General features: G+C 62.0%; 53 protein-coding genes and 1 riboswitch (1 of these 54 running past the window's edge). Of the genes, 39 read left to right on the top strand and 14 right to left on the bottom strand.

Translation table 11 applies throughout. The features are described 5' to 3' along the window. Nucleotides 1–914, top strand: the 3' portion of a protein-coding gene (locus tag CHB88_RS21090) for an aminopeptidase (protein WP_245845127.1). It extends 175 nt beyond the left edge of the window; the window shows 914 of its 1,089 coding nt (coding positions 176–1,089); the start codon falls outside the window, past its left edge; it ends in the stop codon at nt 912–914. 223 nt (nt 915–1,137) lie between these two features. Then, nucleotides 1,138–2,817, top strand: a complete 1,680-nt coding sequence (locus CHB88_RS21085; protein WP_089401325.1) for a long-chain-fatty-acid--CoA ligase — start codon at nt 1,138–1,140, stop codon at nt 2,815–2,817. A 70-nt stretch (nt 2,818–2,887) separates the two neighbouring features. On the opposite strand, the gene CHB88_RS21080 is transcribed toward CHB88_RS21085, so the two are convergent. Together CHB88_RS21080 and CHB88_RS21075 are read right to left on the bottom strand one after the other, a co-directional pair. After that, complete coding sequence (locus CHB88_RS21080) at nt 2,888–4,474, bottom strand: alkaline phosphatase D family protein (RefSeq protein WP_089401324.1); 1,587 nt, start codon at nt 4,472–4,474, stop codon at nt 2,888–2,890. A gap of 54 nt (nt 4,475–4,528) precedes the next feature. Beyond that, complete coding sequence (locus tag CHB88_RS21075) at nt 4,529–4,963, bottom strand: acyl-CoA thioesterase (protein WP_089401323.1); 435 nt, start codon at nt 4,961–4,963, stop codon at nt 4,529–4,531. Between the two features lie 78 nt (nt 4,964–5,041). On the opposite strand from CHB88_RS21075, the gene CHB88_RS21070 reads away from it, so the two are divergent. The 9 genes from CHB88_RS21070 to CHB88_RS21030 all read left to right on the top strand — a co-directional run bounded on the left by CHB88_RS21070 (nt 5,042) and on the right by CHB88_RS21030 (nt 15,403). Continuing rightward, complete coding sequence (locus tag CHB88_RS21070; protein ID WP_089401322.1) at nt 5,042–6,898, top strand: ABCB family ABC transporter ATP-binding protein/permease; 1,857 nt, start codon at nt 5,042–5,044, stop codon at nt 6,896–6,898. 61 nt (nt 6,899–6,959) lie between these two features. Continuing rightward, complete coding sequence (locus tag CHB88_RS21065; protein ID WP_089401321.1) at nt 6,960–7,916, top strand: LysR family transcriptional regulator; 957 nt, start codon at nt 6,960–6,962, stop codon at nt 7,914–7,916. Between the two features lie 240 nt (nt 7,917–8,156). Next, nucleotides 8,157–9,443, top strand: a complete 1,287-nt coding sequence (locus CHB88_RS21060; RefSeq protein ID WP_089401320.1) for a Glu/Leu/Phe/Val family dehydrogenase — start codon at nt 8,157–8,159, stop codon at nt 9,441–9,443. 568 nt (nt 9,444–10,011) lie between these two features. After that, nucleotides 10,012–10,923: an amino acid ABC transporter substrate-binding protein gene (locus CHB88_RS21055; protein ID WP_089401319.1), complete on the top strand. Its 912-nt coding sequence runs from the start codon at nt 10,012–10,014 to the stop codon at nt 10,921–10,923. 181 nt (nt 10,924–11,104) lie between these two features. After that, nucleotides 11,105–11,854 carry an amino acid ABC transporter permease gene (locus tag CHB88_RS21050; RefSeq protein ID WP_089401318.1) on the top strand — a complete coding sequence of 250 codons (750 nt, stop codon included), beginning with the start codon at nt 11,105–11,107 and terminating at the stop codon, nt 11,852–11,854. A gap of 1 nt (nt 11,855) precedes the next feature. After that, nucleotides 11,856–12,548: an amino acid ABC transporter permease gene (locus tag CHB88_RS21045; protein WP_089401317.1), complete on the top strand. Its 693-nt coding sequence runs from the start codon at nt 11,856–11,858 to the stop codon at nt 12,546–12,548. Between the two features lie 62 nt (nt 12,549–12,610). Then, nucleotides 12,611–13,336 carry an amino acid ABC transporter ATP-binding protein gene (locus CHB88_RS21040; RefSeq protein WP_089401316.1) on the top strand — a complete coding sequence of 242 codons (726 nt, stop codon included), beginning with the start codon at nt 12,611–12,613 and terminating at the stop codon, nt 13,334–13,336. Nucleotides 13,337–13,473: 137 nt separating this feature from the next. After that, on the top strand, nt 13,474–14,535 hold the full coding sequence (gene pyrC, locus CHB88_RS21035; protein ID WP_089401315.1) for a dihydroorotase: 1,062 nt from the start codon (nt 13,474–13,476) through the stop codon (nt 14,533–14,535). Nucleotides 14,536–14,584: 49 nt separating this feature from the next. Beyond that, nucleotides 14,585–15,403 carry a DUF3025 domain-containing protein gene (locus tag CHB88_RS21030; RefSeq protein ID WP_245845126.1) on the top strand — a complete coding sequence of 273 codons (819 nt, stop codon included), beginning with the start codon at nt 14,585–14,587 and terminating at the stop codon, nt 15,401–15,403. 184 nt (nt 15,404–15,587) lie between these two features. On the opposite strand, the gene CHB88_RS21025 is transcribed toward CHB88_RS21030, so the two are convergent. Further along, a complete protein-coding gene (locus CHB88_RS21025) occupies nt 15,588–16,670 on the bottom strand; it encodes a porin (RefSeq protein ID WP_089401314.1) in 1,083 nt (360 codons plus the stop codon). 360 nt (nt 16,671–17,030) lie between these two features. Continuing rightward, on the bottom strand, nt 17,031–18,146 hold the full coding sequence (locus CHB88_RS21020) for a porin (protein ID WP_176442586.1): 1,116 nt from the start codon (nt 18,144–18,146) through the stop codon (nt 17,031–17,033). A gap of 299 nt (nt 18,147–18,445) precedes the next feature. Here CHB88_RS21020 and coq7 point away from each other — a divergent pair, with 299 nt between their 5' ends. After that, complete coding sequence (gene coq7, locus CHB88_RS21015; RefSeq protein ID WP_089401312.1) at nt 18,446–19,081, top strand: 2-polyprenyl-3-methyl-6-methoxy-1,4-benzoquinone monooxygenase; 636 nt, start codon at nt 18,446–18,448, stop codon at nt 19,079–19,081. Between the two features lie 65 nt (nt 19,082–19,146). Here coq7 and CHB88_RS21010 read toward each other — a convergent pair whose 3' ends face one another. Next, entirely contained in the window at nt 19,147–19,569 is a 423-nt protein-coding gene (locus tag CHB88_RS21010) for an OsmC family protein (protein WP_089401311.1), read from the bottom strand. Nucleotides 19,570–20,045: 476 nt separating this feature from the next. Between CHB88_RS21010 and rplM the strand changes: the two genes are divergently transcribed. The 5 genes from rplM to erpA all read left to right on the top strand — a co-directional run bounded on the left by rplM (nt 20,046) and on the right by erpA (nt 23,079). Then, complete coding sequence (rplM, locus tag CHB88_RS21005) at nt 20,046–20,474, top strand: 50S ribosomal protein L13 (protein ID WP_089401336.1); 429 nt, start codon at nt 20,046–20,048, stop codon at nt 20,472–20,474. A 9-nt stretch (nt 20,475–20,483) separates the two neighbouring features. Continuing rightward, on the top strand, nt 20,484–20,876 hold the full coding sequence (rpsI, locus tag CHB88_RS21000; RefSeq protein WP_089401310.1) for a 30S ribosomal protein S9: 393 nt from the start codon (nt 20,484–20,486) through the stop codon (nt 20,874–20,876). Nucleotides 20,877–21,014: 138 nt separating this feature from the next. Then, nucleotides 21,015–22,058, top strand: a complete 1,044-nt coding sequence (argC, locus tag CHB88_RS20995; RefSeq protein WP_089401309.1) for an N-acetyl-gamma-glutamyl-phosphate reductase — start codon at nt 21,015–21,017, stop codon at nt 22,056–22,058. 226 nt (nt 22,059–22,284) lie between these two features. Beyond that, nucleotides 22,285–22,674 (top strand): bactofilin family protein, encoded by a 390-nt coding sequence (locus CHB88_RS20990; RefSeq protein ID WP_089401308.1) that lies wholly within the window; start codon nt 22,285–22,287, stop codon nt 22,672–22,674. A gap of 54 nt (nt 22,675–22,728) precedes the next feature. Further along, complete coding sequence (gene erpA / locus CHB88_RS20985; protein ID WP_089401307.1) at nt 22,729–23,079, top strand: iron-sulfur cluster insertion protein ErpA; 351 nt, start codon at nt 22,729–22,731, stop codon at nt 23,077–23,079. Nucleotides 23,080–23,139: 60 nt separating this feature from the next. Here the strand turns inward: erpA and CHB88_RS20980 are convergent, their stop codons facing one another. Together CHB88_RS20980 and CHB88_RS20975 are read right to left on the bottom strand one after the other, a co-directional pair. Next, a complete protein-coding gene (locus CHB88_RS20980) occupies nt 23,140–24,291 on the bottom strand; it encodes an anhydro-N-acetylmuramic acid kinase (RefSeq protein WP_089401306.1) in 1,152 nt (383 codons plus the stop codon). Between the two features lie 95 nt (nt 24,292–24,386). Continuing rightward, nucleotides 24,387–25,754, bottom strand: coding sequence for a M23 family metallopeptidase (locus tag CHB88_RS20975; protein ID WP_089401305.1), 1,368 nt, complete (start codon nt 25,752–25,754; stop codon nt 24,387–24,389). A gap of 321 nt (nt 25,755–26,075) precedes the next feature. On the opposite strand from CHB88_RS20975, the gene tyrS reads away from it, so the two are divergent. From tyrS to ruvC, 8 genes are all read left to right on the top strand, one after another. After that, nucleotides 26,076–27,338 (top strand): tyrosine--tRNA ligase, encoded by a 1,263-nt coding sequence (gene tyrS / locus CHB88_RS20970; protein WP_089401304.1) that lies wholly within the window; start codon nt 26,076–26,078, stop codon nt 27,336–27,338. A 4-nt stretch (nt 27,339–27,342) separates the two neighbouring features. Continuing rightward, a complete protein-coding gene (gene dtd / locus CHB88_RS20965; protein ID WP_089401303.1) occupies nt 27,343–27,816 on the top strand; it encodes a D-aminoacyl-tRNA deacylase in 474 nt (157 codons plus the stop codon). 8 nt (nt 27,817–27,824) lie between these two features. Next, on the top strand, nt 27,825–28,478 hold the full coding sequence (locus tag CHB88_RS20960) for a YbhB/YbcL family Raf kinase inhibitor-like protein (RefSeq protein ID WP_089401302.1): 654 nt from the start codon (nt 27,825–27,827) through the stop codon (nt 28,476–28,478). Next, on the top strand, nt 28,475–29,137 hold the full coding sequence (locus tag CHB88_RS20955; protein WP_089401301.1) for a histidine phosphatase family protein: 663 nt from the start codon (nt 28,475–28,477) through the stop codon (nt 29,135–29,137). Before CHB88_RS20960 ends, CHB88_RS20955 begins: the two co-directional genes overlap by 4 nt. Before the next feature lie 170 nt (nt 29,138–29,307). Beyond that, the gene (gene dusB / locus CHB88_RS20950; RefSeq protein WP_089401300.1) at nt 29,308–30,330 is read left to right on the top strand and encodes a tRNA dihydrouridine synthase DusB; all 1,023 of its coding nucleotides are present in this window, start codon (nt 29,308–29,310) and stop codon (nt 30,328–30,330) included. Between the two features lie 34 nt (nt 30,331–30,364). Further along, nucleotides 30,365–30,598 (top strand): Fis family transcriptional regulator, encoded by a 234-nt coding sequence (locus CHB88_RS20945; protein ID WP_089401299.1) that lies wholly within the window; start codon nt 30,365–30,367, stop codon nt 30,596–30,598. A gap of 122 nt (nt 30,599–30,720) precedes the next feature. After that, entirely contained in the window at nt 30,721–32,286 is a 1,566-nt protein-coding gene (purH, locus tag CHB88_RS20940) for a bifunctional phosphoribosylaminoimidazolecarboxamide formyltransferase/IMP cyclohydrolase (protein ID WP_089401335.1), read from the top strand. 52 nt (nt 32,287–32,338) lie between these two features. After that, nucleotides 32,339–32,881 (top strand): crossover junction endodeoxyribonuclease RuvC, encoded by a 543-nt coding sequence (gene ruvC, locus CHB88_RS20935; protein ID WP_089401298.1) that lies wholly within the window; start codon nt 32,339–32,341, stop codon nt 32,879–32,881. A gap of 18 nt (nt 32,882–32,899) precedes the next feature. On the opposite strand, the gene CHB88_RS20930 is transcribed toward ruvC, so the two are convergent. After that, complete coding sequence (locus tag CHB88_RS20930) at nt 32,900–33,400, bottom strand: hypothetical protein (RefSeq protein ID WP_089401297.1); 501 nt, start codon at nt 33,398–33,400, stop codon at nt 32,900–32,902. Between the two features lie 192 nt (nt 33,401–33,592). Between CHB88_RS20930 and ruvA the strand changes: the two genes are divergently transcribed. The 4 genes from ruvA (at nt 33,593) to CHB88_RS20910 (ending at nt 36,797) form a co-directional block, all read left to right on the top strand. Next, nucleotides 33,593–34,168, top strand: a complete 576-nt coding sequence (gene ruvA / locus CHB88_RS20925) for a Holliday junction branch migration protein RuvA (RefSeq protein ID WP_089401296.1) — start codon at nt 33,593–33,595, stop codon at nt 34,166–34,168. 40 nt (nt 34,169–34,208) lie between these two features. After that, the gene (ruvB, locus tag CHB88_RS20920; RefSeq protein ID WP_089401295.1) at nt 34,209–35,273 is read left to right on the top strand and encodes a Holliday junction branch migration DNA helicase RuvB; all 1,065 of its coding nucleotides are present in this window, start codon (nt 34,209–34,211) and stop codon (nt 35,271–35,273) included. A 294-nt stretch (nt 35,274–35,567) separates the two neighbouring features. Next, complete coding sequence (locus tag CHB88_RS20915; protein WP_089401294.1) at nt 35,568–36,398, top strand: 2-keto-4-pentenoate hydratase; 831 nt, start codon at nt 35,568–35,570, stop codon at nt 36,396–36,398. An 84-nt stretch (nt 36,399–36,482) separates the two neighbouring features. Further along, entirely contained in the window at nt 36,483–36,797 is a 315-nt protein-coding gene (locus tag CHB88_RS20910) for a DMT family transporter (protein WP_089401334.1), read from the top strand. Between the two features lie 27 nt (nt 36,798–36,824). Here the strand turns inward: CHB88_RS20910 and CHB88_RS20905 are convergent, their stop codons facing one another. Together CHB88_RS20905 and CHB88_RS20900 are read right to left on the bottom strand one after the other, a co-directional pair. Beyond that, complete coding sequence (locus tag CHB88_RS20905) at nt 36,825–37,268, bottom strand: DUF2147 domain-containing protein (protein WP_245845125.1); 444 nt, start codon at nt 37,266–37,268, stop codon at nt 36,825–36,827. 69 nt (nt 37,269–37,337) lie between these two features. Next, nucleotides 37,338–40,163: a valine--tRNA ligase gene (locus tag CHB88_RS20900; RefSeq protein WP_089401292.1), complete on the bottom strand. Its 2,826-nt coding sequence runs from the start codon at nt 40,161–40,163 to the stop codon at nt 37,338–37,340. Between the two features lie 141 nt (nt 40,164–40,304). Then, nucleotides 40,305–40,403: riboswitch (TPP riboswitch) on the top strand. Nucleotides 40,404–40,450: 47 nt separating this feature from the next. Here CHB88_RS20900 and thiC point away from each other — a divergent pair. The 6 genes from thiC (at nt 40,451) to CHB88_RS20870 (ending at nt 47,783) form a co-directional block, all read left to right on the top strand. Next, on the top strand, nt 40,451–42,364 hold the full coding sequence (thiC, locus tag CHB88_RS20895) for a phosphomethylpyrimidine synthase ThiC (protein WP_089401291.1): 1,914 nt from the start codon (nt 40,451–40,453) through the stop codon (nt 42,362–42,364). Between the two features lie 21 nt (nt 42,365–42,385). Then, nucleotides 42,386–42,586, top strand: coding sequence for a sulfur carrier protein ThiS (gene thiS / locus CHB88_RS20890; RefSeq protein ID WP_089401290.1), 201 nt, complete (start codon nt 42,386–42,388; stop codon nt 42,584–42,586). Nucleotides 42,587–43,083: 497 nt separating this feature from the next. Further along, nucleotides 43,084–43,878 (top strand): thiazole synthase, encoded by a 795-nt coding sequence (locus CHB88_RS20885; protein WP_089401289.1) that lies wholly within the window; start codon nt 43,084–43,086, stop codon nt 43,876–43,878. Next, the gene (gene thiD, locus CHB88_RS20880) at nt 43,875–44,666 is read left to right on the top strand and encodes a bifunctional hydroxymethylpyrimidine kinase/phosphomethylpyrimidine kinase (protein WP_089401288.1); all 792 of its coding nucleotides are present in this window, start codon (nt 43,875–43,877) and stop codon (nt 44,664–44,666) included. Before CHB88_RS20885 ends, thiD begins: the two co-directional genes overlap by 4 nt. Further along, on the top strand, nt 44,663–45,274 hold the full coding sequence (gene thiE / locus CHB88_RS20875; protein WP_089401287.1) for a thiamine phosphate synthase: 612 nt from the start codon (nt 44,663–44,665) through the stop codon (nt 45,272–45,274). The genes thiD and thiE overlap by 4 nt, the downstream gene beginning before the upstream one ends. Before the next feature lie 211 nt (nt 45,275–45,485). Then, nucleotides 45,486–47,783 carry a UvrD-helicase domain-containing protein gene (locus CHB88_RS20870; protein ID WP_089401286.1) on the top strand — a complete coding sequence of 766 codons (2,298 nt, stop codon included), beginning with the start codon at nt 45,486–45,488 and terminating at the stop codon, nt 47,781–47,783. Between the two features lie 78 nt (nt 47,784–47,861). Here CHB88_RS20870 and CHB88_RS20865 read toward each other — a convergent pair whose 3' ends face one another. The 4 genes from CHB88_RS20865 to CHB88_RS20850 form a co-directional block, all read right to left on the bottom strand. Beyond that, nucleotides 47,862–49,079 carry an HD-GYP domain-containing protein gene (locus tag CHB88_RS20865; protein WP_089401285.1) on the bottom strand — a complete coding sequence of 406 codons (1,218 nt, stop codon included), beginning with the start codon at nt 49,077–49,079 and terminating at the stop codon, nt 47,862–47,864. Nucleotides 49,080–49,212: 133 nt separating this feature from the next. Continuing rightward, on the bottom strand, nt 49,213–49,977 hold the full coding sequence (locus tag CHB88_RS20860; protein WP_089401284.1) for a BPSS1780 family membrane protein: 765 nt from the start codon (nt 49,975–49,977) through the stop codon (nt 49,213–49,215). A 15-nt stretch (nt 49,978–49,992) separates the two neighbouring features. Beyond that, a complete protein-coding gene (locus CHB88_RS20855; RefSeq protein WP_089401283.1) occupies nt 49,993–50,949 on the bottom strand; it encodes a homoserine kinase in 957 nt (318 codons plus the stop codon). 54 nt (nt 50,950–51,003) lie between these two features. Continuing rightward, entirely contained in the window at nt 51,004–51,489 is a 486-nt protein-coding gene (locus tag CHB88_RS20850) for a hypothetical protein (RefSeq protein ID WP_176442585.1), read from the bottom strand. Between the two features lie 212 nt (nt 51,490–51,701). Between CHB88_RS20850 and polA the strand changes: the two genes are divergently transcribed. The 4 genes from polA to CHB88_RS20830 all read left to right on the top strand — a co-directional run. Beyond that, on the top strand, nt 51,702–54,449 hold the full coding sequence (gene polA, locus CHB88_RS20845; protein WP_089401282.1) for a DNA polymerase I: 2,748 nt from the start codon (nt 51,702–51,704) through the stop codon (nt 54,447–54,449). A gap of 62 nt (nt 54,450–54,511) precedes the next feature. After that, entirely contained in the window at nt 54,512–55,417 is a 906-nt protein-coding gene (locus tag CHB88_RS20840) for a dienelactone hydrolase family protein (RefSeq protein ID WP_089401281.1), read from the top strand. Nucleotides 55,418–55,596: 179 nt separating this feature from the next. Beyond that, nucleotides 55,597–56,331, top strand: a complete 735-nt coding sequence (locus CHB88_RS20835) for a ZIP family metal transporter (protein WP_245845124.1) — start codon at nt 55,597–55,599, stop codon at nt 56,329–56,331. Between the two features lie 146 nt (nt 56,332–56,477). Then, on the top strand, nt 56,478–56,813 hold a 336-nt coding region (locus tag CHB88_RS20830; RefSeq protein ID WP_281255036.1), incomplete at its 3' end, for a contractile injection system protein, VgrG/Pvc8 family.

The following is a 56,813-nucleotide window of genomic DNA, read 5'->3' as shown; positions in this document are numbered from 1 at the left end:
TGTCGAAGGTGAAGGAAATCCGCGAGTTCGCGGCCAAGGAACTGGGCTTGCCGGACAACGACAGCTACAAGAATTACGCCGATCTCAAGCGGCCCTATGTGCTGTGGAACGTGGTGGCGACGGAAGAACTGTCGCTCGATCCGGTGCAGTGGTGCTTCCCGGTTGCCGGCTGCGTGAATTACCGTGGCTATTACAGCAAGGACGAGGCGCAGAACTACGCTGCCGAATTGCGTCGCCAGCGCTACGACGTCCAGGTCGGCGGGGTGCCGGCATATTCCACCCTGGGTTTCTTCAAGGACCCCGTGCTGTCCACCTTCATCAAGTATCCAGAAGGCGAGCTGGCGCGGTTGGTGTTCCATGAACTGGCGCACCAGGTGGTTTATGTACCCGGCGACTCCCGGTTCAATGAATCCTTCGCCGTTGCCGTCGAGGAAGCTGGCGTGGAGCGGTGGATGGCGAAATTCGGCAATGAGGAAATGCGCAAGGCTTATGCCGAGTGGGAAGGGCGCAAGACGGATTTTCTGGCACTGCTGATGAAGACCCGCAAGGCGCTGGAGGCGAATTACGAACGCAAGGTGAGCGACAAGGAAAAGCGCGAGCGCAAGAAGGAAATCTTTGCCCAGCTGCAGGATGAGTACAAACTGCTCAAGGCCTCCTGGGGCGGTTATAGCGGCTATGACCGCTGGTTCGCCGAGCCGTTGTCGAATGCGCATCTGGCGGCAATCGCGACTTATCAAGACTATGTGCCGGGCTTCCGCGCTATGCTGCAGAAGGAAAAATCCTTCGGCAAGTTCTACGCCGCAGTGAAGCGGCTATCCGAACTCGACAAGGATAGCCGCACCGAACAGCTTGCTCGCTTCGCCCAGCCGACGCCGATGGCATCCGGTGATGCGCTAACAACCGTGCTGCGCTAGCCGGCCATATTCGGCGTATTGAAAACAGGCCTGCGGGCCTGTTTTTTATTTCCAGCCTGCTCGGCGTGACAGGCAAGCGGCAAAAACCGAGAAACCATTCAGAAACTTCGAAAAGGCTTGCGCGCCGGCTTGGCGACCGATAGCATCTAGGCCAGAAAAAAGAATAACCGTTCGTTTTCGGACAGCCATCCAGAACCGTACAACGTCAAAGCAGGAGACCATGATGGAAAAAATCTGGCTGAATTCCTATCCGCCCGGCGTGCCGGCGACGATCGACTACACCCGCTACCGTTCGCTGGTGCATCTGCTCGAAGAATCCTTTCAGCAGTACGCCAGCCGCAATGCCTATGTCTGCATGGACAAGTTCATGACCTACCGTGAGCTTGACCAGCTTTCCTGCAAGCTGGGCGCCTGGCTGCAGGCACAGGGCTTGGCCAAAGGCGCCCGCGTCGCGGTGATGATGCCCAACATCCTCCAGTACCCAGTGGCCATGGCCGCCATCCTGCGCGCCGGTTACACGGTCGTCAACGTCAACCCGCTTTACACCGCGCGCGAACTGGAGCATCAGCTCAACGATTCCGGCGCCGAAATCATCATCATTCTTGAAAACTTTGCCACCACGCTGGAGCAGGTGATCGGACGCACTCGCATCAAGAACGTGGTGGTGGCCAGCATGGGCGACCTGCTCGGCGGCCTGAAGGGCATGATCGTCAACTTCGTGGTGCGCAATGTGAAGAAGATGGTGCCGGCCTTTTCGCTGCCGAACGCCATCCGTTTTCCGAAGGCATTGTCCGAGGGTGCCGGCATGACGCTCAAGCCGGTGGAACTGACGCACGACGACATCGCCTTCCTGCAGTACACCGGCGGCACCACCGGCGTCTCCAAGGGCGCGATGCTGACTCACCGCAATGTCATCGCCAACGTGCTGCAGACCGAAACCTGGGCCAAGCCGCTGACCGAAGCCGAACCGCGGGTGGAGTCGCTCAACATCGTTTGCGCATTGCCGCTGTATCACATCTTCGCGCTCACCGCCTGCTGCCTGTTCGGCTTGCGCACCGGCGCGATGAACATCCTGATCCCGAATCCGCGCGACATCGACGGCTTCATCAAGGAACTGTCGAAGTACAAGTTCCATATGCTGCCGGCCGTCAATACGCTGTACAACGGCCTGGTCAACCATCCGGATTTCGCCAAGCTCGACTTTTCCCAGCTGAAGGTATGCAACGGCGGCGGCATGGCGGTGCAGAAGGCGGTGAACGACAAGTGGAAGAAGGTGACCGGCCAGGTCATCCTGGAAGGCTATGGCTTGTCCGAAACCTCGCCGGTGGCAACCAGCAACCCTCCGGTGGAAGAGTTCACCGGCACCATCGGCCTGCCTGTTCCGTCGACCGAGGTCGCCATTCTCGACGATGGCGGCAACCCGCTTCCGCTCGGCCAGGCGGGCGAAATCGGCATTCGCGGCCCGCAGGTAATGGCCGGCTACTGGAACCGGCCCGATGAAACCGCCAAGGTCATGACGCCGGACGGCTTCTTCAAGACGGGCGATATCGGCGTCATGGATGAGCGCGGCTTCGTGCGCATCGTCGACCGCAAGAAGGACATGATCCTGGTCTCGGGCTTCAATGTTTATCCGAACGAGATCGAGGCGGTGGTCGCAGCGCATCCCGGCGTGCTCGAATGCGCGTGCGTCGGTGTGCCGGATGAAAACTCGGGCGAGGCGGTGAAGCTGTTCGTGGTGCGCAAGGATCCGGCGCTCACCGTGGACGTGCTGATGAACTTCTGCAAGGAGCAGTTCACCGCTTACAAGAAGCCGAAGTACATCGAGTTCCGCGATCAGCTGCCGAAGACCAATGTCGGCAAGATCCTGCGCCGTGAACTGCGAGATGAAAAGAAGGCGGCGTAAGCCGCAGCTCGGCAAGCAGGTGATCGGATTGTAAAAGCCGCCCGCATGCCGGGCGGCTTTGCTTTCTGCGTCAGTCCATGCGCTGCAAGACCGGGCGCCCGTCTTCCACCACGAAGCTGGCGATGGTCTTCTGCGAAGAGTCGGCACGGCGTACGTTGTCCAGCGCCTGGAAGCGGACTTCGATACGTGCCGGCGAGACATCCATTAACATGTAACCGCGCTTGTCGCTGCGACCGTAGCGGATATGCGGATTGTCCACCAGGTGCCGCTCGGTGCGCGCCTGCGGCCGGGAACTGGACGTAACGGATGTGCCGCAGAATTCGGTGGCAATGACCGGGTTGCCGTCGCCGGATGGCCGGTTGAAGTCGGGACGCAGCTCGGCTGCATAGAAGGTATGCACGTCGCCGGACAACATCACCGGATTGGACGGCTGGTGACGGCGCATGCTTTCGAAGAGACGCTGACGCGCAGCGGGATAGCCATCCCATCCATCGTTCCATAAGCGCTCCTCGTCATCCTTGTCCGGCGCGGTGTGGGTGCATTGCGCCATCAGCGTCTGCTGGGCAACGAAATTCCATTGCGCCTGAGAGGATGCCAGGCTATCGGCGAGCCAGCGCTCCTGCTGCGGGCCGAGCAGGGTGCGGGCCGCATCCGCCAGCTCGCCGCAGCTCCGCGTCACGATATTCGAACCGCCGGCGTTGGGCCGCTGGCAAGCTTGGTAGGAACGGTATTGACGGTCATCGAGCACGTGGAAGCGTGCCAGCCGACCCCAGTCGTAGCGGTCGTAGATCTGCAAGTGGGCGAAGCGCAGCGGACCTTCGCCCATCCTCGGCAGCCGTATCGGCATGTGCTCGTAGAACGCCTGATAGGCGGCGGCGCGGCGCGCGAGAAAATCGGCGCTGCGCATTTCGTCGCGGTCATTGGCGTAGTCGTTGGCGACTTCGTGATCATCCCAGGTAATGATCCAGGGCGCGGCCAGATGCGCCGCCTGCAGATTCGGATCAGACTTGTACTGTGCATAACGGGCACGGTAGTCATCGAGCGTCAGGGTTTCATGGCTGCGCCGGCGCGGCGCCGCCGGATGCGCCAGTTCATACGCGCCCCATTCATAGATGTAGTCCCCGAGGAACAGCACCACGTCGGGCGACGCCGCCGCGATATGCCGATGCGCGGCGTAGTGCCCGAATTCCCAATGCTGGCACGAGGCGATGGCCAGCCGGAGCTTGTCATGGGCGGTCTGCGGGGCGGGCGCGGTGCGGGTGCGCCCGGTGGGACTGACCGCATCGCCCAGCATGAAGCGGTACCAGTACCAGCGGTCCGGCTGCAGACCCGCCACGTCGACATGCACGCTGTGCGCCAGCTCCGGCAGTGCCGTCGTGCTGCCGGCGGCCACGATGTGCCGGAAGGCCTCATCCCCGGCCAGCTCCCATCGCACCGGCACGGGCAAGGGATCGAGTGGGTGCGCGTTCAACGGATCCGGCAGGATGCGGGTCCAGAGCACGATGCTGTCGGCACGCGGCGAGCCGGAAGCCACGCCAAGGCTGAACGGATAGTCGAGCGTCCGCGCCAGGATGAGTCCAGGGACCGAGACGGAAGCGGCCGTCAGTGATGCGAGGCGCGTGGCGTGGCGCAGGAAGCAGCGGCGGTCTATTGGCATGCGGAAGGAAACCGGCTAGTTCGTATTTTTAAACGCAGAAATTCCTGCGCCTGCCTATGCCTTCATGACGGCTTCATTTACTGTGGCAGGCAGGGGCGGGATGGGGCGCGGCTTGCGGTTCTCATCGGTGGCGACATAGGTCAGCGTCGCCTCGGTCACTTTCACCGTTTCCGACTGCAGGCGATTGCGCTCGGCATAGACCTCGACATTCACCGTGATCGAGGTATTGCCCACTTTGACCACTTCGGCATAAAAGGAAAGCAGGTCGCCGACGAATACCGGCTGCTTGAACAGGAAGGAGTTGACGGCAATCGTCGCCACCCGGCCATTGGCGCGCCGAACCGCGGGCAGGGAGCCGGCGATGTCGACCTGGGCCATGATCCAGCCGCCGAAGACATCGCCATGGACGTTGGCATCGGCCGGCATGGGCATCACCCGCAGTTCCGGCATTTTTCCGTGGGGCAGCTTGGTCTGGTGGTGGGCGCTCATTTTTCCCTTTCGGCTGGTTTGCGGACGCTGGGCTACAATCGAGAAGCCTCAGCATAAACCATCCTGCCACTGCCCTCTATGCGACGTTACTCAGTTTCATCCCCGGAGCCTGCCGCCAATCAAGGCACGCGCAATGATTGGGCCACGTTGAAGACCCTGTTTCCGTATCTGTGGGCTTACAAGTGGCGCATGCTGCTGGCCCTGATGTTCCTGATCGGCGCCAAGCTGGCCAATGTCGGCGTGCCGCTGCTGCTGAAGGAACTGGTGGACCGCATGACCATCACGCCGGACCATCCGCGGGCGCTGCTGGTGCTGCCGCTCGGCATCCTGATTGCCTACGGCCTGCTGCGCCTGAGCACCACCATGTTTACCGAGCTGCGCGAATTCGTATTCGCCAAGGTGACGCAGCGGGCAGTGCGTACCATCGCGCTGAAGGTGTTCCGGCATCTGCATGCGCTGTCGCTGCGCTTCCACCTCAACCGCCAGACCGGCGGCATGACGCGCGACATGGAGCGGGGTACGCGCGGCATTTCCTCGCTGGTGTCCTACACCCTATACAGCATCCTGCCGACGCTGGTGGAGATCAGCCTGGTGATCGGCTACCTCTTCCTGCACTACGACAAGTGGTTCGCCCTGATTGCCGTCGTGGCGCTGCTGCTCTACATCGGCTTCACCGTGGCGGTGACCGAATGGCGTACCCATTTCCGCCGCACCATGAACGACCTCGATTCCCGCGCCAATACCCGGGCAGTCGATTCGCTGATCAACTACGAGACGGTGAAGTATTTCGGCAACGAGGACTTCGAAGCCCAGCGCTATGATCAAAGCCTGAAGACCTGGGAGACCGCTGCGGTCAAATCGCAGACCTCGCTGTCGCTGCTCAATACCGGGCAGTCGGCGATCATTGCCATCGCCGTCACCCTGATCCTGTGGCGCGCTACCCAGGGCGTCATCGACGGCACCATGTCGCTCGGCGATCTGGTGCTGGTCAACGCCTTCATGATCCAGCTCTACATTCCGCTCAACTTCCTCGGGGTGATCTACCGCGAGATCAAGCAAAGCCTGGCCGACATGGAGCGCCTGTTCGGCCTGCTCGATCAGCATCGGGAAGTGGCCGATGCGCCGACTGCCCAGCCGCTGCAGGTGCATGGCGCGGAGGTCCGGTTCAGCAAGGTCAACTTCAGCTATGAGGCCAAGCGCCAGATTCTGTTCGACGTCGACTTCGCCATTCCCGCCGGCACGACGACGGCAGTGGTGGGGCACAGCGGTTCGGGCAAGTCGACCCTGTCGCGCCTGCTGTTCCGCTTTTACGACGTCAACGACGGCGGCATCAGCATCGATGGCCAGGACCTGCGCAGCGTCACCCAGGCTTCGCTGCGCAAGGCGATCGGCATCGTGCCGCAGGACACGGTGCTGTTCAACGACACCATCGAGTACAACATCGCCTACGGCAGGCCGGGCGCGACCCGCGAGCAGATCGTCGCCGTGGCGAAGGCGGCCTATATCCATGACTTCATCGAGAGCCTGCCGGATGGCTACGCGACCATGGTCGGCGAACGCGGCCTGAAGCTGTCGGGCGGGGAAAAGCAGCGCGTCGCCATTGCCCGGACGCTGCTGAAGGATCCCGCCATCCTCATCTTCGATGAAGCCACCTCGGCGCTGGATTCCCGTTCCGAGCAGGCAATCCAAGCCCAGCTCAAGGAAATCGCCAGGAATCGGACGACCCTGGTCATTGCGCATCGACTGTCCACGATTGCCGACGCAGCGCAAATCCTGGTGCTGGACCATGGCCGCATCATCGAGCGCGGCACCCATGCCGAGCTGCTGGGACGAGATGGCGCTTATGCGCAGATGTGGGCACGGCAGCAGGCGCGCCGCGACGAAGGATCGGGGTCGCCCGGGTCGGCTGACGCGGCGCGTCCGGCGGCGGCCTGAGCCGGCCCATCCTTGCGCTTTCCGCTTTGCCTGCAGCAGCCAATCTCACTATGATGTCGAGATGGAAAGCAAATGGTTGGAAGACTTCATCTCGCTCGCTGAAACCCGCAGTTTCAGCCGCTCCGCAGAACTGCGCCATGTGACGCAGCCGGCGTTCTCGCGCCGCATCCAGTCGCTGGAAGCGTGGCTCGGCGCCGACCTGATCGACCGCACCTCGTATCCGACCCGCCTGACGCCGGCCGGCGAAGTGTTCTACGAGCAGGCGCTGGAAATGCTGGGACAGATCAGCAACGCCAGGGCACTCCTGCGCGGCAAGCGGCCGACGGCGCAAAGCACGATCGATTTCGCCGTGCCGCATACGCTGTCCCTGACCTATATGCCGAAATGGGTCACTGAACTGGAGCAGCGCTTCGGCGCTTTCAACAGCCGTCTGATGGCGCTCAACGTGCATGATGCGGTGATGACGATGGTGGAGGGCGGCTGCGACCTGCTGCTGTGCTATCACCATCCGCGTCAGCCGGTACAGCTCGATGCCAGCCGCTACGACATGATCCTGCTCGGCAGCGAGACGCTGCGCGCCTACTCCCGTTGCGACAAGACCGGAGAACCGGATTTTCTGTTGCCAGGCACCCCGGATCATCCCCTGCCATTCCTGTCCTACACCAGCAACGCCTATCTCGGTCGGATGGTGGAACTCATCCTGGCCGACACCGACAAGCCGCTGTATCTCGACAAACGGTACGAAACCGACATGGCGGAAGGCTTGAAGATGATGGCGCTGGAAGGCCATGGCGTGGCTTTCCTGCCGCAGTCGGCGGTGGTGCGGGAAGTGCGCGCCAAGCATCTGTCGCGCGCCGATGCCGGCCAGACGGATTGGGAGGTCAACATGGAAATCCGGCTTTACCGTGAACGGCCTACCGCCCAGCGACCGGGCAAGCCCATCGTTTCCCGCCTTTGGGACTATCTGCGACAGGAAATCGAGGATGCTCGTGTCCCGGTTCGCCGCAGAGGCGGATAGAACCTTGGCTTTACTGTCAAATTTGATGTCTTGAGCGATCCGCTTTCATTATGAAAGAACGCAGTACACGGAATGAATTCGGTTGGCTCGGTCAGCCCTTTGTCCTAATGCAAATAAGTCATACATTTTTTGCATAGTTGCATGCTTACAAAGCATTGGATTGGACTTGTCAGGTTGTCCTAGCATCCGAAGTATCGACGAGTCCAGTGTATGGCTCGTCTCCAACGAGGAGCAATTCGCATGAGCAGCCAGCATCAGATTCCGTCTTATCTCGTCCCCCACGACATTGGTCCCTGGGGAGTCTATCTCGAGCAGATCGACCGCGTGACGCCGTATCTCGGCGGCTTGGCCCGCTGGGTCGAAACCCTGAAGCGTCCCAAGCGCATTCTGATCGTCGACGTGCCGATCGAGCGCGATGACGGCACCATTGCCCACTTCGAGGGTTACCGGGTCCAGCACAACACGTCGCGCGGCCCCGGCAAGGGCGGGGTGCGCTTCCATCAAGACGTGACCCTGTCGGAAGTCATGGCGCTCTCTGCCTGGATGACGGTCAAAAATGCTGCGGTCAATGTTCCCTACGGCGGCGCCAAGGGCGGCATCCGGGTGGATCCCAAGCTGCTATCGCAAGGCGAGCTGCAGCGGATCACGCGCCGCTATACGAGCGAGATCAATATCATCATCGGTCCGAACAAGGACATTCCGGCACCGGACGTCAACACCAACGAGAAAGTGATGGCGTGGATGATGGATACCTATTCCATGAACCAGGGCAGCACCGCCACCGGCGTCGTCACCGGCAAGCCGATTTCGCTCGGCGGCAGCCTCGGGCGGCAGGAGGCCACCGGACGCGGCGTATTTGTGGTCGGCTGCGAGGCGGCTGCCAAGCGTGGGCTCGACATCGCCGGCGCCAAGGTGGCAGTACAAGGTTTCGGCAATGTAGGCGGCGTGGCGGCGCGCCTTTTCACCGAAGCCGGCGCCAAGGTGGTAGCCGTGCAGGACCATGCGGCCACAGTAATACATGAAGGCGGACTAGACATCACTGCTCTGCAAGAGCATGTGGCCCGCCATGGCAGCGTAGCCGGTTTCCCGGGCGGAGAATTTCTGAAGGAAAGAGACGATTTTTGGGGCATCGACTGCGACATCCTGGTGCCTGCTGCACTGGAACAGCAGATCACAACGGAAAATGCGAGTCGGATTCGGGCCAGCATCATTCTCGAAGGCGCCAATGGCCCCACCACCCCGGCGGCGGATGACATCCTCAAGGAGAAGAACGTTCTGGTGGTGCCGGACGTGATCGCCAATGCCGGCGGCGTCACGGTCAGCTACTTCGAATGGGTGCAGGACTTTTCAAGCTTCTTCTGGACCGAGGATGAAATCAATCTGCGTCTGACGCGCATCATGCGCGAAGCGTTTGCCGCGGTCTGGCAAATTGCGTCGGACAAGAGGGTGTCCCTGCGCACAGCCGCCTTTATTGTGGGATGTACCAGAGTGCTCCAGGCGCGGGAGATGCGTGGGCTTTATCCATGAATCTTTTCATTTCATGGCTTCCGGCGAGAGGTCTGCCTTTGGCACGGATGTTGCTTTTCGGAAAACATTGGGTCAATTCGAAAGCTTTCATGCAGCCAAAATCTGGAAAGAACCTCGGTGGCACTTTTGTCCCTTACCGCATTTTCATGCTTTTGCTTAACCCATCACTGGAGCGTTTCCGGGATTTAGACGCTTAGACCAATCACATACCCGAAGGCCCTATTGGTTATTGAAGGGTATGTGCTGGGCTCGATCGGCCTGTCCCGGGTTACTGCCCCTATCCCGCATTAGAGGATTTCTTCGGTTTCAATCCCCGGTTCAACACCTTGCGGATGTAGTGCCGAATTTCAACCTCCCCTGAGAACGAATTCTTAAGTCAATGCATAGTGCCTTGCTAAATTGCGCGTTGCGTCTTGCGTTTTGACAGGCATAATCAAAAATACACGTTGGAATTGAAACGGGCGGTAAATCATATGATCCAAAGATTCAAGATTTTGATTGCGCTATAACATTATTATTCTGCAACATGGATTTGGTACACTAACCCAGCTTTTCTTACGGAGATAATATGAAACTTGCTAAATTGTTTGTGGCGTTTGTAGGTGCTGGGTTGCTTAGTGGCGCAGCGATGGCTCAAGAGTCCGGCACGCTAAAGAAAATCAAAGATTCGGGCACCATCACCCTCGGAGTCCGCGATTCCTCGATCCCGTTCTCCTACCTGGATGACAAGCAGTCGTACCAAGGCTATTCGATCGACCTGTGCATGAAGATCGTTTCGGCAGTTCAAAAGCAACTCGGCCTGACCGCCCTGAATGTGAAGATGAACCCGGTCACCTCCGCCACACGTATTCCGCTGATGGCCAATGGCACCATTGATCTCGAGTGCGGCTCCACCACCAACAATCTTGAGCGCCAGAAGCAAGTCGCTTTCGCGCCGACCACCTTCGTTACTGCGAACCGTTTGCTGGCTAAGAAGAGCGCAAGCATCAAGTCGCTCAACGACATGAAGGGCAAGACCCTGGTGTCCACCGCTGGTACCTCCAACCTGAAGCAGGTCACCACCCTGAATGGCGAGCGCAACTTGGGCATGAACATCATGGCGGCCAAGGACCATGCCGAAGCCTTCCTGATGGTGGAAACCGGCCGCGCCGTTGCCTTTGCCATGGATGACATCCTGCTCGCGTCGCTGGCGGCGAGTTCCAAGAATCCGACGGATTACTCGATCACCGAGGAAGCTTTGTCGGTGGAGCCGTATGGCATCATGCTGCGCCGCGAAGATCCGGAGTTCAAGAAAGCGGTGGACACCGCGATCGCCAATGTCTTCAAATCAGGCGAGATCAACCGTATTTATAACAAGTGGTTCCTGTCGCCGATTCCGCCGAAAAACGTCAACCTGAACGTGCCGATGAGCGCCCAATTGAAAGCGGCCATCGCCAAGCCGACCGATTCAGGAGATCCGGTAGCCTACACGACCAAATAAGGTCTTCCCGGCTGCAAAGGAAAACGGGGGGCTTTGCCTCCCGTTTTCCTTATGTGGACGGATAGTATTCTCATCCGCAAGAAGACATCGGAATCATTTCAGCCGAAGTATTAGCTTTCTTAATATACTCGGAGCATCGCAGCAGCGTTCGCAAGCCCAGATTCAATAAAAGGTCGAGAAAATGAATTACAACTGGAACTGGCGTATTTTCTGGGAGCCATCCCCCGATGGTGCCGGCACTTACATGGACACACTATGGTCAGGCCTTATCTGGACTCTGGCCACGGCGATGAGCGCCTGGATCATGGCGCTCATCCTTGGTGCGCTGATCGGCACCCTGCGCACCCTCCCCAACAAGGGATTGGCACGGTTGGGCAATGCCTATGTCGAACTGTTCCGCAACATACCGCTGCTGGTGCAGATGTTTCTCTGGTATTTCGTCATGCCGGAACTACTGCCTGCTTCCATCGGCGATTGGCTAAAGTCGCTGCCGAACGCGCCCTTCGTCACTGCCGTCATCTGCCTTGGCTTCTTTACCTCCTCCCGAGTCGCGGTGCAGGTCTCGGCAGGCATTCTTTCGTTACCGCGCGGCCAGCGCATGGCCGGCACGGCCCTCGGCTTGACCCTAGGCCAGACTTACCGCTATGTACTGCTGCCGATGGCGTTCCGAATCGTCATCCCGCCCCTGACGAGCGAATTTCTCAATATCATCAAAAACAGTGCTGTTGCTTTGACCATTGGATTGATGGAACTGACCGCGCGTGCGCGATCGATGCAGGAGTTTTCCTTCCAGGTCTTTGAAGCCTTTACGGCGGCAACCATCATTTACATCGTGGTCAACATCCTCGTCGTGAACTTGATGCGCGTCCTCGAAAAGAGAGTGGCCGTACCGGGCTTCATTACCACTGGCACTGGAACGGGAGGCCACTGACATGTTCAGCAATTTCGATTTCGACGTCATTCAACGGTCCTGGGTCTACCTGTTTCAAACGGGGATGGTATTTACGCTGCAGCTAACCGCCATGGCCATGGTTGGTGGCATTATCCTGGGGACGATGCTCGCAATGATGCGATTGTCGAGCAACCGGCTTGTCTCCGGCATTGCTACCTCCTATGTCAATCTGATCCGCTCGATTCCGCTGGTGCTCGTCATCTTTTGGTTCTATTTCCTCGTGCCGTATATCGGAGCCTGGATCATCGGCGCAAACGAACCTATCAAGGTGGGGGCCTTCACCTCCTCGCTCATTACCTTCATCCTGTTCGAGGCGGCCTACTATTGCGAGATCATGCGCGCCGGCATCCAGTCGATTCCGAGAGGGCAGGTGTGGGCCGGCTATGCACTGGGCATGAACTACTGGCAGACCATGGGCAATATCGTGCTGCCGCAGGCTTTCCGGAACATGATTCCGGTGTTGCTGACCCAGACCATTGTGTTGTTTCAGGACGTGTCGCTCGTGTATGTGCTCTCCATCACCGACTTTGTCGGCGCTGCCTCGAAGGTGGCCCAGCGCGACGGTCGTCTGGTGGAAATGTACCTTTTCGTAGCGCTCGTCTACTTCATCCTTTGCTTCGGCCTGTCGCTTCTGGTGAAACGGCTGCAGCAGCGGGTTGCGATCATCCGCTAAGCGGGCAATCCGCAGTCCTAGATAGAGAGATAACCTAAATAGCAAGGCCGCTGGGAGAAAACATGATTGATATCAAGAACGTAAGCAAATGGTACGGCAACTTCCAAGTGTTGACCGACTGCTCGACGAGCGTCAAAAAGGGGGATGTCGTCGTAGTCTGCGGTCCTTCCGGATCGGGGAAATCGACGCTGATCAAAACGGTGAACGGACTCGAACCCTTCCAGAAGGGGGAAATTACAGTTGACGGTATTTCGGTTGGCGATCCCAAGACCAATCTATCCAAGCTTCGGGCCCGCATCGGCATGGTGTTTCAGAACTTCGAGCTCTTCCCTCACCTGACCATCCGTCAGAATCTCACGCTCGGTCAGATCAAGGTGCTGGGCCGCAGCGAGGAGGAAGCCACTGCCAAGGGGTTGAAGTACCTGGAACGGGTCGGACTGCTATCCCAGCAGGACAAGTTCCCCGGGCAGCTGTCTGGCGGGCAGCAGCAACGTGTCGCAATTGCCAGGGCGCTCTCCATGGATCCGATCGCCATGCTGTTCGATGAGCCGACTTCGGCGCTGGACCCGGAAATGATCAATGAGGTGCTTGATGTCATGGTCGGCTTGGCGCAGGAAGGAATGACCATGATGGTCGTGACGCACGAAATGGGGTTTGCCCGGCGCGTGGCAAACCACATCATCTTCATGGATAAGGGAATAATCGTGGAAAATTGCACCAAGGATGAGTTCTTTGGTACGACCCGGTCCGACCGTGCACGCGATTTCCTGGCGAAGATCATCCACTGACCTTCGCTATTCTTTGAGTTCAGGGAAACTGCCCGTTCAGCAACGGGCAGTTTTTTGTCGCCTTTTTCTTGCGTAAGCCGCTAGGTCCAATGAGCAGACGTTACAATGTCGGCCGTTTTCACCCAAGCGAGCCCGCCATGTCTGCCAATTTGTCAAACAGCAAGTCAAACAGCATTACCCTAATCCGTCCCGACGACTGGCATCTTCATGTGCGCGACGGCGCCGTCATGGCAAGCGTTCTGCCGCATACCGCCGCTCAGTTCGGGCGCGCGATCATCATGCCCAATCTCAAGCCCCCAGTCACCACGACCACCATGGCTGCGGCGTACCGTGGCCGCATTTTGGCCGCCCTGCCGGCCGGGAGCGATTTTGAGCCGTTGATGACCCTCTATCTGACGGACAACACGCGGGCCGATGAAATTCGCCGTGCCAAAGACAGCGGCTTCATTCATGGTATCAAGTTGTATCCGGCGGGTGCAACCACCAATTCCGATGCCGGCGTCACCTCGTTATCCAAGTGCATGCGGACACTGGAAACCATGCAGGAAGTCGGCATGCCGCTGCTGGTGCATGGCGAAGTCACTGATGGCGATATCGACATTTTCGACCGGGAAGCGGTTTTCATCGACAAAGTGCTGGAGCCGCTGCGTCGCGATTTGCCCGGTCTTAAAGTCGTGTTCGAGCACATCACCACAAAGAACGCGGTTGACTATGTTTTCGGCGCGTCCGGTCCGCTCGGCGCCACTATTACTGCCCATCACCTGCTTTACAACCGCAACCAGATCTTCAAGGGCGGCATACGGCCGCATTACTATTGCCTTCCCGTTCTGAAGCGGGAAATCCACCGCCAAGCCTTGGTTCAGGCTGCCACTTCCGGCGATCCCAAATTTTTCCTTGGTACCGACTCGGCACCTCATCCCAAAGGCTTGAAGGAGCACGCCTGCGGATGCGCCGGCTGCTATACGGCACTGCACGCGATGGAACTATATGTCCAAGCCTTCGACGCTGCCGGTGCGCTCGACAAGCTGGAAGGCTTCGCTAGCCAGTTTGGTCCGGCTTTCTATGGCCTGCCCATCAACTCCGGCACCATCACGCTGAAGCGGGAAAGCTGGACTTTGCCGGAAGAACTGCCGATGGGCGAGTCCACGGTCGTGCCACTTGACGGTGGTGGCACACTGGCTTGGAAAATGATCGCGTAAACTTAACCAGCCCACCGAAGCTCATTACAGAAACCACTGCTTGAAAAGCATGGCAAATGCTGACTTGTTGACGCCGATCGATTGGCATCATCCTGGACTGTTGCCACTTGCCGAGCCAGGAATGAGGTTGTCGCAAACGGCGGACTGGATAAGTGCGATCAATGAACTTGCTGCGACCCGGAAATTGCGGAACCATCGAGGTCTGCCGGTCCGCTTTGTTCCGCAATCTTACTTGCCGGAGGGTGCTGCCTATGAAAGCCACATCAGTGCCACCGGCAATGTGCCGACGCGGGAAAATCTTCATGACTTCTTCAATGCGCTGATTTGGCTTCGTTATCCACGCATTAAAGTCCGTCTAAACGAATTGCAAGCTGCCCAAATCACAACGCCACCACAGGCGGGTGATCCGACGATGAAGCCGGTTCGCGGCAAGCTTAGGGACGCGGCGACAATCTTCGACGAAAACGCTGCAATCTTCGTCGCGACGTCACCCGAGAGCCTTGAGGCTTTACGCCTTCACCGATGGGAGGAATTGTTCTGTCGATGCCGAGAAAAATTTTGGGAAAAATGCCATGTGAGCCTATTCGGACATGCCCTCTTGGAGAAGTTGGTCTCTCCCTACAAAAGCATGACGGCGCATGCTTGGCTTTTGCTGGCGGACTCTCAGTTCAATACATGGACCGCTGCCGAGAAGGATGCGTGGATTGACCAGACTATGGTCAGTCAGTTGAACGAAACGCTGACCACTCGGTTGTTCACGCCACTTCCAATCATGGGGTTGCCGGGATGGTGGCACCCACAAGACATTGCATTCTACGAAGACAAAGCTGTCTTTCGCCCCAAACGCGTTTTGTCCACAGCAACGTAATTCAGGGTGAGTCTGACGGACTTACATCAGAAAGTGGACTCAATTCCCGCAAGGCCGACTGTGCTTATATTAGCCAAGCGTCATGCACATTCCGATCGATGATCACGCTAATTTGAGAATCCCAAAAATAAAAGAGGCATCCGAAGATGCCTCTTTCCATTTAAGCGATTAACTAGTTAATTGCTTAGAATGCGTGACGAACACCAACCAGAGCGGTGCGGTCGCTGGTGCCGTTGGTAGCAGCGTTCAGGCGAACACCGCTGTCGTTACGGGTGTAGCCGACAGAAGCGTACAGGTTGGTACGCTTGGACAGCGGATGGGAGTAACCAACAGCGTACTGGTTAGCCTTGCCATTGGCGACATCACGCAGGTCAACACGGTTCCAGGATGCGAACACGCTGTCAGCACCGATCGGGGCGGAAACGCCGAGCATGTAATTGCGGATGGTGCTGTCTGCAGTGCCTTGCAGCTTGGTGTCGCCGAAGGCGAGGTGAGCCTTAGCCACGCCGAAGTCATAGGTAGCACCAGCGAAGGTGTTCTTGACTTTGGCACCAACTGCGCCGGTACCGGCTGCGCTGAGACCAATGGCGTTTGTTACGGTTGCCAGTCCGCCAGTGACGGCGAGGCCAAGCGCATTGGTGTCCTGATAAGCCAGTTGAACATTCAGGGGACCAGCTGCATAGCCGAGACCGACAAACTTGCTGCTGCCAGCGTTAAAGGCACCAGCCTGTTCACCAAGCTTGTAGCCGAGCAGAGCGGTGAAACCGCCGAAATTCGGAGTGGCGTAGGTGATGGTGTTGTCCGAACGCGCGATCGGGTCAAGTTTGCCGATGCCATAGCCGTATGCAGCTTGCGCGTCACCGGACATGTTGATGCCGAACGGGTCGATTGCCAGCAGGGCGTTGTAGACCGAGCTGTACTGACGGCCGAACTTGATCGAACCCAGAGCCTTGCTGTCCAGACCAACCCAAGCCTGACGACCGAACAGGCGGCCACCGTTGCCCAGCGTGCCGTCGTCGATGTTGAAGCCGTTTTCCAGTGTGAAGACAGCGGAGAGGCCACCGCCCAGGTCTTCGGTACCACGGAAGCCGATGCGGCTACCGCTCTGCTGGCCAGATGCCAGGGACCATTGACGGCCAGCAGTGCTGCCGCCGTTGTCGAATTTCACGCCAACGTCGGCGATACCGTAGATGGAGACGCTAGTCTGAGCATTTGCGGCACCGGCGAAGGCGCCCAGTACTGCCAAGGCGAGAAGCGATTTTTTCATTGTGATCCTCAGAGGTTATCCAGCTAAGATTTATAGTGCTTTTGGCAAGGCGCAGATACCGTGCGTCGCTTGCTTCAAGGAACTTCCTAATAAATTAATCAAGAAGCTGACGGTATTTCATCAAATATCTCCCCACCTCACAAAGAGAATTTGCCGTTTTTGGCTTTTAGCTACCGTTTTTGTGGCAGTTGCACAACAAAATAATTACTTTTATGCATCTTTGCGTTTGCAAATTCGCATCGCGGGCTGGGTAAGGAATGTATCGGCGGTCCTATGGAAATAATGTCCCAATGCAAAAGGCCCGCTTGCGCGGGCCGGTATAAGCTTGACGCAATTACGTCATGCGGATTGCTCAAACCATCAGAACAGGTGATTCACGCCTACGGTGAAGGCGGTCTGGCTTGAGGTCACGCCACCCGGCTGGGAGAAGGCCACTCCAGTCGGCGTTGCGCCGTAGATGGAATCCCTGAAGGTGCCGTTGAATCGGGTGTAATCGATGTCGGCGTACAGATTGGTCCGTTTGGAAAGGCTGTAGGCCCCGCCCACGATGAACAAGCGGCGCTTCGATTCGGCAGTGGCCGACGGAGTGAGCTTGGTTTCATAGTAAGCAGCAGTCAGTGACAGTGCCGGCGTGAAGTTGTAAGAACCGCCGACCCAGGCGTTGCGCACACGGCTGTCGCCGGTAATGCCATCCTGACGCTCATCAATGTAACCAACAGCGACCCGGAATGGAGCAGCGGCATAGGCGGCACCGATGGTCCACTGCCGGTTGTTTTGGAAATTCGCGGCGGCGCCAGCGGCGGCAAGATTAGGATTCCTGCGGGTGTATGCGCTGCCAACGGTGAAGCCTGCGCTGCTCCAGCTTGCCGAAACAGCCTGTGCGGAATTTCCCCTGGTGTTCCCGGCGACCTCGCCCAAGGCGTATTCTGCGCCGACTTTAACAGGGCCGAATTGTCCGGTGTACTGGACATCGTTGACCATGCGGGAGCCGCCGAAGGGGCTGGTCACGGCAGCATTGACCTGGGTGCCGGCAGCAGCAGTCGCCGTCGGAATGATGGTCGGATAGCGGAAGCTGAACGGATCGTAGTTAAAAATGGTCCAGAACGCCAAGCTGTACTGCAGGCCGAGGTCGAGGGAGCCCCATGGGCCGCCCAGGCCGACTGAAGCAGTACGATCAAACAGGGTATTAGCGAGTGCCAAAGTACCGGCCTTGGAGCTAAAGCCGGATTCCAGGTTGAAATGGGCATTCATGCCGCCACCCAGATCTTCCGTGCCGCGGAAACCAAGACGATTCGAGTTGGAGGTGCCGGATGCCATGCTCCACAGGTTGCTTCCTGCCGAGGTGCCATTCAAGCCATTATTATTGTGGCGGACACCGGCGTCGATGGAGCCATAGATGGTGACATTGCTTTGTTGTGCTTGTGCAACGCCTGCAATTGCGCCAAGAACAGCTAGCGCCAGAAGCGATTTTTTCATTATTACGTCTCCAGAGATGATTGCTTGATTTTTACGTTCGGGCGAAAAGTGCATTTGCCGAAGCTTCCAAGTTCTAATTACTCTTTTCTTAGAAGGTGGGTTGATTTGAGCAAATCTGGAAAGCTTGAGCAAAGAATATTTGTCATTTTTGGACGTATTTCCTCGTCTCGTTGTTATATTGCAACGGGTGCAACACATAGTGAAACTGGCTGAATTCTAAGCTCGAGATTTTCTTGGCGGCAAAGAGGGATCGATTCGTCGAAATCAGTTTTTACTGACATCAGTTTTTAAGGATCAGCATGTTGGGCTTGTTAAATTCGGATCACTTTATCGAGGCCTTCGATAAGGCTTTGCGTGTAATTTCGGGCAATGCGGTTGCGCACCGACCCACCCCTGGCCGCGGCACTGCAGAGGCACCGCTGAGCGATGAAGCAAAGCGTCGCAGTGCCGGCCTAATGCGCGTGAATCACGTTGGAGAAGTGTGCGCTCAAGCGCTTTACGATTCGCAGGCACAATTTGCTCAGTCTCCAGCGACTCGCGTTCAGTTCAAGCTGGCAGGAAGGGAAGAGGAGGACCATCTTGCATGGACGGCTGAGCGATTGGAGGAACTGGGGTCCCGGCCGAGCTTGCTCAACCCGGTTTGGTACGCTGGCTCATTTCTTCTTGGAACTATCGCTGCTCGTGCAGGTGACGCATACAGCCTAGGTTTTGTCGTGGAAACAGAGCGTCAGGTAGAAGCGCACCTGATGTCTCATCTCGACAGGTTGCCAGCAGCCGATGCGAAATCCCGTGCCATTGTTGAACAAATGCGCATGGATGAAATCGAGCATGGCAATGCCGCCAAGCGCATGGGGGCGAACACGTTGCCCTGGCCCGTTCGAAAGGGCATGCAGCTGACTGCGAAGATAATGACCACGACCGCCTACTACATTTAATCGATCGCCGGACGAAAGTAATGTCCGGCGCGATGTGTGGTTTTCTACTTAAGGAAGGTGGAAAGCTAATCTTCCACGATTTCGAAAGAGTGCGTCATCTCGGCAGTCTTTTCCAGCATGATGGACGCAGAGCAGTACTTCTCGTGGGAGAGCTTGATCGCTCGTTCGACCAGGTTGGCTTTCAATCCGCGTCCTGTGACAACGAAGTGAAAATTGATCTTGGTAAAGACCTTGGGATCCTTTTCAGCGCGTTCCGATGTCAGCGTGACCTCGCATCCTCGGATGTCCTGGCCGCTTTTTCTAAGAATCAACACAACATCGTAAGCAGTGCAGCCACCGGTGCCGGCCAACACGACTTCCATGGGGCGCGGCGCGAGATTTTGTCCACCACCTTCCGGGGCGCCGTCCATCATGACGATATGGCCAGAGCCGGTTTCGGCCATAAAGGACATGCCCGAAAGCCCTGTCCAGCGAACTTTGCATTCCATAGTTTTATCCAAAAATGATGAGATTGAATATCACCCGATGGGTGTTGTAAATTGCCGGAAATCTAATCGAAACGGCTTGAGGTCTCAAAGCGAAGTGATATCATTTTGATACTTTTGCTGGTGCCGAGCGAGTTTTCTTCGACGCCAAGCCGTCGGTGAGCATGAAGACGACGGCCTGATCGAAAACACTTCGTTACCTGCTTCAGTCTCTTGTTTGGCATGTTGTCTCCTCCACCCTCCTCCTTTGGTGTGGATTTCGACCCGAAGCTTAACCGCTTCGGGTTTTTTTTGCCTCACCCTATGGTTATTCATTCAAAGAATAGCTTGCTGTTGACGTGGGAGGTCTTTGTCCAATATCATGGAGGGCTTTCCGTTTGCTCAGGAAAGATAAAACAAGGCTGCGTCCGCTTCTTCTGCTCGAGTTGTTAGTTGCGGAACCACCGTTTTGAGCAAGTTAATCTTTAAGGATGTTCATCATGAAAACCTTTTCCGCTAAGTCCCATGAGGTACAGCGCGACTGGTTCGTGATTGACGCGACGGACAAAGTCCTCGGACGTGTTGCCAGCGAAGTGGCACGCCGACTGCGCGGCAAGCACAAGCCAGAGTTCACTCCCCACGTCGACACCGGTGACTTCATCGTCGTCATCAACGCAGGCAAGCTGCGCGTGACCGGCAACAAGTCCCTCGATAAGACCTACTATCGTCACAGCACCTACCCGGGCGGTATCTATTCGACCAATTTCCAGAAGATGCAGCAGCGTTTCCCCGGCCGCGCTCTGGAAAAGGCAGTCAAAGGCATGCTGCCGAAGGGCCCGCTGGGCTATGCCATGATCAAGAAGCTGAAGGTCTATGCAGAAGGCACGCATCCGCACGCTGCCCAGCAGCCGCAGCCCCTCGAAATTTAAGGACTGGACATGATCGGTAACTACAACTATGGAACCGGCCGCCGCAAGAGCGCGGTAGCTCGTGTCTTCATCAAATCGGGTACTGGCCAGATCGTGGTCAACGGCAAGCCCGCCAGCGAGTACTTCTCGCGCGAAACCGGCCTGATGGTGATCCGTCAGCCGCTGGAGCTGACCAACAACGTCGAACGCTTCGACATCATGGTCAACGTTCACGGCGGCGGCGAGTCCGGCCAGGCAGGTGCCGTTCGTCACGGCATCACTCGCGCCCTGATCGACTACGATGCAGGCCTCAAGGCCGAACTGGCTCGTGCCGGTTTCGTGACCCGCGACGCCCGCGAAGTCGAACGTAAGAAGGTCGGTCTGCGCAAAGCACGCCGCGCCAAGCAGTTCTCCAAGCGCTAATCGCGTTTCGGAAATCGTTCAAGCCGCCAGGTTCGCCTGGCGGCTTTTTTGCTTTTCAGATCGATAAACGCAGGTCGTCGGCGCAGGCTTGAGACGCGGGCGGTACAATGCGCGAAAACACATCAGCCAAGGAAGAAAATGATCAAGGTAGGCATTGTTGGAGGAACGGGTTACACCGGCGTTGAGCTGCTGCGTTTGCTGGCGGCGCACCCGGGCGTGGAGTTGAAGGCCATTACCTCGCGCAAGGAAGATGGCATGCCGGTGGCGGACATGTTCCCGTCGCTGCGCGGCAGGGTATCCTTGGCTTTTTCGGCACCGGACAAGGCCGAGTTGACCGCGTGTGACGTGGTGTTCTTCGCTACTCCCCATGGAGTCGCCATGGCGCAGGCGCGTGAACTGCTGGCTGCTGGTGTCAAGGTGATCGACCTTGCCGCCGACTTCCGCTTGAAAGATCCCGCCGTGTTTGAAAAATGGTATGGCATGCCGCATTCCTGCCCGGACCTGCTCGAAGAAGCTGTATATGGTCTGCCAGAAATCAACCGCGAAGCCATCCGCAAGGCACGCATCATTGGCTTGCCAGGCTGCTACCCGACCTCGATGCAGCTTGGCCTTGCACCGCTGCTGGCGCAGGGCAAGCCTCTGGTGAATGAATCTGCGCTGATCGCCGATTGCAAGTCGGGTGTGTCTGGCGCAGGCAGAAAGGCTGAGGTGCATACCCTGCTGGCCGAAGCCGCCGACAATTTCAAGGCTTACGGCGTGAAGGGGCATCGTCATCTGCCGGAAACCACTCAGGGCTTGCAAGCCATTGCCGGCCGCAGGATCGGGTTGACGTTCGTGCCGCACCTGGTACCGATGATTCGCGGCATCCACTCCACGCTCTACGCGACCATTCTGCCGGAAGCACTCGACGTCGATTTTCAGAAACTGTACGAAGATCATTTCCGGGGAGAGCGCTTCGTCGATGTCATGCCGCCCGGCAGCCATCCGGAAACCCGTTCCGTACGCGCTTCGAATCAACTGCGCATCGCGGTGCACCGTCCGGAAGGCGGCAATTTGCTGGTAATTCTGGTAGTCGAAGATAATCTGGTCAAGGGAGCGGCCGGTCAAGGCGTTCAATGCATGAACATCATGTTTGGCCTGGAGGAGTCGACCGGCTTGAACATGGTGCCGGTATCGCCCTGAAATCGTTTTACACCAAACATGGTTTCACTTGGCTCGAGCCAATGGTAACGGTGTGAGGAGCGGCTCATCTGAACCCTTGCCATTTCTGCGAAGAAGCGTTCAAATGGTGTTGTTATAGAGCAACCCCTGCGCATTGATTGATACATGCCAATTCGTGACTGGGATGCTTGCCTAATATAAAGACATGTCATTCCGGCGATTGGCCGGTCATCAAGAGGAAAACATCATGCTGGGACGCAAATCCAAAGGCACGATAGACAGCCTGATCGGGCTTTCGACCATCGTCGAGGGAAACATTACGTTCAGCGGCGGCTTGCGAATCGACGGGCATGTGAAAGGAAACGTCTGCGCCAAAGAGGAAGAAGGCAGCATGCTTATCGTTTCGGAGCATGCCAAGATCGAAGGCGAAGTCCGGGTCGCTCAGTTGGTGATCAATGGTGAGATCATCGGGCCGGTTCATTCTTCCGAAGTGCTTGAATTACAGCCGAAGGCCCGCATAACTGGAGATGTGTTCTACCGGGCGCTCGAGATGCACGGCGGCGCCGTGGTATCCGGGAAACTCACTTATGAACAAAGTGAGGAACCTGTGCTCAAGCTGGCGATGTCGAATACGTGAAATTTTTCAAGGCCGTATAATCGGTCTGTTGATCCCCATTTGCAGGAGTTGCGCATGAATGCCGTTACCGAAATGCCCGCGCCGATCGTCTTCACCGACAGCGCCGCGATGAAAGTTGCCGAACTGATTGCCGAAGAAGGCAATCCCGACCTGAAGCTCCGTGTATTCGTCCAGGGTGGCGGCTGCTCCGGTTTCCAGTACGGTTTTACCTTTGATGAAATCGTCAACGAAGACGACACGACCATGGAAAAGAACGGCGTCCAGCTGCTGATCGACTCCATGAGCTATCAATATCTGGTCGGCGCCGAGATCGATTACAAAGACGACCTCGAAGGTGCCCAATTCGTGATCAAGAACCCGAACGCCACGACGACGTGCGGTTGCGGTTCTTCCTTCTCGGTGTAAGTGCCGCGATGATGAAAAAAGGACGCTTCGGCGTCCTTTTTTGTTTCCGCCTTCGACTGCTCAGGCGGGATACAGCGCCCCGAGTATTCGCAGTCCCCGGGCGCCGGTTACCGCAGGCAGATTGCCCGGCTGGCGGCGATGGAAGCGGAAGGCAAGCCAGGCAAAGGCAAGCGCTTCGACATGATTGGCGGAAATGCCCAGCGTTTCGGTGGTGCCGATCCGCAGACCGCCATGGGTGCAGCCGAGGCAGCCAGCCAGCTCGGCCATCAGTTGTGCGTTGAAGGCACCGCCTCCGCAGACATGAACCGAAGCTGCAGCCGGCGCATGCAAGCGGATCGCATCGGCCAGCGTCTCGGCGGTGAAGGCGGCGAGCGTGGCTTGCACGTCCTGCGACTGCCATGCGGCCGATTGCGGCAGCTTTGCCAGCAAGCCATCCAGCCAATCGAGATGGAACAAGTCCCGTCCGGTGCTTTTTGGCGGCGGCAGGGCGAAATAGGGTTCTGCCTTCAGCTTGTCCAGCAGGGCGGGGATTGTCCGCCCGCTTGCCGCCCAAGCGCCATTCGCGTCATAAGGCTGGCCGCGATGACGCTGGATCCAGCCATCCATCAGCACATTGCCGGGACCGGTATCGAAGCCAGCTACCCGGCCGTCGGGGTGCAGGACGCTGATATTGGCAATGCCGCCGATGTTGGCAATTACCCGCTGCTCTCGCGGCGATCCAAACACTGCCTGATGAAAGGCCGGCACCAGCGGCGCGCCTTGGCCGCCAGCGGCAATGTCGCGACTGCGGAAATCGGCGATGACGTCGATGCCGGTGAGTTCCGCCAGCAGCGCCGGATTGCCTGTCTGCCAGGTGTACCCGCATTCGGGCCGATGGCGGATGGTTTGTCCATGGGCCCCGATAGCCGTGATGCTTCCGGCAGCGGAACCAGCCTCTTGCAGCAATTGACGCACGCAGTCGGCATAGGCCAGCGACAGCGCATTTCCAGCCAGCGCCTCGCGGTGAATTTCGTCGTCGCTTCTGGCTTGGAGCGCAAACAGGGTTTGACGAAGTTCGGACGGGAAGGGCAGATAGGCGGTTGCCACCGTATCGACGACCAGATTGCCGGATGCATCCTTGCCGAAAGAGGCCAGCGCGCCATCGACGCCGTCGAGACTGGTGCCGGACATCAGGCCGATGAAGAGTTCGGGATTATCTTGTCGGACAGCCATGAGGTCAGCGGCGAAGGGGAAGGGGAAGGGGAAGGGGAGCAATCTTGCATATCTTGCCGGTCACCCGACCGGCAAGATATGGACTGGATCATCGCTCAGCGCGATGCCACCTTGATGTTGCCGCGCTCGCCCGGGGAAAGCAAGGCGAAGCGGTGCTGCATGTCGCTGGCGACGCTGCGGAAGCGCTGCAGTTCGGCGCCGGCCAGCGCCTGGGCGTTCGGCACCTCGATCGACAGCGGGTCGCGCGGCGTATTGTTGACCCGGAATTCGTAATGCAGGTGCGGGCCGGTGGACCAGCCGGTCATGCCGACATAGCCGATCACCTCGCCCTGGCCGATCTTGCTGCCCTTGTGCAGACCGCCGGCGAAGCGGCTCATGTGGGCATAGGCAGTGCTGTAATCGTTCCAGTGCTTGATCACCACCACATTGCCATAGCCGTTCTGGGTGCCGATGAAGTCGATGACGCCATCACCGGCGGCGCGGATCGGCGTGCCGACGGCGGCGGCGAAGTCCACGCCCTGGTGCTGTTTCCACTGGCCCGAAATGGGATGGCTGCGCATGGAAAAGCCAGAGGAAATGCGGGAAAACTCCAGCGGGGACTTGAGGAAGGCTTTTTTCAGCGACCGGCCGTCGAAGGCGTAGTAGCCGCCGCCCTGCCGGTTGCCGGGCTCGTCGAACCATACTGCCTGGTAGGTCGAGCCGTTGTTGACGAATTCGCCAGCAAGCACGCGGCCGGCGCGCACGAATTCGCCGTCCTGCCAGAAGGTTTCATAGACCACGTTGAAGCGGTCGCCGCGGCGCAGGTCGGCAGCGAAGTCGATGTTGGTGGAGAACATGTCGACGATCTGCGATGCCACGCTGTCCGGAATCTGGGCGGCGTCGGTGGCAGCGAAGAGGGAGGAACGGATCTCGCCCGACTGCATCTCGATGCGGCGCTCCAGCTTGGCGGACGTCTCGGACGATTTGAACTTGTCGCCGTCGCGGCTGACGACGATGGTCTTGACCGGGTTGCCGGCGGTGTCGACCAGCGTGGCGCTCAGACGCTGCAACGCGCCGCTGGCGCTGGTCTGTGCCTGAACCTGGCGGCCTGCCTTCAGTTGCAGCACGTTGCGGGCGAGAGCGTCGGCCTTGATGAAGCTGGCAGCCGCTTCGTCATCCACGCCGAGTCGCTTGAGCAGGGTGGCCAGGGTATCGCCCGGACGCACCCGCTCTTCGCGGTAATAGCGGATGTCGCCGGCCTCCAGGCTGGCGATCTGGTCGGCCAGCGTCGGGATGGCGAGTTCTTCGGTAATGGACTTGACCGGCAGGTCGGCGGCATCGGGCGCCATCGGCGCCACGCCGGCCGCGCCGAAAGCGCAGGCCGCCAGGAACAATGCCGACGCTGATACGATACGCGTCTTGCGCGATGTGCCGAGCAGTTTGCGGCCCAGGCTCAAGCCGGGGAAATTATCAATGGATCGCATGCAATCAGTTAAAATTTGCCGTTCTGGTTCAAGAACTTGCAACAATCAGGCAAAAGCCTGGATTGTTGCTGCCAAACCGCGGTCCGAAAACGGAGAAAAAACGGGTAAAACTCATGAACGGTCGCAATATGCTTCCGTCCGAAAGTCTGTGTTGCCGGTAGAAGGTACTGCTGCTGCATGCCAGAGAAACCCGCTCATGTGGATGTGGGCCTGGCACCGATCCGAACTTGCCGTAGATCAATTGCAGCCTTGAAAGCTGTCGCGATTATATCAAATTGGCCTTGACTCTATTTTTAATGTTTTAACTTATTCTGTCGTCCCATGGATCTCCCTCAGCATACCAACGATAACAAAAACGCCCCGGCGCCCGCCGTTCTTCCGCTCTCCGATGCCGTCCAGGAGGCGCTTGCCATTGCCAAGCGCGGTGTCGACGAGCTGCTGATCGAATCCGAATTCGCCCAAAAGCTGGCGCGCGCCGAAAAGACCGGCCAGCCGCTGCGCATCAAGCTCGGCCTCGACCCGACGGCGCCGGATCTGCACCTTGGCCATACCGTCGTGCTGAACAAGATGCGCCAGCTGCAGAATCTCGGCCATACCGTCATCTTCCTGATCGGCGACTTCACCTCGATGATCGGCGATCCGTCCGGCCGCAACATCACCCGGCCGCCGCTGACCCGGGCGCAGATCGAGGAAAACGCCAAGACCTATTTCGCCCAGGCCAGTCTGGTGCTGGACGCGGAACGCACCGAGATCCGCTACAACTCCGAATGGTCCGATCCGCTCGGCGCGCGCGGCATGATCGAGCTGTCGGCCAAGTACACCGTGGCGCGCATCCTGGAGCGGGAGGATTTCACCAAGCGCTTCAAGGCCGGCACCCCGATCTCGGTGCATGAACTGTTGTATCCGCTGATGCAGGGCTACGACTCGGTGGCGCTGCGCTCCGACCTGGAGCTGGGCGGCACCGACCAGAAATTCAACCTGCTGGTCGGCCGCGAGCTGCAGAAGGACTACGGCCAGGAACCGCAGTGCATCCTGACCATGCCGCTGCTGGAAGGCCTGGACGGCGTGGAGAAGATGTCGAAGTCCAAGGGCAACTACGTCGGCATCACCGAGGCGCCGGCCGCCATGTTCGGCAAGCTGATGAGCATTTCCGACACCATGATGTGGCGCTACCTGGAGCTGCTGTCGTTCCGGCCGATGTCGGAAATCGAGCAGTTCCGGCGCGAAGTCGAGCAGGGCCGCAATCCGCGCGACATCAAGGTGCTGCTCGGCCAGGAGATCGTGGCGCGCTTCCACTCGCCGAAGGCGGCGGAAGAGGCGCTGGCGGACTTCAACAACCGCGCCCGCGGCGGCATCCCGGACGACATCCCGGAGGTGATGCTGGCCGGCGCGCCGCTCGGCATCGGCCAGCTGCTCAAGCAGGCCAATTTGTGCGCCTCCACCTCCGAAGGACTGCGCATGGTGGAGCAGGGCGGCGTGCGCATCGATGGCGCCACCGTCAGCGACAAGGGCCTGAAAGTCGATCCCGGCACCTTCGTGGTTCAGGTCGGCAAGCGCAAGTTCGCCCGCGTCGTGCTGGCCTGAGCGCATGATCGCTTTGCTGCAGCGGGTGGCGCAGGCCAGCGTGCGGGTCGACGGCGAGGTGGTCGGCGAGATCGGCCCGGGCCTGATGGTGCTGCTGTGCGCCGAGCGCAATGACGGCGAAAAGCAGGCCGATGCCTTGCTCGCCAAGCTGCTCGCCTACCGCGTGTTCTCGGATGAAGCCGGCAAGATGAACCGCAGCCTGGCCGACGTGCAGGGCGGCCTGCTGCTGGTGCCGCAATTCACGCTGGCGGCCGACACCGCCGCCGGCACCCGGCCGTCGTTCACGCCGGCGGCGGCGCCGGAAGAAGGGCGCCGCCTGTTCGATTACTTCACCGCCCGGGCGCGGGAGCGCCATGCCCGGGTCCAGACCGGGCGCTTCGGCGCCCACATGCAGGTCGGGCTGGTCAACGACGGCCCGGTGACTTTCTGGCTGCAGGTCAAGCCTGCGGCCCTGGCTAGCCAAGGCAACCAACCTTAGGAGACATGATGAAACTGTGGAGTGATTCATTTCAGGATGGCGAGCGCATTCCGGGCGAATACGCCTTCGCGGTGATCGATCCGGCTACCCATGTGACGCTGTCGGCCAACCGCAACCCGCACCTCGCCTGGAGCGGCCTGCCGGCCGGTACCCGCTCGCTGGCGCTGATCTGCCATGATGTGGACGTGCCTTCGCGCGGCGACGACGTCAATCAGGAAGGACGCACCGTGCCGGCCGATCTGCCGCGGGTGGACTTCTTTCACTGGGTACTGGTCGACCTGCCGGCGGAAATGCCTCCCATCGCCGCCGGCCAGTTCTCCAGCGGCGTGACCGCGCGCGGCAAGTCCGGCCCTGACGTGCCGGGCGCCGGCGGTGCGCGCCAGGGCATCAACGACTACACCGGCTGGTTCGCCGGCGATCCCAGCATGTCCGGCGACTACTACGGCTACGACGGTCCATGCCCGCCGTGGAACGATTCGCTCATCCACCACTATGTCTTCACCCTGTATGCGCTCGACGTCGAGCGGCTGGAAGTGGAGGGCAAGTTCACTGGCCAGCAGGTGCGCCAGGCCATGCAGGGTCATGTGCTCGGCCAGGCCAGCATCACCGGCACCTACACGCTGAACCCGGCGCTCGCCGTGGGCGGAACGGGCGGCGCGTGACCGAAATCCTGCTGATTCGCCACGGCGAGACCGCCTGGAACGCCGAGAGCCGGCTGCAAGGCCATATCGACATCCCGCTCAACGAGCAGGGACGCCGCCAGGCCGACGCGCTCGGCCTCGCCCTGCTGGACGAGCCGCTGGACGCCGTCTACGCCAGCGACCTGCAGCGTGCTTATCACACCGCACTGGCGGTGGCCCAGCCGCGCGGCATGGAGGTCGTCACCGATGCCGGCCTGCGCGAACGCTGCTACGGCGGCTTCGAGGGCATGCTTTACGCCGACATCGGGCAGCGCTATCCCGAGGCCTATGCCGCCTGGAAGGCACGCGACATCGATGCCCGCTTTCCCGCCGGCGAACGCGAGGCGGAAACCCTGCGCGAGTTCGCCGCGCGCGCGCTGGAAGCCATCGGCCGGCTCGCCGGCCGCGCCGGGCAGCATCGCATCGCCATGGTGACCCACGGTGGCGTGCTGGAATGCGCCTACCGCGCGGCCCAGGGCAAGGGCTTCGAGCATCCGCGCGACTTCGACATCTTCAATGCCAGCGTCAACCGCTTCCTCTGGGATGGCGGCCGCCTGCTGCTGCTGGACTGGGGCGATATCCGCCATCTGCAGGATCGGGAAGCCCCCTGCCCGGTGACGCTGGACGAGATCGACCGCTGACCTTCCGGCCGGCCACCGTTCGGAGCGCCGGCCGGTTCCTGTCACCGGCTCACGCCAAGGCAACGCCCGACGCCCGACGTCCGACGCCTTCTGTCGCCGCCCGACAACGGTACCGGGCCGGCGGTGATGGCGCTACAATACCGCCTCCATTCCTCCAGCTACCTCTTGCCGTGAACATCGGTCCGCATTTTCTCCGCAACAATGTGTTCGTCGCCCCTATGGCGGGCGTGACGGACCGGCCTTTCCGCCAGCTGTGCAAGCAGCTCGGCGCCGGCTACGCGGTGTCCGAAATGGCGGCTTCCGACCCGCGCCTGTGGGCCAGCGAAAAGACCGCGCGCCGCATCAACCACGACGGCGAGATGGAGCCGAAGGCGGTGCAGATCGCCGGCGCCGATCCGGCCATGCTGGCCGACTGCGCCCGCTTCAACGTCGAGCGCGGCGCCCAGATCATCGACATCAACATGGGCTGCCCGGTAAAGAAGGTGTGCCAGAGCTGGTGCGGCTCGGCCCTGCTGCAGAACGAAACGCTGGTGGCGCAGATCCTGGAAGCGGTGGTGGGCGCGGTCGATGTGCCGGTGACGCTGAAATTCCGCACCGGCTGGGACCGGCAGCACAAGAATGCCCTCACCATCGCCCGCATGGCCGAAGCCAGCGGCATCGCCATGCTGACCCTGCACGGCCGCACCCGCGCCGACGGCTACGGCGGCGAGGCGGAGTACGACACCATCGCGGCGGTGAAGGCGGCGGTGGGCATCCCGGTGGTGGCCAACGGCGACATCACCACGTCGGAAAAGGCGCGCTTCGTGCTGGATTACACCCGGGCCGATGCCGTCATGATCGGCCGCGCGGCCCAGGGCCGGCCCTGGATCTTCCGCGAGATCGATCATTTCCTGCGCACCGGCGAGCACCTGCCGGCGCCGACGGTGAAGGAAGTGCGGGCGCTGATGCAGGAACACCTGCCGGCGCATTACGCTTTCTACGGCGAGTACATGGGCCTGCGCACCGCGCGCAAGCATATCGGCTGGTATGTGCGCGACCTGCCCGGCGGCGAGGACTTCCGCCAGCGCATGAACCGGCTGGAAAGCTGCGAGGAGCAACTGCAGGCGGTTGACGCCTTCTTCGAATCGCAATTGTTGCATGGCAAGCGGTTACAATACGGCCTCCACGCCGACCAGCCGCGGCTCGCAGCCTAGCAATATCACAGCAACAATCTTCTTTTTCACAGCAATGAGCAAAGACAACATTCAGGACGTGGTTCGCAAAAGCCTGGAAAAATACTTCAGGGACCTGGGCGAGCAGCAGCCGACCAACGTCTATGAAATGGTGCTCTTCACCGTGGAAAGGCCGATCCTGGAGGTCGTCATGGCGCGCGCCGAGGGCAACCAGTCGCTGGCGGCGGAAATGCTCGGCATCAACCGCAACACGCTGCGCAAGAAGCTGCAGCAGCACGGCCTGGCCTGAACGCCAGGCGCTTCGGCGCACGTGGCGCGCAGGCCTGCGCCGCAACCAAAGCTAGCTTCACGAATGACCGCGCCGCGGGACGGCGCCGGTGGCACAGAATTCCAACCTCTTGCATGTCCATCATGATCAAACAAGCCCTTATCTCCGTGTCCGACAAAACCGGCGTGCTCGATTTCGCGCGCGCCCTGGCCGACATGGGCGTGAACATCCTGTCCACCGGCGGCACCGCCAAGCTGCTCGCCGACAACGGCGTAAAGGTGACCGAGGTCGCCGATTACACCGGCTTCCCGGAAATGCTGGACGGCCGCGTCAAGACCCTGCATCCCAAGGTGCATGGCGGCATCCTGGCGAGGCGCGATTTTCCGGAGCATGTGGCGGCGCTGGAAAAGCATGCCATCCCGACCATCGACATGGTGGTGGTGAACCTGTACCCGTTCCAGCAGACGGTGGCCAAGGAAGAATGCTCGCTGGAAGACGCGATCGAGAACATCGACATCGGCGGCCCGGCCATGCTGCGCTCCTCGGCCAAGAACCACAAGGACGTGGTGGTGCTGTGCGATCCGTCTGATTATGCCCGCGTGCTGGAAGAGATCCGCGCCACCCGGGGCGAGGTAAGCTACGAAACCCGCTTCGCGCTGGCGAAGAAGGTGTTCGCCCACACCGCCCAGTATGACGGCGCCATCACCAACTACTTCAGCTCGCTCGGCGCAGACCGCCAGCATGCCACCCGCAGCAGCTATCCGCAGACCCTGAACCTGCACTTCGAGAAGGTGCAGGACATGCGCTACGGCGAGAACCCGCACCAGTCGGCCGCCTTCTACCGCGACCTGAAAGCGGTCGACGGCGCCCTGGCCAACTACCGCCAGCTTCAGGGCAAGGAACTCTCCTACAACAACATCGCCGACGCGGATGCCGCCTGGGAGTGCGTCAAGACCTTCGACGAGACCGCCTGCGTCATCATCAAGCACGCCAATCCCTGCGGCGTCGCCGTCGGCACCGATGCGCTGAATGCCTACGGCAAGGCCTTCCAGACCGACCCGACCTCGGCCTTCGGCGGCATCATCGCCTTCAACTGCGAAGTCGACGGCAAGGCAGCCGAAGCGGTGGCGAAGCAATTCGTCGAGGTGCTGATCGCGCCGTCCTTCAGCGCCGAAGCGAAGCAGGTGTTCGCCGCCAAGCAGAACGTTCGCCTGCTCGAGATCCCGCTGGGCAAGGGCGTCAACGCCTATGACTTCAAGCGCGTCGGCGGCGGCCTGCTGCTGCAGTCGCCCGATGCCAAGAACGTGCTGCCGGCCGAGCTCACGGTGGTAAGCCGCCGCCAGCCGACGCCGCAGCAGATGCAGGACCTGATGTTCGCCTGGCGCGTGGCCAAGTTCGTCAAGTCGAATGCCATCGTGTTCTGCGGCAACGGCATGACGCTCGGCGTCGGCGCCGGCCAGATGAGCCGGGTGGATTCGGCCCGCATCGCGTCCATCAAGGCTCAGAACGCCGGCCTGTCCCTGGCCGGATCGGCGGTGGCGTCGGATGCCTTCTTCCCGTTCCGCGACGGCCTCGACGTGGTGGTGGATGCCGGTGCGACCTGCGTCATCCAGCCGGGCGGCTCGATGCGCGACCAGGAAGTGATCGATGCCGCCAACGAGCGCGACGTGGTCATGCTGCTGACCGGCACCCGCCATTTCCGTCATTGATTTCAACGTTCACTCAGGGCGACACGGTCCGCGCCAGCGGACCGATCCAGGCATGAAAATCCTCGGCATCGACCCGGGTCTTCGGACCACCGGCTTCGGCATCATCCACAAGCAGGGCACCAAGCTCAGCTATCTCGCGTCCGGCACCATCAAGACGCAGGAAGCGGATCTGCCGAGCCGGCTCAAGACCATCCTCGCCGGGGTGTCGGAAATCATCGCCACCTACCGGCCGGATTGCGCCGCCATCGAGAAGGTGTTCGTCAACGTCAATCCGCAATCCACCCTGCTGCTCGGCCAGGCGCGCGGCGCCGCCATCTGCGCGCTGGTGCATGCCGATCTTGCCGTGTCCGAATACACGGCGCTGCAGATCAAGAAGGCGGTGGTGGGACAGGGCCGGGCGCAGAAGCACCAGATGCAGGACATGGTGCAGCGCCTGCTGCTGTTGTCCGGCGCGCCCGGTCCCGATGCGGCCGACGCGCTCGGCGTGGCGATCTGCCATGCGCACAGCGGCGATCATCTGGCGACGCTGGGCGAGCTGTCGCCGGGCCTGGCGAAAAAGGGCCTGCGCATGCGCGGCGGCCGCCTGGTCGGCTGACCTTTTCAATTCACCGAATCAAACGTGCTTTTCCGCCTCGCGGGCGGCCATCTCGAAGCGGTTGTGCCAGTAGGCATCGCGGCCGCGCAGCGCCGCCCAGGCGCTCGACAGCAGATAGGCGAAGGGAAAGACCGGTCCCCAGCATTCCGCCTGCCGCACATGCACCAGTTCATGCATCAGCACCCGCGCCGACAAGCCATGGTTCTCGGCGATCACCACATGGCCCACGGCCATCGCGCTCATCGCGCCGAACGGGTGGCGGCTGAGGATGGCGTCGGCCAGCGGACCGCGCACCAAAAGCGCCATCACCGGCGTCCTCACCAGTTGCAAATGGCCGCGCCATACCCATATAGGTAAGGCAAGCGCTAGTCCGAACACCGTCAGCGGCAAGGCCCACAGCATGCCCAGCAGGCTGCGGGTCCAGAAGGCCGAGCGGGATGCCGGGCGGGTGCGCGCCAGGGTGGTGCGCGGCTTCCTCCCGTTGCGCGCCGGCGGTGATTTATCGAAGGGATGCAGCATGAGGCGTCTCGTTGATCGGACCGTGCCGGGTTGGCTTGTCTTCTGTTGTCAGGTTTAGAACCATGAGGGCGGCAAAAATTCGCCGCCCTCGATTTTTATTTCTTGCCTGCCGGTCATGTTTTGCTTGCGCCGCCGCGGGGAGGGCGGGACTTGTCCGGTATGATGCATCAACCCTTTACAACCAAGAATCCCATGATAGGCCGCCTTTCCGGAATCCTGCTCGAGAAAAATCCCCCGCAACTGCTGGTCGACTGCAATGGCGTCGGCTACGAGGTCGACGTGCCGATGAGCACCTTCTACAACCTGCCCGGCACCGGCGAGAAGATCACGCTGCTGACCCACATGGCGGTGCGCGAGGATGCGCATCTGCTGTACGGCTTCGGCACGGCGGAGGAGCGCAATGTCTTCAAGCAGCTGATCAAGATTTCCGGCGTCGGCGCCCGCACCGCGCTGTCCATCCTGTCCGGCATGTCGGTGGCCGACCTGGCTCAGTCCATCACCCTGCAGGAAGCGGGGCGGCTGACGCGCGTTCCCGGCATCGGCAAGAAGACCGCCGAGCGCCTGCTGCTGGAACTGAAGGGCAAGCTCGGCGCCGATCTCGGCGCGGCCGGCATCGCCACCCATAGCGATGCCACCGGCGACATCCTGAACGCGCTGCTGGCGCTCGGCTACTCCGACAAGGAAGCCACCCTGGCGCTGAAGCAGGTGCCGGCCGGCACCGGCGTATCCGAAGGCATCAAACTGGCGCTCAAGGCGCTGTCCAAATAAGGACGAGCCCCGGCGCCTCACCTGAACGAGGAATGATTCCATGACCATCCAGACCGACAACCTGACCGAGCAGCGCATCATCGCCGCCACGCCGGCCTCGCCCAACGAGGAGGCGATCGAGCGGGCGCTGCGGCCGAAGCAGCTGGAAGAATATGTTGGCCAGGAAAAAATCCACAGCCAGCTGGAGATCTTCATCACCGCTGCCCGGCAGCGGCGCGAGGCGCTCGACCATACCCTGCTGTTCGGCCCGCCGGGTCTGGGCAAGACTACCCTGGCGCACATCATCGCGCGCGAGATGGGCGTCAACCTGCGCCAGACCTCCGGCCCGGTGCTGGAGCGGGCCGGCGACCTCGCCGCGCTGCTGACCAATCTCGAAGCCAACGACGTGCTGTTCATCGACGAGATTCACCGCCTGTCGCCGGTGGTGGAAGAGATCCTCTATCCGGCGCTGGAGGACTACCAGATCGACATCATGATCGGCGAAGGCCCCGCGGCCCGGTCGGTGCGGCTCGACCTGCAGCCTTTCACCCTGGTGGGCGCCACCACCCGCGCCGGCATGCTGACCAACCCGCTGCGCGACCGCTTCGGCATCGTCGCCCGCCTGGAGTTCTACACGCCGCAGGAACTGGCGCGCATCATCACCCGCAGCGCGACCCTGCTCGGCGCCGCCATCGTGGATGACGGCGCAATGGAAATCGCCAAGCGCAGCCGCGGCACGCCGCGTATCGCCAACCGACTGCTGCGACGGGTGCGCGACTATGCCGAGGTCAAGGGCAACGGCGAGATCACCAAGGCCATGGCCGATGCCGCGCTCAGCATGCTGGATGTGGACCCGGTCGGCTTCGACTTGATGGACCGCAAGCTGCTGGAAGCGGTGCTGTTCAAGTTCAACGGCGGCCCGGTCGGCTTGGACAACCTGGCGGCTGCCATCGGCGAGGAACGCGATACGATCGAGGACGTGCTGGAGCCTTACCTGATCCAGCAAGGTTACCTGCAGCGCACGCCGCGCGGCCGCATTGCTACCCCGGCGGCCTACACCCATTTCGGCGTGGCCGCGCCGCGCACCGGCCCTACCGGCGACCTCTGGGACCAATCACTGTCCTGAAGGCAACGCTGCCTGGCCAAGATTCTTTCGGCCTGTCCGGAACCTCGCCCGGGTCCGGGCACTCTGCATGTCACATCGATCAGTTCATCAAACGCCGGCCCGGCATGCCGGCGTGATGATTTTTTGTGCAACCGTTCCCGGCTACTCCTATAATTCCCCTTCTGAAACAAACGGGAAAGTTGCTCTTTTGACTTAACTCAACCCCGCCAGGGGTGCATTGCGTAAAGTACACGACTCCACATGGCCAATTTTCGCCATGACCGCCATCAAGACTCTTTAGGATTTGGTCCTGCCATGCTCATGTCCACCCAAGCGAGCCGCATAGCACACCAGTTGCTTGATGCTCGCGCCTGTGTCCAGATGATGCCGCCGATCTCCGACAACACCGAGCTGTCGGTGGAAGATGCCTACGATGTCGTCAGGCGCATGATCGACATCCGCACGGCGCAAGGCGAAACCATGGTGGGCCGCAAGATCGGCTTCGCCAATCCGCGCGTCGCCGCCCGCTATGGCCGGCGCGAGCCGATCGCCGGCCCGATCTGGACGCCGCTGTTCGATGCCACCGTTCGCTACGCCGAGGACAACCGCGGCCTGCAGAGCCTGGACGGCGCGGTGCAGCCGCGCATCGGCCCGGAGCTGGTGTTTTCCCTCGGCCAGACGCCGCCGGAAGACGCCACCCTGGAGCAGCTGGCGGAGTGCATCGAGTGGATGGCGCATGCCTTCGAAATCGTGGTCTGTCCGTTCCCCGGGTGGCGCTTCGACCTGGCCGACGCCATCGCCGCCTACAGCTTCCATGGCTCGCTCATCGTCGGCGAGCCGAAGGTGCTGTCTTCCGCCACGCGGCGCAACCTGGGCAGCGTGCTGGCCAATGCCAGCCTGTCGATGTCCTGCGGCGACGAGCTGCGTTCCGCCGGCTTCGGCAACGAGGTGCTGGGCAGTCCGCTGCACGCGCTGCTGCATCTGCACCGCATGCTGCATGGACAGAACCAGTTCCCGCCGCTGCAGGCGGGCGAGGTCATCGCCACCGGCGCCTGGACCGACTGCTGCCCGGTCAAGCCGGGCGATACCTGGACCTCCGCCTTCTCCGGCGTGGTCCTGCCCGGGCTGACCGTATCGTTCGTCTGATCGTTGCGCTTCATTCGCCGCCCCGAGGGCGGCCCGCATGCCGGCATCTGCCGGCATTTTCATTTCTCAACGCGCGAGGAAATCGTGGCCTGGATCGTATTGCTGATCGCCGGCTTGCTGGAAATCGCCTGGCTGCTGCTGTTCAAGGCATCGGAAGGCTATACCCGCTGGGGGTATGCGGTGGCCGGGCTGGTGGTGTCGCTGATCAGCTTCCTGATGGTGGGATGGAGCCTGAAGACGCTGCCGGTCGGCACCGCATATGCGGTCTGGACCGGCATGGGCGCAGCCGGCGCAGCCATCGTCGGCATCCTGATGTTCAATGAGCCGGCCAGCGGAACGCGGCTGGCCTGCATCGCCTTGATCGTGGCCGGCATCGTCGGCCTGAAGCTGACGCACTGAGGTGACTCAGCTTCAGGCGGTAGCCGCCTACTCCGCGCGCACCCAGGTCTGGGTGCGGCCGAAGGTCGGCATGCCGATGTAGCCGCGCACGTTCAGCTTCTTGCCATCCTCGCTCAGGCTCATCCTGCTCTTGTAGACCTTGCCGTTGGACGGGTCGAGGATCTGGCCGCCCGAGAACTCAGCGCCGTCCGGTTTCATGCCGTTGATGATGGTCATGCCGACGATGGGCTGGTCCTTGCGCGGGCCGTCGCACTTGTCGCAGACCGGGTTCGGCTCTTCCCCCGGATCGCGGAACAATTTCTCGATCTTGCCGCGCAATTCGCCGCCGCCTTCGCTGATGCGGATCAGCGCCTTCGTCTTGCCGGTCTCGTCATCGACGCTCTTCCACAGTCCCACCGGCGAAGCGGTCTGTGCCGAGGCAGCGGCGCAGAGCAGAGTGGCGCAGGCGGTAACGAGCATTCTTGTCAGCATGGTATCTCCTCCTTGAGTTGGTTTCCGCGTGATTGAATGAAAAAAGGCGCCCCGCGGGGCGCCTGGGAACTATGCAGCCTGCAGCCGCGCCATCTGCTCGCGCAGCTTGTCGAGCGTGGCGGAGAAGCCGGCGAGGCGCTCCTTCTCCTGCGCCACCACCTGGGCCGGGGCGCGGGCGACGAAGCTTTCGTTGCCGAGCTTGGCGCTGGCCTTGGCGATCTCGCCTTCGAGGCGGGCGATTTCCTTCGCCAGGCGCTCGCGCTCGGCGGCGACGTCGATCTCCACCTTCAGCATCAGCTTGGCGGTGCCGACCACCGACACCGGCGCCGGCGATTGCGGCAGCGCTTCCAGCACCTGGACCTCGGACAGCTTGGCCAGCGCCTGCAGGTAGGGCGCGAAGGATTGCAGCAGGGCGCGGTCCTCGGCGGATGCGCCTTCCAGCAGCAGCGGCACCTTCTGCGCCGGGGACAGCTGCATCTCGCCGCGCAGGTTGCGGCAGGCATCGGTCATGGCCTTGAGCTGGGCCATCCAGCCTTCCGCCTTTTCGTCCAGCTTGGCCATGTCGGCCTGCGGATAGGCCTGGATCATGATGGAGTCGCCGGCCGGGTTCAGCTGCTTGCCGGTCATCGGCGCCACGGTCTGCCACAGCTGCTCGGTGATGAAGGGGATCACCGGATGGGCCAGACGCAGCACGGTCTCCAGCACGCGCAGCAAAGTGCGGCGGGTGGCGCGCTGCTGCGCCTCGCTGCCCTGCTGGATCTGCACCTTGGCCACTTCCAGGTACCAGTCGCAGTATTCGTCCCAGACGAACTTGTAGATCGCGCTGCCGATGTTGTCGAAGCGGTAGTCGGCGAAGCCCTTTTCCACTTCCGCCTCGGTACGCTGCAGCAGCGACACGATCCAGCGGTCGGCCTGGGAGAACTCGAGAAAGCCGGTTTCGCAGATGCCGGGCACGTGGCCCTCGAAGCCGCAATCCTTGCCTTCGGTGTTCATCAGGACGAAGCGGGTGGCGTTCCACAGCTTGTTGCAGAAGTTGCGGTAGCCTTCGCAGCGGTTGAGGTCGAAGTTGATGTTGCGGCCGAGCGAGGCATAGCTCGCCATGGTGAAGCGCAGGGCGTCGGTGCCGAAGGCCGGGATGCCGCCCGGGAACTCCTTGCGCGTGGCCTTGGCGATGCTTTCCGCCTGCTTCGGATTCATCAGGCCGGTGGTGCGCTTGGCCACCAGCGATTCGACGTCGATACCGTCGATCAGGTCGATCGGGTCGAGCGTATTGCCCTTGGACTTGGACATCTTCTGGCCGGAGGCGTCGCGCACCAGGCCGTGCACGTAGACCTTCTCGAACGGCACCTGGCCGGTGAAGTGGGTAGTCATCATGACCATGCGCGCCACCCAGAAGAAAATGATGTCGAAGCCGGTCACCAGCACCGAGGAGGGCAGGAACAGCTTCATGTCCGGCGTCTGCTCCGGCCAGCCGAGGGAGGAGAAGGGCACCAGGGCGGAGGAGAACCAGGTGTCGAGCACGTCCTCGTCGCGGCGGATGGCGCGGCCGCCGGCCTGGGCCTTCGCATCGTCCTCGTTGCGGGCGACGTAGATGTTGCCTTCCTCGTCGTACCAGGCGGGGATCTGGTGGCCCCACCACAGCTGGCGCGAAATGCACCAGTCCTGGATGTTGTTGAGCCACTGGTTGTAGGTAGTGGTCCAGTTCTCGGGGATGAACTTGATGGAACCGTCTCCCACCTTTTCCAGCGCGACCTCGGCGATCGACTTGCCGGGGAAGTGGGTGCCTTCCGGCGCCGGCTTGCTCATGGCGACGAACCACTGGTCGGTGAGCATAGGCTCGATGACCACACCGGTGCGGTCGCCGCGCGGCACCATCAGCTTGTGCGGCTTGACCGATTCCAGCAGCCCTTCGGCTTCGAGGTCGGCGACGATCTGCTTGCGGGCGTCGTAGCGGTCCATGCCCTGGTACTTGGCCGGGGCGTTCTCGTTGATCTTGGCGTCGAGGGTGAAGATGTTGATCTGCGCGAGCTGGTGGCGCTGGCCCACGGCATAGTCGTTGAAGTCGTGCGCCGGCGTGATCTTCACGCAGCCGGTGCCGAATTCCTTGTCGACGTATTCGTCGGCGATGAGGGGAATCTGCCGGCCGGTCAGCGGCAGGTTCAGCAGCTTGCCGAGCAGGGGCGTGTAGCGCTCGTCGGTGGGATCGACCGCCACGGCGACGTCGCCGAGCATGGTCTCGGGACGGGTGGTGGCCACGGTGATGTGGCCGGAACCGTCCGCCAGCGGATAGCGGATGTGCCACATGTGGCCGTCTTCTTCCTCGGACACCACTTCCAGGTCGGACACGGCGGTGTGCAGCTTCGGATCCCAGTTCACCAGGCGCTTGCCGCGGTAGATCAGGCCCTGCTCGAACAGGCGCACGAACACTTCGGTCACCGCCTTCGACATCTTGGCGTCCATGGTGAAGTATTCGCGGCTCCAGTCGGTGGAGGCGCCCATGCGGCGCATCTGGCCGGTGATGGTGGAGCCGGAATGCTCCTTCCACTCCCACACCTTCTCCAGGAACTTTTCGCGGCCGAGGTCGTGGCGCGAGACCTTCTGCGCGTCGAGCTGGCGCTCCACCACGATCTGGGTGGCGATGCCGGCATGGTCGGTGCCGGGGATCCAGGCGGTGTTGTGGCCGCGCATGCGGTAGTAGCGGGTCAGCCCGTCCATGATGGTCTGATTGAACGCGTGGCCCATGTGCAGCGTGCCGGTGACATTGGGCGGCGGCAGCTGGATGGAGAAGGACGGCTTGGCGGGATCGGTGCTGGCGGTGTAGTACCCGCGGCGCTCCCACTCGGCGCGCCACTGCTTTTCAATTTCGGCCGGTTCGAAAGACTTGGCTAATTCCATGATTTGGCATGTGTTTCGGAGAAACCCAGCATTATAAGGGAGGGCGTGGCGCGGCATTGATCAGTTTGGCGCGCGGCGGCCGATAGCGCGTATAATCGGCGCTCTGCCGAACCGGCCAGCCTTGCCAGGCATGGCCGACGGCAACGACGCTAGGGGTCCTGACCGCTTTTCGGTCGGGTGAGAAATACCCTCGAACCTGATCTGGATAATGCCAGCGAAGGGAAGCATCCGAATGCGCCCCCATTCCCATGCTCCTTCGCATCGACACGTGTTAGCAAAGGAGCATCATGAACGCCAATCCGCAATTCCTCGCCGCCACCGCCAAGGTGGACGAGGCGGCCATCCAGCCGCTGCCGAATTCCCGCAAGATCTACGTCGAGGGTTCCCGTCCGGACATCCGCGTGCCGATGCGCGAGATCAGCCAGTCCGACACCCCCGCCTCCTTCGGCGCCGAGAAGAATCCGCCGATCTACGTGTACGACACCTCCGGCCCCTACACCGACCCGGCGGTGAAGATCGACATCCGCTCCGGCCTCGCCCCGCTGCGCGCCGCCTGGATCGCCGAGCGCGGCGACACCGAGGAATTGCCCGGCCCGAGTTCCGCCTACGGCGTCGAACGCCTGAACGATCCGAAGCTGGCCGAGCTGCGCTTCAACCTGCACCGCAAGCCGCGCCGCGCGCTGGCGGGCAGGAACGTGACCCAGATGCACTATGCGCGCCAGGGAATCATCACGCCGGAGATGGAGTACATCGCCATCCGCGAAAACCTGCGCCGCAAGGAGTACCTGGAAAACCTGAAGGCGTCCGGCCCGATGGGTTCCAAGCTGGCCGACCTGATGGGCCGCCAGCATCCCGGCCAGAGCTTCGGTGCCGCGATTCCGGCCGAGATCACGCCGGAATTCGTGCGTTCCGAAGTCGCCTGCGGCCGCGCCATCATCCCGAACAACATCAACCACCCGGAGTCGGAGCCGATGATCATCGGCCGCAATTTCCTGGTGAAGATCAACGCCAACATCGGCAACTCGGCGGTGACGTCCTCCATCGGCGAGGAAGTGGAAAAGATGACCTGGGCCATCCGCTGGGGCGGCGACACCGTGATGGACCTGTCCACCGGCAAGCACATCCATGAAACCCGCGAGTGGATCATCCGGAACAGCCCGGTTCCCATCGGCACGGTGCCGATCTACCAGGCGCTGGAAAAGGTGAACGGCAAGGCCGAGGAACTGACCTGGGAAATCTTCCGCGACACGCTGATCGAGCAGGCGGAGCAGGGCGTGGACTACTTCACCATCCACGCCGGCGTACGCCTGCAGTACGTGCCGCTGACCGCCAAGCGCATGACCGGCATCGTCTCGCGCGGCGGCTCCATCATGGCCAAGTGGTGCCTGGCGCATCACAAGGAATCCTTCCTGTACGAACATTTCGAAGACATCTGCGAAATCATGAAGGCCTACGACGTCGCCTTCTCGCTCGGCGACGGCCTGCGCCCCGGCTCGATCTACGACGCCAACGACGAAGCCCAGCTGGGCGAGCTGCGCACCCTGGGCGAGCTGACCCAGATCGCCTGGAAGCATGACGTGCAGGTGATGATCGAGGGCCCCGGCCACGTGCCGATGCACCTGATCAAGGAAAACATGGAGCTGCAGCTGAAGGATTGCCACGAGGCGCCGTTCTACACCCTGGGGCCGCTCACCACCGACATCGCGCCGGGCTACGACCACATCACTTCCGGCATCGGCGCCGCCATGATCGGCTGGTACGGCACCGCCATGCTGTGCTACGTCACGCCGAAGGAGCACCTCGGCCTGCCGAACAAGGCGGATGTCAAGGAAGGCATCATCACCTACAAGCTGGCGGCGCACGCGGCCGACCTGGCCAAGGGCCATCCCGGCGCGCAGATCCGCGACAACGCCCTGTCCAAGGCCCGCTTCGAGTTCCGCTGGGAAGACCAGTTCAACATCGGCCTCGACCCGGACAAGGCGCGCGAATTCCACGACGAGACCCTGCCCAAGGATTCGGCCAAGGTGGCGCACTTCTGCTCCATGTGCGGCCCGCACTTCTGCTCGATGAAGATCACCCAGGACGTGCGCGACTACGCCGCTTCCCAGGGCATCACCGACGAGCAGGCGCTGAAGCAGGGCATGGAGGTCAAGGCGGTCGAATTCGTCAAGAGCGGCGCCGAACTCTATCGCAAGCAGTAAGCGAGCCGGGCGGAAGCGCACATGGAAATCGAACTCAACGGCGCGCCGCACAGCGTGGCCGAGAACCAGAGCGTGCAGGACCTGATCGCCTCGCTCGACCTCGCCAACAAATCCCTGGCCGTGGCCATCAACCGCGAGGTGGTGCCGCGGCAGCAGTGGACGCAGCGATTGCTGCAGGCGAGGGACAGGGTGGATATCGTGAAGGCGATTGGAGGGGGGTGAAGCGGGGGTTTCGCGGAGCACTGCTCCGCGCCCGCGGAACCGGTCAGTCTTGCAAGACTGACCGTGGGTGAGGTTAAAAGCCTGACTACCCGATGAGGCTCAAAGTATGACTACAGAATCTCTTCCCCTTCAAGCGGAGGGTTAGGGGCGTAGCAGGGGTTTCGCGAAGCACCGCTCCGCGCCTGCGCAGCCAGCAGCGCTTACAAGCGCTGCTGTGGGTGGGGATGGGTGTCCAGCGCGATGAAAGACAGTTCTTTACCTGCAAAAGAAACCCACCCTCACCCACGAATGCGCTTACAAGCGCATTCGGCTGCGCAGGCGCGAAGCGGTGCTTCGCGAAACCCCTGCTACGCCCCCAGCCCTCCCCCTGAGGGGGAGGGGGCTTTCCTTGATGGCTCGGTCTTACTCTGCAGATGCTCAGAATTCGCACTTCAAACCGCTGCCATACCCGCTGCCCGCCCTTCGCTCAAAACACCGACGAACCAAAGGACCCCCAAATGACAACCGCCACAACCCCAGACCTCCTCACCATCGCCGGCAAGACCTACCGCTCCCGCCTTCTGGTCGGCAGCGGCAAGTACAAGGACCTGCAGGAAACCAAGGATGCCACCGAGGCCAGCGGCGCCGAGATCATCACCGTCGCCATCCGCCGGGTGAACATCGGCCAGGATCCGAACGCGCCCAGCCTGCTGGACGTGGTGCCGCCGTCCAAATACACCATCCTGCCCAACACCGCCGGCTGCTACAACGCCAAGGATGCGGTCTATACCCTGCAGCTGGCGCGCGAGCTGCTCAACGGCCACAAGCTGGTGAAGCTGGAAGTGCTGGGCGACCCGAAGACGCTGTTCCCCAACATGCCCGAGACGCTGAAGGCCGCCGAGGTGCTGGTGAAGGATGGCTTCGATGTCATGGTCTACTGCAGCGACGACCCGATCCAGGCCAGGATGCTGGAAGAAATCGGCTGCTGCGCGGTGATGCCGCTGGCGTCGCTGATCGGCTCCGGCATGGGCATCCTCAATCCCTGGAACCTCGGCCTCATCATCGAGCAGGCCAAGGTGCCGGTGCTGGTGGATGCCGGCGTCGGCACCGCGTCCGACGCGGCGATCGCGATGGAGCTCGGCTGCGACGGCGTGCTGATGAACACCGCCATCGCCGGCGCGCGCGATCCGATCCGCATGGCGCGGGCGATGAAGCTGGCGGTGGAAGCCGGCCGCGATGCCTACCTCGCCGGCCGCATTCCGAAGCGCTTCGCCGCCTCGCCGTCCTCGCCGGTGGAAGGCAAGGCGACGTGAACCGGCCCAACGTGCTGATCCTCGCCGGCTCGGATCCGAGCGGCGGGGCCGGCATGCAGGCCGACATCCAGGCGGTGATGGCCCTCGGCGCCCATCCGCTGTCGGTGATCACCGTGCTGACGGCGCAGGACAATGACCGCGTCCATGCCGTCATGCCGGTGCCGGCCGACATGGTGGCGCAGCAGGCGCAGGCGCTGGCGTCGAAGATGGAGATCGCGGCGGTGAAGCTGGGCATCATCGGCAACCGCGCCAATGGCGAGGCGATCGCCGCGCTGATCCGCCGGCTGCGCCAGCGGCGTCCGGATCTGCCGGTGGTGCTGGATCCGGTGCTGGCCAGCGGCCACGGCAATGCGCTGGCCATCGAAGACCCGGTCGGGATCATCCGGCCGCTGCTGCCGCTGGCCAGCGTGGTGCTGCCCAACCTGCCCGAGGCGGCGCGGCTGTGTCCCGGCGCCGACAGCATCCAACGGCAGGCGGCGCTGCTGCTCGAACAATGCCCGAACGTGCTGGTCAAGGGCGGCCACGGCGAAGGTGATGTGATCGTCAACCGCTGGTTTTCAGCACAGGGCGAGCAGGTATGGCAATGGCCGCGCCTGCCGGGCGGCTTTCACGGCACCGGCTGCACCCTGGCCTCGGCGCTGGCGGCGCTGCTGGCGCGCGGCATCGCCATGCGCGAGGCGCTGGAACGGGCCCAGGCCTATTGCGAGCAAACCTTGCTGTCTTCCTACGCCATCGCGGAAGGCCAGCGCATCCCGAATCGATGGGCCACCATGGAGAAGACAACATGAAGGGACTTTATCTCGTCACGCCAGACTGGGACGATACCGGCAAGCTGCTGGCGGTGAGCGAAGCGGCCTTGCGCGCCGGCGCGGCGCTGCTGCAGTACCGGCACAAGACCGCCGACGCCGCGCTGCGGCGCGAGCAGGCGACCGCATTGCAGGCGCTGTGCCGGCGCTACGGCACCCCGTTCATCATCAACGACCATGTGGACCTGTGCCTGGAACTCGATGCCGACGGCATCCACGTCGGCGGCACCGATGCCGCCGTGGCCGAGGTGCGCAAGGCAGTGGGGCCGGACAAGATCGTCGGCGCCTCCTGCTACGGCAGCCTGGACCTGGCGCGCTCGGCCCATGCGAGCGGCGCCAGCTACGTCGCCTTCGGCGGCTTCTATCCGTCGCGGGTGAAGAAGTATGAAGTCTCCACGCCGCCCGACATCGTGGCGCAGTCCAAGCGGGAGATTCCGCTGCCGGTGGTGGTGATCGGCGGCATGACCCAGGCCAACACGCCGCCGCTGGTGGCGCAGGGCGCCGACATGGTGGCGGTGATCAGCAGCGTCTACATGGCGGATGATCCGGAAGCCGCGGCGCGCATGCTGGGCAATCTGTTCGCGGCGTAACGTCGCAGCCGCGCGAAGCGTCCGGGCTTGCCGCTCGAGGCATTGACTGTCATCGATTGACACCGATTCAGGCAGGCCGGGCGCCGTTCCTCCGCACGCTTGCCGGAAGATCAATCAAAGCGTTATTTCTTCATCATCGCGGTGGCTGAATCGCCGGCAAAAACCACTGGATGCAGGTACAGGAAAGCACCCACCGGCTTATAATCCGTGGATGCAGACCCTCCTCGAAAACCTCAATCCCGAGCAGCTCGCCGCCGTCACTCTTCCGCCCCAGCATGCGCTGATCCTGGCCGGCGCCGGTTCCGGCAAGACCCGCGTGCTGACCACCCGCATCGCCTGGCTGATCCAGACCGGGCAGGTGTCGCCGGCCGGCGTGCTGGCGGTGACCTTCACCAACAAGGCAGCCAAGGAAATGATGTCGCGCCTGTCGGCCATGCTGCCGATCAATACGCGCGGCATGTGGATAGGCACTTTCCATGGCTTGTGCAACCGGCTGCTGCGCGCGCATTACCGCGACGCCGGCCTGCCGCAGACCTTCCAGATCCTGGACAGCGCCGACCAGCTGTCGATGATCAAGCGCATGCTCAAGGCGCTCAACGTCGACGACGAGAAGTACCCGCCGCGCAATCTGATGTACTTCATCAACAATGCGAAGGAGCAGGGCCTGCGCGCGCGCGACGTCGAGGTCAACGACGACTACAACCGCAAGTTCGTGGAGCTGTTCGAGTTCTACGACAACCAGTGCCAGCGCGAGGGCGTGGTGGATTTCGCCGAGCTGCTGCTGCGCACCTATGAACTCCTGACGCGCAACCAGCCGCTGCGCGAGCACTACCAGGGCCGCTTCCGCCACATCCTGGTGGACGAGTTCCAGGACACCAACAACCTGCAGTACAACTGGCTCAAGCTGATCGCCGGCAAAGGCAACGCGGTGTTCGCCGTCGGCGACGACGACCAGAGCATCTACGCCTTCCGCGGCGCCAACGTCGGCAACATGATCGCCTTCGAGCGCGAGTTCAATGTCCAGAACCTGATCAAGCTGGAGCAGAACTATCGCTCGCACGGCCACATCCTGGACAGCGCCAATACGCTGATCGCCAACAACAGCAAGCGCCTCGGCAAGAACCTGCGCACCGACGCCGGCCATGGCGAGCAGGTGCGGGTGTATGAAGCCAGCAGCGACATCCAGGAAGCGCAGTGGATCATCGAGCAGGTGAAGAGCCTGATCGGCGAGGGCATGCTGCGCAGCGAGATCGCGGTGCTGTACCGCTCCAACGCCCAGTCGCGGGTGATCGAGCATTCGCTGTTCAACTCCGGCATCCCGTACCGCGTCTACGGCGGCCAGCGCTTCTTCGAGCGCGCCGAGATCAAGCATGCGATCGCCTACCTGCAGCTGATGGACAACCCGCACAACGACTCCGCCTTCCTGCGCGTGGTGAATTTCCCCACTCGGGGCATCGGCGCCAAGTCGATCGAGCAGCTGCAGGACGCGGCCAAGCAGTACGGCATCTCGCTGTACGCGGCGGTGCCCTATGTCGCCGGCAAGGCCGGCACCTCGCTCGGCGGCTTCGTCAAGCTGGTGGAGGCCATGCGCTTCGAGACCCAGCAGCTGCCGCTGCAGGAGCTGGTGAAGGTGATGCTGGAGATGAGCGGCCTGATCCCGCATTACCAGACCGAGAAGGAAGGCGCCGACCGCATCGAGAACCTGGAGCAGCTGGTCAGTGCGGCGATGCTGTTCGTCTCGGAAGAGGGCTACGGCATCGACACCCCGGCCTATCTCGGGCCGAAGGCGGCCGCCGCTTCCGGCCCCGCGCTGCTGACCGAGGACGGCGTCGAGATCATCGATGCCGACACGCCGCTGGCGGCGGTGATGTCGCCGCTGTCGGCATTCCTGTCGCATGCTTCGCTCGAGGCCGGCGACAACCAGGCCCAGGCTGGCCAGGATGCGCTGCAGCTGATGACGGTGCATTCGGCCAAGGGCCTGGAGTTCGACGCGGTCTTCATCACCGGCCTGGAGGAAGGCCTGTTCCCGCACGAGAACAGCGCCCAGGAAGAAGGCGGCGTGGAGGAAGAGCGGCGCCTGATGTATGTCGCCATCACCCGCGCCAAGAAGCGGCTCTACATCACCTTCTCCCAGACCCGCATGCTGCACGGCCAGACGCGCTACAACATGAAGTCGCGCTTCTTCGACGAGCTGCCGGAGCATGCGCTGAAATGGCTCTCGCCCAAGGCCCAGCAGCACCACTGGTTCGGCCTGAAGAGCCAGAGCGCCTGGGACGAGGCGCCGGAAGCGGCCGCCAACAGCATCGCCCAAAGTTTCAGCAACAAGGTCGGCAACTGGCGCATCGGCGAATCGGTATCGCATGCCAAGTTCGGCGAAGGCGTGATCGTCAACCTCGAAGGCAGCGGCGCCAACATGCGGGCCCACATCAACTTCGGCAAGCATGGCATGAAGCTGCTCGACCTGAACATCGCCAAGCTGGAGAAGCTGGCGCCGCGGCTCGGTCACTGAGCAGGGCGCAGCCCATGCCTGGAAGAGCGGCCCCTGGCCGCTCTTGTTTTTTGTATTTTGGGTTGCCGGGATTGCCGCTCAGGCGGCGAGAAAGCGCATCGGATCGACTCGCCACTTGGCGGCCGATTCATGGCTCATGATGCGGTCGGCGCCGCCGCTGCCCAGCGGGCGCGCCAGGTCGACTTCCTGCGGCGGAATGTAGGTGTTGGAACGGGTGCTGAAGAAAACCTTCACCGTCGGCGTCAGCAGATTGCTCGCATGCTGGCCGGTGACCACGCCGAGCCGGCCCGACTCCATCAGCACCAGCGTGCCCACCGGGTAGATGCCGACGGTGCGGGTGAAGGCTTGCACCAGCTGCGGATCGAAATGGAAGCGGCTCCATTCATGCAGCTTGCGCAGCGCTTCCGCCGCCGAAATCGCCTTGTGGTAGCAGCGCTCCGAGGTGAGGGCGTCGTAGACGTCGATGATGGCCGCCATGCGCGCCAGCTGGCTGATGGCGTCGCCGGCATGCTTTCCCGGGTAGCCGCTGCCGTCGACACGCTCATGGTGGTGCAGGGTGATGTCCAGCGGGATGGCGCCGATGCCAGGCGTGCGGCTCAGGATCTCGTGCCCGTCCTGCGGATGGCGCTGGATCAGGGCGAACTCTTCGTCGGTCAGCCGGCCCGGCTTGTTCAGCACCGCGTCCGGCACCAGGGATTTGCCGATGTCGTGCAGCAGGCCACCCAGCCCCGCCTGACGGGTGGTGGCCGCATCGAGTCCCGCCGAGCGGCAGAATGCCACCATCAGGGTGCAGACGCTGACCGAATGCAGGAAGGTGTAGTCATCCTTGGTCTTGATGTGCAGCAGGGCGGCGAGGGCGCCGGGATTGCGCAGGATGGAGGTGGTAATTTCCTCCACCACCGGCTCCACCCGGTCGAGCTCGACCGCCTTGCCCAGCCTGGCATCGTGCATGACGCTGCGCACCACCTGATGCGCCTGCTGCCGCACCCGCCGCGCCCGGTCCATCTCCTCGGCGAGCGAAATGCGGATCGGCGTGGCTTGGCGCGCTGCCAGGTCGACCATCTGGCTTTCGATTTTTTCCCTGACTTCCTGGGCCGTCGGTGCGTCCGGCGCGTCCAGGCCCTTGCCGGTATCGATATAGAGCTCGCGGATGCCGGCCTGCAGGATTTTTTCCACTTCCCGCTCCGACGTGATCAGGAAGCGGTTGCGGGCAAAGGGGTGTTCCATCCAGTGGCAGCACAAGTCATGAATGTACATGCCCAGCTTGAGCTGGCCGGATGAAATCTTCTTGATCATGCTGTAACCGATGGATAGTAGCTGCAGGAAAGGCGAATACTGGAAGTATATCGAGAAATAATTCCTGCTGGAAACTTAGCGGTTACTTCGCAGCTCGGGTTGATTTGCATCAACATCGCACTGCGTCATCCGGTCAAGGCGTCTGCGGCTTGCCGAAGATGTCGGTGTAGTTGGGATAAAAGGAGCAATACATGATGATGGTCATCACCAGCGACAGCGGCAGCAGCACCAGCATGATGATGGCGGTGCGGCCGAAGATCAGGCCCAGGATGCCGCTGACCACGGCCGGCAGGAAGATGCTGATCGCCAGCCAGGCGAGGCCGTAGATGAAGAAGGCGCGTCCGGCGCGCTTGACGGCGAAGAAGCTGAAGAACATCGCCTTGCCCAGCCCCATGTTCTGCCAAGCGACCAGCGGCGCCGCATACCAGAAGGCCATGGCCGCCGGCGTATAGACCACGGCGGCGAAGATCATCGCCAGCGACATGTGGGAACCGCGCACCGTCGAGGCGTCCAGCGCCGACTGGCCGGTGATGATGTTCCAGAACACGCCGCCGTCGATCATGGCGGACGCGGCAATGGCCAGCACCGCAGCCAGCAGGTAAAGCAGGCCGAGCCGCACCAGGCGCATGAAGGCGGGCGAGCGGAAGCCGGCCAGCAGCAGGTTGGGATAGACCTTCTTGCCGCGCTCGATGTTGGCGCAGGCTTGCAGGAAGCTGATGGAAAACACCGGCACCAGCACCATCGGCAGGATCTGCCCGAACAGCGGCACGATGCCCATCGCCAGCATCAGAAAAACGTAGCTCAGGAACAGGGTCGACATCTCGGTCGGCTGCTTGCGAAACAGGGCGAAGCCTCCCTTGATCCATTGCCAACCGGCGTTTCCAGGCAGTTTTTCCATGTCGTCAGAATCGTGTCAGAACAATGCGGGTGCAGGATGGTTGATACGTTCGCGCAGGATGCGCTCGAAATGGGTGGGGTCGTGCGGCGTCAGCATCTCGGCTTCGCGCGGCAGGTAGAAGTCGTACAGCCGCGAGAGCCAGAAGCGCAGCGCCGCCGCCTGCAGCATGGTGCGCCAGCCTGCCTTCTCCGCCTCGGTGAAGGGACGCACCGCATGATAGCTGGCCAGCATCGCCCGCAGCCGCGCTGGATCGAGCCTGCCGCTGTCGAGATCGATGCACCAGTCGTTCACCGTCACCGCCACATCGAACAGCCAGGTGTCGCAGCCGGCGAAGTAGAAATCGAAGAAGCCGGTCAGGCGTTCGCCGTCGAACATGACGTTGTTGCGGAACAGGTCGGCATGGATGGGGCCGCGCGGCAGCTGATGGTACACATGGGACGCGGCAAAGGCTTCCTGCGTATGGATTTCGGCGCGCAGCAGCGCCTTGGCCTCGTCCGGTATGTAGGGCAGCACCACCGGCACCGTTTCGTGCCACCAGGCCAGGCCGCGCAGGTTGGGCTGCTGCATCGGGAAATCCTCCGCCGCCAGGTGCATGCGGGCCAGCATCGCACCGACGGCGGCGCAATGCACCGGCTGCGGGTTCATCTGAGAACTGCCCTGCAGCCTGGTGACGATGCTGGCCGGCTTGCCGTGCAGGCTGTGCAAAATTTCGCCCCGGCCGTTCGCCACCGGCGCCGGCACCAGCACGCCGCGCTCGGCCAGGTGCCGCATCAGGTTGAGATAGAAAGGCAGCTGTTCGAAGCTCAGTTTTTCGAACAGCGTCAGCACATATTCGCCGCGCTCGGTGGTCAGGAAGAAATTGCTGTTTTCGATGCCGGAGGAAATGCCGCGCACGGCGATCGCCTTGCCAAGCGGGAACTGCGTGATCCAGGTCTCGAGGTCATCCAGGCTGACCGGGGTGAATACTGCCATGAGCGAAGCAAAAGTTGAGGTTGGTCGGCGGGGCCGCCTGTCGCGGCCCGAAGATCATTTCTTGGCGGGCTGCCCGGGTTGGGCCGGCTGGGCCGGCTTCTGAGCCTGGCCCTGCTGGCCGGCCGCAGGCGGCTGCGGCTGGGCATTGCCCTGGTCGGCGCCGGCCTGGTCCTTGTCCTGCTGGCGGCTGAGGTCGAAGGTCTTCACTTCCCACTGGGCGGCACGATTGCCGCTGCTCTGGCCATCGCCGGGCACGCTGGTGCCGGCCTGCTCATTCGGCTTCAGTACGTAATTGCTGCCGCCGGCATTGACGCGGATCTCGTCCACCTTGCCGCCAGGGCCGCGCTTTTCCTCGATGCGCTGCTGCTGGTCTTCGGGCTTGCGGATGGTGACGCCGGGCGGCTCGCCTTCCTCCAGCGGCTCCAGCTTCGGCGGCGGCGGGGCTTCCGCCCGGGCCGGCTGCTGCGCATGCAGGACCGGGGAAAAAACGAAAAGAAGGGCGCCTGCGGCAATCAGATGCCGGGTGGAGAGGGAAGCCATGATGGAGTGGTCGGGTCGTGGTGAAGCGGATTGGATGCTTGTTCTTTGCGTTCATTTTAGCAAAAGGCATCCCCATCACCGAAAAAACCTGCATTGCCAGGGCGAATCGAGGGCCGGGCGGCGGTCCGGTGCCGGCGATAAACCTGCGATAATCCGGTGCTAACTTCGCATCATCACCATCCCACCATCCGCAGTCACATTCTCGATTCCTTATGGACAAAACCCTGTTGCTGGTCGACGGCTCAAGCTATCTCTACCGGGCGTTCCACGCCTTGCCGGATTTGCGCAATTCGGAAGGTTTTCCCACCGGCGCCATCCACGGCATGATCAACATGCTGCGCCGCCTGCGCAACGACTACGACGCCGCCTACATCGCCTGCGTGTTCGATGCCAAGGGCAAGACCTTCCGCGACCATCTCTATCCCGAGTACAAGGCGCAGCGCTCCTCCATGCCGGAAGACCTGTCGAAGCAGATCGAGCCCATCCACGAGGCGGTGCGCCTGCTCGGCTGGCCGATCCTCATGGTGGAAGGCGTGGAAGCGGACGACGTGATCGGCACCCTGGCGGCGATGGCGCCCAGGCATGGATTGAAGACGGTCATCTCCACCGGCGACAAGGACCTGGCGCAGCTGGTGAACGACGACGTCATGCTGATCAACACCATGAGCAACGAGAAGTTCGACCGCGATGGCGTGATCGCCAAGTTCGGCGTGCCGCCGGAGCGCATCGTCGATTACCTCACGCTGGTGGGCGACACGGTGGACAACGTGCCAGGGGTGGAGAAGGTGGGGCCGAAGACGGCGGTGAAGTGGCTGACCCAGTTCGGCACCCTGGACGACATCATCGCCCGCGTCGACGAGATCGGCGGCGCGGTCGGCAACAACCTGCGCAAGGCGCTCGATTGGCTGCCGCAGGCGCGGGTGCTGCTGACGGTGAAGACCGACTGCGACCTGGTGGAGCACATGGCGTCGATCCCGGAATCGCTGGTGGCGAAGCCGGTCGACCAGGAAGCGCTGGCCGAATTCCTGCGCCGCTTCGGCTTCAAGACCATGCTGCGCGAATTCACCGGCGAATCCGGCGGCGTGCGCGCCGAAAGTCAGGTGCACCGAGGCGAAGTGGGGCCGAGCGTGACCGCCCCTTCCGGACCGGCGCCGGTGGCGGAGTACGAAACGGTGCTGACCGAGGCTCAGCTGCAGCGCTGGCTGGATGCGATCGAGGCCGCCGAACTGACCGCGGTCGATACCGAGACCACCTCGCTCGACGCGATGAAGGCGCGCCTGGTCGGCATCTCGCTGTGCTGCAAGCCCGGCATCGCCGCCTACATCCCGGTGGCGCACCGCTACCAGGATGCGCCGGACCAGCTTGGCATCGACTTCGTGCTGGAAAAGCTCAAGCCCTGGCTGGAGGATGCGGCCAAGCCCAAGCTCGGCCAGCACCTGAAATACGACGCCCACATCTTCGCCAACCATGGCATCCAGCTGCGCGGCATCGTGCATGACACGCTGCTGGAATCCTACGTGTTCGAATCGCACCGCTCCCACGACATGGACAGCCTGGCGCTGCGCCACCTGAACCGCAAGACCGTCACCTATGAAGAGGTGTGCGGCAAGGGCGCCTCGCAGATCGGCTTCGACCAGGTGACGCTGGAGCGCGCCACCGAGTACGCCGCCGAGGATGCCGACGTCACCCTGCAGCTGCACCAGGCGATGTGGCCGCACGTGGCGGAGAACGACGGCCTGCGCTACATCTACGAGAAGATCGAGATCCCGACCTCGGTGGTGCTGCAGAAGATGGAACGCAACGGCGTGCTGATCGACACCGCGCTCCTGGCCACCCAGTCCAACGAACTCGGCCGGCGCATGCTGGAGATGGAGAAGCAGGCCTACGACCTCGCCGGCCAGCCCTTCAACCTGAACTCGCCCAAGCAGCTGGCCGAGATCTTCTTCGGCAAGCTGCAGCTGCCGGTGGTGAAGAAAACCCCGTCCGGCACCCCGTCCACCGACGAGGAGGTGCTGCAGAAGCTGGCGGAGAATTATCCGCTGCCCAAGGTGCTGCTGGAGTATCGCGGGCTATCGAAGCTGAAGTCCACCTATACCGACAAGCTGCCGAAGATGGTGGACCCGCACAGCGGCCGGGTGCATACCAACTATGCGCAGGCGGTGGCGGTGACCGGCCGCCTGTCCTCCAACGAGCCCAACCTGCAGAACATTCCGGTGCGCACCGCCGAAGGCCGCCGCATCCGCGAAGCCTTCGTCGCGCCGCCGGGCAGCATGATCGTCTCCGCCGACTATTCGCAGATCGAGCTGCGCATCATGGCCCATATCTCGGAGGATGAAAGCCTGCTGCGCGCCTTCGCCGCCGGCGAGGACATCCACCGCGCCACCGCCGCCGAAATTTTCAGCGTGGCGCCGGCCGACGTCTTGAGCGATCAGCGCCGTGTGGCCAAGATGATCAACTTCGGCCTGATCTACGGCATGAGCGCCTTCGGACTGGCCGGCAACCTCGGCATCGAGCGCGGCGCCGCCCAGATGTACATCGACCGCTATTTCGCCCGCTATACGAAGGTGGCGGAGTACATGGCCAACACCCGCGCCCAGGCCAAGGCCTGCGGCTATGTGGAAACCGTATTCGGCCGCCGGCTCTGGCTGCCGGAGATCAATTCTCCCAACGGCCCGCGCCGTCAGGGCGCCGAGCGGGCGGCGATCAACGCGCCGATGCAGGGCACCGCCGCCGACCTGATCAAGCTGTCGATGATCGCGGTGCAGGACATGCTGGAGCAGGAAGGCCGGCAGTCGCGCATGGTGATGCAGGTGCACGACGAACTGGTGCTGGAAGTGCCGGAAGCGGAATTGTCGTATATTCAGCAGCGGGTTCCGGAACTGATGAGCAGCGTCGCCACGCTCAAGGTGCCGCTGATCGCCGAGGTCGGCGTCGGCCGCAACTGGGAAGAGGCGCACTGAAAACATGGCGTCGCGCCGGAACCGCGAGAACGCCTACAACGAGACACCACCATGGAGGATGCATGAGTACCCTGGAAAAAGAGATCGATACCCTGATTGCTCCCACTTCGCTGTCCGGAGAGATGGACCGGCGCGACTTCATCAAGACCGCGCTCGGCACCGGCTTCGCCGCTGCCGTCATGCCGGTGATGGCGCAGAGCGTCATCAAGACCGACACCGCCGGCCTCACCGCCGGCGAAGTGAAGATCAATGTCAACGGCCAGGAAGTGCCGGTGTACCGCGCCCAGCCGGCTGGCAAGTCCGACCTGCCGGTGATCCTGGTGGTGTCCGAGATCTTCGGCGTGCATGAGCACATTGCCGACGTCGCCCGCCGCTTCGCCAAGCAGGGCTATCTGGCGCTGGCGCCCGACCTGTTCCTGCGCCAGGGCGATCCCTCCAAGATGGACTCCATTCCGGAAATCCAGAAGCAGGTGATCTCCAAGGTGCCGGATGCCCAGGTCATGACCGACCTCGACGCCTGCGTCGCCTGGGCCGGCAGCAACGGCGGCAATACCGACAAGCTGGGCATCACCGGCTTCTGCTGGGGCGGCCGCATCACCTGGCTGTATGCCGCCCACAATCCCAAGGTCAAGGCCGGCGTCGCCTGGTACGGCCGCCTCACCGGCGACCGCAATGAGCTGCAGCCCAGGCACCCGGTGGATATCGCCGCCGACCTGAAGGCGCCCATCCTCGGCCTCTACGCCGGCAAGGACGCCGGAATCTCGCTCGAAAGCGTGGATCAGATGAAGGCCGCGCTGGCCAAGGGCGGCAGCAAGTCCGAGTTCGTGATCTATCCGGAAGCCAGCCACGCCTTCCACGCCGACTATCGGCCGAGCTATCGCGAGCCGGATGCCCGCGACGGCTGGAAGCGCTGCCTGGAGTGGTTCCGCAGCCACGGCCTGCCGGGCGCCGCCACCGCTGGCGCCTGATCCCCTTCGCAACCGCGCCTCGCATTACCGCCTGACCTGAGCCGGCCTGCGCCGGTTCAGGCTGCGGTTTGCCGAAAGAAAACAGCTGTGTTTTAATTTGCGCCCTGTCGCAACATCCCTCGAGGCCCAAAATCAATCCCACGCTGCTATCCATCCTGCTCGCCACGACGCTCGCGGGTGTGCTCAGCATTTCCGCTGCGGCGGTGTTTTCGTTTTCGCTGCTGTCGCGCGTGGTGGAGAGAATGGTCAGCCTGTCGGTCGGCATCCTGCTGTCGACCTCGCTGCTGCATGCGCTGCCGGAAGCCTTCGAGTCCCAGGCCGATCCGCATACCCTGTTCGCGGTGCTGCTGGCCGGTCTGCTCGGCTTCTTCCTGCTGGAAAAGATGGCCATCCTGCGCCACTCCCATCATTACGAAGGCGACGGCCACGGCCACGAGCATGGCCATGACGCCCATGAAGCCGGCAAGGCCGGCTGGATGATCTTGGTCGGCGACGGTTTGCACAACTTCACCGACGGCATCCTGATCGCCGCCGCCTTCCTCGCCGACCCCAACCTCGGCGTGATCACCGGCGTGGCCATCATCGCCCACGAGATCCCGCAGGAGATCGGCGACTTCATCGTACTCCTCAATGCCGGCTTCACCCGGGTGCGGGCTTATGTCTACAACCTGCTGTGCAGCCTGATGGCGGTGGTCGGCGGCTTGCTCGGCTACTTTACCCTCGGCCAGGCCAGCGGCCTGATTCCCTATGTGCTGGTGTTCGCCTCGTCCGGCTTCATCTACATCGCGGTGAGCGACCTCATGCCGCAGATGCAGCGCCGCGCCACGGTGCGCGAGACGATCCCGCAGGTGATCCTGATCGCGCTCGGCGTGTCGGTGGTGCTGTTCCTCACCAGCCGGGGACATGCCCACTGAGCGGCGGGGTCCGCATCCTGGCTCAAGGCTCCTGCGGGAGCCTTTTTCTTTGCCAATACTGGATCGCGGAGGCAAATTCATCGCTGGTCGATTGACCCCTTGCTATCATCCCGCATTGCATTTTTTGCAACCCTGCCGGATGAACCATGCCCGACCTCGCCGCGCTGCTCGATGCCTTCCTCCTCACCTTCTCCCAAGACCAGCGCAGCCTGCGCCTGCGCTTCGCCGATGCCAGCGGCCTCGCCGACGACCTCCTCCTGCCGCAGCGCCTCGAAGCCGCCGAAGCCCTGTCCGCCTGCTACCGCTATGAGCTGCACTGCCTGTCCACCGACGCCTTCTTCGAACTCAAGGACCTCATCGGCCAGCCCGCCGCCATTGCCCTCAAGCTCGCTGACGGCAGCTGGCACGAACTGGCCGGCGTCGTCACCGCTGCCCGCCAGCTCGGCAGCGACGGCGGCTTCGCCTGCTACGGCCTGACCCTG

Origin of the sequence: Noviherbaspirillum humi, assembly GCF_900188095.1 — a bacterium.
In the GTDB taxonomy this organism is placed as follows: Bacteria; Pseudomonadota; Gammaproteobacteria; order Burkholderiales; family Burkholderiaceae_D; genus Noviherbaspirillum; species Noviherbaspirillum humi.
The sequence above is the reverse complement of the archived record's forward strand: the minus strand, read 5'-3'. Positions and strand labels throughout refer to the sequence as shown.

Excerpts from the sequence above, each read along its gene's own strand:
- rpsI (WP_089401310.1), top strand. The coding sequence starts at position 20,484 with ATGATCGGTAACTACAACTATGGAACCGGCCGCCGCAAGAGCGCGGTA.
- CHB88_RS21080 (WP_089401324.1), bottom strand. The coding sequence starts at position 4,474 with ATGCCAATAGACCGCCGCTGCTTCCTGCGCCACGCCACGCGCCTCGCA.
- dtd (WP_089401303.1), top strand. The coding sequence starts at position 27,343 with ATGATCGCTTTGCTGCAGCGGGTGGCGCAGGCCAGCGTGCGGGTCGAC.
- pyrC (WP_089401315.1), top strand. The coding sequence starts at position 13,474 with ATGTCTGCCAATTTGTCAAACAGCAAGTCAAACAGCATTACCCTAATC.
- CHB88_RS20905 (WP_245845125.1), bottom strand. The coding sequence starts at position 37,268 with ATGCTGACAAGAATGCTCGTTACCGCCTGCGCCACTCTGCTCTGCGCC.
- ruvC (WP_089401298.1), top strand. The coding sequence starts at position 32,339 with ATGAAAATCCTCGGCATCGACCCGGGTCTTCGGACCACCGGCTTCGGC.
- CHB88_RS21030 (WP_245845126.1), top strand. The coding sequence starts at position 14,585 with ATGGCAAATGCTGACTTGTTGACGCCGATCGATTGGCATCATCCTGGA.
- purH (WP_089401335.1), top strand. The coding sequence starts at position 30,721 with ATGATCAAACAAGCCCTTATCTCCGTGTCCGACAAAACCGGCGTGCTC.
- ruvB (WP_089401295.1), top strand. The coding sequence starts at position 34,209 with ATGACCATCCAGACCGACAACCTGACCGAGCAGCGCATCATCGCCGCC.
- CHB88_RS20980 (WP_089401306.1), bottom strand. The coding sequence starts at position 24,291 with ATGGCTGTCCGACAAGATAATCCCGAACTCTTCATCGGCCTGATGTCC.
- argC (WP_089401309.1), top strand. The coding sequence starts at position 21,015 with ATGATCAAGGTAGGCATTGTTGGAGGAACGGGTTACACCGGCGTTGAG.
- tyrS (WP_089401304.1), top strand. The coding sequence starts at position 26,076 with ATGGATCTCCCTCAGCATACCAACGATAACAAAAACGCCCCGGCGCCC.
- CHB88_RS21075 (WP_089401323.1), bottom strand. The coding sequence starts at position 4,963 with ATGAGCGCCCACCACCAGACCAAGCTGCCCCACGGAAAAATGCCGGAA.
- rplM (WP_089401336.1), top strand. The coding sequence starts at position 20,046 with ATGAAAACCTTTTCCGCTAAGTCCCATGAGGTACAGCGCGACTGGTTC.
- CHB88_RS20850 (WP_176442585.1), bottom strand. The coding sequence starts at position 51,489 with ATGGCTTCCCTCTCCACCCGGCATCTGATTGCCGCAGGCGCCCTTCTT.
- CHB88_RS21045 (WP_089401317.1), top strand. The coding sequence starts at position 11,856 with ATGTTCAGCAATTTCGATTTCGACGTCATTCAACGGTCCTGGGTCTAC.
- CHB88_RS21025 (WP_089401314.1), bottom strand. The coding sequence starts at position 16,670 with ATGAAAAAATCGCTTCTCGCCTTGGCAGTACTGGGCGCCTTCGCCGGT.
- CHB88_RS21050 (WP_089401318.1), top strand. The coding sequence starts at position 11,105 with ATGAATTACAACTGGAACTGGCGTATTTTCTGGGAGCCATCCCCCGAT.
- ruvA (WP_089401296.1), top strand. The coding sequence starts at position 33,593 with ATGATAGGCCGCCTTTCCGGAATCCTGCTCGAGAAAAATCCCCCGCAA.
- CHB88_RS21055 (WP_089401319.1), top strand. The coding sequence starts at position 10,012 with ATGAAACTTGCTAAATTGTTTGTGGCGTTTGTAGGTGCTGGGTTGCTT.
- CHB88_RS20975 (WP_089401305.1), bottom strand. The coding sequence starts at position 25,754 with ATGCGATCCATTGATAATTTCCCCGGCTTGAGCCTGGGCCGCAAACTG.
- CHB88_RS20900 (WP_089401292.1), bottom strand. The coding sequence starts at position 40,163 with ATGGAATTAGCCAAGTCTTTCGAACCGGCCGAAATTGAAAAGCAGTGG.
- CHB88_RS20945 (WP_089401299.1), top strand. The coding sequence starts at position 30,365 with ATGAGCAAAGACAACATTCAGGACGTGGTTCGCAAAAGCCTGGAAAAA.
- coq7 (WP_089401312.1), top strand. The coding sequence starts at position 18,446 with ATGTTGGGCTTGTTAAATTCGGATCACTTTATCGAGGCCTTCGATAAG.
- CHB88_RS21040 (WP_089401316.1), top strand. The coding sequence starts at position 12,611 with ATGATTGATATCAAGAACGTAAGCAAATGGTACGGCAACTTCCAAGTG.
- CHB88_RS21070 (WP_089401322.1), top strand. The coding sequence starts at position 5,042 with ATGCGACGTTACTCAGTTTCATCCCCGGAGCCTGCCGCCAATCAAGGC.
- CHB88_RS20885 (WP_089401289.1), top strand. The coding sequence starts at position 43,084 with ATGACAACCGCCACAACCCCAGACCTCCTCACCATCGCCGGCAAGACC.
- erpA (WP_089401307.1), top strand. The coding sequence starts at position 22,729 with ATGAATGCCGTTACCGAAATGCCCGCGCCGATCGTCTTCACCGACAGC.
- CHB88_RS20990 (WP_089401308.1), top strand. The coding sequence starts at position 22,285 with ATGCTGGGACGCAAATCCAAAGGCACGATAGACAGCCTGATCGGGCTT.
- CHB88_RS21020 (WP_176442586.1), bottom strand. The coding sequence starts at position 18,146 with ATGAAAAAATCGCTTCTGGCGCTAGCTGTTCTTGGCGCAATTGCAGGC.
- thiC (WP_089401291.1), top strand. The coding sequence starts at position 40,451 with ATGAACGCCAATCCGCAATTCCTCGCCGCCACCGCCAAGGTGGACGAG.
- thiE (WP_089401287.1), top strand. The coding sequence starts at position 44,663 with ATGAAGGGACTTTATCTCGTCACGCCAGACTGGGACGATACCGGCAAG.
- CHB88_RS20860 (WP_089401284.1), bottom strand. The coding sequence starts at position 49,977 with ATGGAAAAACTGCCTGGAAACGCCGGTTGGCAATGGATCAAGGGAGGC.
- CHB88_RS20915 (WP_089401294.1), top strand. The coding sequence starts at position 35,568 with ATGCTCATGTCCACCCAAGCGAGCCGCATAGCACACCAGTTGCTTGAT.
- CHB88_RS21010 (WP_089401311.1), bottom strand. The coding sequence starts at position 19,569 with ATGGAATGCAAAGTTCGCTGGACAGGGCTTTCGGGCATGTCCTTTATG.
- CHB88_RS21065 (WP_089401321.1), top strand. The coding sequence starts at position 6,960 with ATGGAAAGCAAATGGTTGGAAGACTTCATCTCGCTCGCTGAAACCCGC.
- CHB88_RS20865 (WP_089401285.1), bottom strand. The coding sequence starts at position 49,079 with ATGATCAAGAAGATTTCATCCGGCCAGCTCAAGCTGGGCATGTACATT.
- CHB88_RS20840 (WP_089401281.1), top strand. The coding sequence starts at position 54,512 with ATGAGTACCCTGGAAAAAGAGATCGATACCCTGATTGCTCCCACTTCG.
- CHB88_RS20960 (WP_089401302.1), top strand. The coding sequence starts at position 27,825 with ATGAAACTGTGGAGTGATTCATTTCAGGATGGCGAGCGCATTCCGGGC.
- CHB88_RS21060 (WP_089401320.1), top strand. The coding sequence starts at position 8,157 with ATGAGCAGCCAGCATCAGATTCCGTCTTATCTCGTCCCCCACGACATT.
- CHB88_RS20870 (WP_089401286.1), top strand. The coding sequence starts at position 45,486 with ATGCAGACCCTCCTCGAAAACCTCAATCCCGAGCAGCTCGCCGCCGTC.
- CHB88_RS20855 (WP_089401283.1), bottom strand. The coding sequence starts at position 50,949 with ATGGCAGTATTCACCCCGGTCAGCCTGGATGACCTCGAGACCTGGATC.
- polA (WP_089401282.1), top strand. The coding sequence starts at position 51,702 with ATGGACAAAACCCTGTTGCTGGTCGACGGCTCAAGCTATCTCTACCGG.
- CHB88_RS21085 (WP_089401325.1), top strand. The coding sequence starts at position 1,138 with ATGGAAAAAATCTGGCTGAATTCCTATCCGCCCGGCGTGCCGGCGACG.
- CHB88_RS20930 (WP_089401297.1), bottom strand. The coding sequence starts at position 33,400 with ATGCTGCATCCCTTCGATAAATCACCGCCGGCGCGCAACGGGAGGAAG.
- thiS (WP_089401290.1), top strand. The coding sequence starts at position 42,386 with ATGGAAATCGAACTCAACGGCGCGCCGCACAGCGTGGCCGAGAACCAG.